Genomic DNA, 57537 nt, shown 5'->3' with positions numbered 1-57537 from the left:
GCATCGAGCGATACGCCGCCATCGGGCGCCAGCGCCACATAGGGGAAGCAGGCGATTTCGGCGATTGTAGGCGTATTGCCCACCAGAAATGCCTCGCCCTTCAGCCGTTGTTCGAAGAGGGCTGCTTCGAGCTCTCTGAGCGCGATCACGCCGCTTGAACGCAAGGCGTCGATATCGCCCGGACGATGCAGCATCTCATGCAGGCGTGCGCCGCCGAGGCTTGCCGTCAGACGACCGGAAAAGGAGAGCCATTGCTGGATGCGGGCAGCTGTTGCGGGCTCGCTGGTACCGAGCCATGCGGGAGCCGCGTTGCCTGCGATGTAGACGAGGATGGCGGAAGATTCGGTCAGAACAAGATCACCGTCTACCAGGATCGGGATCGCGCCTGCCGGGTTCAGCGCCAGCAATTCGGGCCCGCGATGTTCCGCACCTGGATGAAAATCGACGGCGCGCAGCGTCAGCTTGAGGCCGGTGAGTGATGCCATCAGGCGCGCTTTGTAACAGCTCGGCGAGAGAATGTAGTCGTAAAGGATCATTGGGCTACCAGCTGTGCGCCATAGGTGAAGTCATGGCGTTTCAGCCAGCGGCGATAGGCGACGGATGTGAGATCTGCACGGGTGGGAATTTCCATGCCGGGATCAAGCGGCAGGCGGCGCGGGATCTGGTTTTCGAGGATCGAGCGGTCCTGCAGGAAGATCATCTGTTGGAAGTGGATGAGATCGGTCATTGGCGTCTCATCGTCGTAGAGCGCCATCCAAGGCCACACGTCACACAGTTCTTCCGTCAGTGGCTGGACAAAAAGGGTGATCACGTCCCATTCGCCAGGTTTTGGGGGGCAGGTCTTGTAGAGCACGGAGCAGGTTGGTGCTGGCACGCGGTACATATATTCCGTCGTGATACCACCGCTGGCCGACTTGGCTGCCTGAGGCTGATAGAATTTCACCTGCGTTGCCCAGACCTCATCGGCGTCCTCGCGGATTTCGACCTTGTAGTTCTCCACTTCCGTATGCGGTTCGGAGCCAAGAATGTCGGTGTGGACGAAGGGAAAATGAGCGATGTCGAGAAAGTTCTCGACGGCGCGCAACGGGGAGCAGCGAACGCGGACGACACCGACATCGACTAGACGACGGCCAGGCTGCTCGACTTCCGGAATATCGAAGAGAGGTTTTTCAGGTGCTCCGAGTGACGACCAGACATGACCGTATCGCTCTGTTACGGGAAGCGCCCGACCATCAGCGGTTGCGACCTCTGCCTTGCCTTCGCCGTTGCAGGAGACACGGATCGTCTCGCCCATAAGCAATGTCGCTTGCCCCGCAGGCTTCAGCCGGCTGATCAAGCCGACAGGATACCACTGGTCGATCATCGCGTGGCGGCTCATGCGGCTTCTCCCCGGTTGGCAGCGGCCTCGGCCTGGCGGCGCAGTGTTTCCAATGCGGTCGATGCGGCTATTTTCTGTGCTTTGGTTGCGGTGGTGTCGACCAATAGATGAACAAGCAGCGCCCCATCTTCCCCCGAAGGTGCGGTCAGCAGGCGCGCCTTTATACCGTCGACGGCCCAGTTGACCGCGTTCTCTACAAGGTCGGCGCCGATACAGGCAGCAAGCGTTTCGGCTGTCGTTGACAGCGTAACACTGCGCAGCCCGACCAGGCCCTCATTCGACGGCATCTCGGCTGCGTTCTCGTCTGCCGTCACCCAAATTACGCCGTCGCGCTCACCAGCCCGGTAGGTCGCGACGCGGATTGCCTCTGGCGGCGTCAGGCTGGGATGGGCCGGAATGGCAAGACAGTTTCCGGACTTGCCGTAGCGCCAGCCGTGATAGATGCAAGACAAGGCTTCACCACGAACGAAACCGTGCGATAGACGCATGCCCCGATGAGGACAGCGATCGGCGACGGCAGAAACCGCACCGCTTTGCGCACGCCAAATCGCCAGTTCCGCGGTGGCCAAACGCACCGGGATGACCGCCGCCACCGGCAAGTCCGTCGACAGCGCGACCGGCGTCCAGACGGGGGCAATTTCCTGGGGCATTTCAAAGTTCCGAATGAATTGAGGGGCTTTGCCCCAGCAGAAAGACAAGGTCAGCAGGCAACACCGCGCGACACAAGAGGCACGTTTGCATAATTTTTCTGCACTTGCAACTGTGACTGATATTTACGCAAACACTCTTTTTGAGGTGTGCCGGCGCTTTACCATCACCGGGTGTTTAAGCGTCTTGAGCTACAGCTTCCGCGCGCTGAATATCCTCCACCCAGACGTTGATGGGGCCAAGCGAGCAGCCCATTTCCATCGCGTCTATCAGTTCTACAGGCCCTGATAGTATCAGCTCGATACGTGTCTGATCGGCATGGCGAACGCGCTGCTCCAGACCGAGCTTGGCAGCATGACGGCTGATCCACGGCAGAAAGCTTTCCGTGTCGAGACTACCCTCGATGATCATGCGTTCTCTGCGGATTTCCGGCCCGTTATCCCACGGTATTTCCGGGGCAGGGAACTGATGATTGGATATGACCATGAGGTACTCTATTCAGATCGCAAGACGAAGATGCCAGCTGCTTTGTCACAAGATCCATGAGATTGCGCAAGGGCGCAGTCGATACCCGCAAAGAGCCATCAGTGCGACTGGAGCCGCCAGTCGCACCAAACCGAGCTTACACTTCTATTCGGACAGGGACCGCTTTCGATGCGGGAGTTTTCGACAGTTCATCGTGATGGTCAATGGCAATGAGGGTGTTGGCTTCCGGGTAATAGGCGCCGATCGTTCCCTTAGGCAGATTGTGCTCCCTGATCTTCAGACCAGCAAGTTCACGACGTATGCCATCATTGAAGTCGCTGACGAGCTTCACCTCTTGACCTTCGCGAAGGCCTGCCGCCTCGATGTCCTCGCGACACATCAACAGCACGTCGCGTGTTCCTTCGATGCCACGGAAGCGGTCGGAATAGCCGTAGATCGTGGTGTTGAACTGATCGTTTGAACGCATGGTGATCAAACGGAAGCGCCCCTCAGCGTCATCAAACGCCAACGCATTCAACTGCTTTGGTGTGGTGAAGACCGCCTTTTTTTCTTCCGTCTTCCAGACACGCTCATGCGCCGCGTTGCCGCGATAGAAGCCGCTCGGTTCGAACATGCGCGCGTTGTAGTCCCTGAATTGATCGGGATACGTTGCCTCGATCAAGTCTCGGACAAGACTATAGTCGGCGGTCCATTCGTCCCATCTCAACTTTGGATTAGGCGCGACAGCAGCTTTAGCGATGCCTGTGACAATTGCGAGCTCGCTTTTCAAGTGCTTCGACGCAGGCGTGCGTTTGCCGACAGAACCGGAAATATGTGAGAAACTGTCTTCGGTCGTAACCGACTGCGGACCGGATGCCTGATCGTCGCGCTCCAGCCTCGAAAGGCAAGGCAGAATATAGGCTTTCTTTCCGGGGAAGAGATGGCTCCGGTTCAGCTTGGTGGAAACGACGACCGTTAGATCCTGCCCTGCCCATGCCTCTTCCATGGCTTTCTGATCCGGCACGGCGCGCACAAGGTTGCCGCCAAGCGAGATCGTCGCTTTGATCTTGCCCGACATCATGCCTTTTACTGCGTCGACGATGGTTACGCCATCTTCCGTCGGAGGGTCGAAGTCGAAAAGCATCTTCAGCTTATCCATCGGGATCAGCTTGGTTTTTTCAGCGATGCCCACCGTGCGTTGGCCCTGAACATTGGAGTGACCGCGCACGGGACAGCATCCCGCGCCCTCACGACCGATATTGCCACGCAACAGAAGCAGGTTCACCACCATGGCGACGTTGAGAGCGCCCTGCGAATGCTGGGTTAGTCCCATGCCATACACACCGATGACACGTTCCGCCTGGATATAAAGATCGCCTGCGCGCCTGATTACGGCTTCCGTCAACCCGCTTTCGCGCTCGATGACCGACCAAGCCGTGCTTCGAACGAGATCGATAAAACTTTCCAGACCCACCGTGTGCTCTTCGATGAACGCTGTATCGAGAACCCTGGTTGTTCCAGCGCGGACAGCTGCATCGTCCGCTTCGATGACCACCTTGCAGAGGCCGAGAATGGCGGCGATGTCTCCTCCAGCTTTCACCTGAAGATATTCGTCCGAGATCTGCGTCTCGCGTCCCGTCAGCATGTCGACGGGGCTTTGCGGATTGACGAAAGAGACCAGCCCTTGCTCGACAACCGGATTGAAGGTGACGATCTTTGCTCCGCGCTTTTTTGCTTCCTGCAGTGGATGAAGAAAACGGGGACTGTTCGAACCAGGGTTCTGGCCGAAGAAGAAGAAAGCATCGGCCTTCTCAAGGTCTTCCCAAACCACGGTGCCGACAGGAGAGCCGATCACCTTCTGCAGGCCGACTGAGGTCGTCTCGTGGCACATGTTAGAACTTTGGGGCAGGTTGTTGTTGCCATATGTTCTGGCAAGCAGTGCGTAGAGATAGGAAGCCTCCAAGCCCGCATGTCCGGAGGAATAGAAGACGACACTCTCGCGTGGAAGCGATTTCAGCGTTTGGCCGATGTCTGCGAAGGCCTGATCCCACGAAACTTCGACGTAGCGATCGCTGGCCTCGTCATAACGAAGTGGATGCGTCAGTCGACCCGTCTGTTCCAGATCATAGTCCTTCCAATCACGAAGCGACTGGACCGTGTGACCGGACCAAAAATCTGGCGTGCATCGCGCGCTCGTTAGGTCGGAGATCGTTGCCTTGGCGCCGTTCTCGCAGAACTCGAAGGGATGATAGTTGGCCGGTTTCGGCCAGGCACAGGAGACGCACATCACGCCCCCCGGCTTGTTTTGTCTTGCCAATTCCTCGAGCACCATCGGTGAAGGCTTGTCATCACCCAAAATGCGCGCGATCGACTTTACCGATCCCCAACCGCCAGAGGGACCTTCGGATTCAGGGTTCGGGATGGTGTCGGTCATAATGTCATCCATTGAAAAGAAGGAACACGCGCTCCGCGCCAGCGGAGCGCTTTCAGTAATCACTGGAGGCGCTTATTGAGCCACGGGCTCGTGGAACGGACAGCCGTTGAATTTTGCCCGAAACTCGGCCGAGTGGAGATAGGTCTCCTTGCGCGCGCGGTTGATGTTGCCGAGAGGCTGGTGGTCGGCGAGACCAGTCCAGACGCTGAACCGCATCTCTTCATCCACTTTCTGGACCTTTTCATCACTCCAGCTGTCCTGGGGAAGCGCGGTAATGGTGGCGACGGTAACAAAAGGCGCTTCGTCTTCTTTCCATTCGACAGTCGGATCTTCGATCGGCTGTTTTTCAACATCGCGACAGAGCTGGACCTGAAATTCCCAGACGCCATGGCTCTCCTGCATCTCTGCCTGGACCGTTTCTCGAATCGCATCCTCTCGCACACTGACGTCGATCTCACTTCCGGTACGCTTTGTCAGATCGGGCGAAACAGGTTGAAGCCGGAACTTTGCGACATAATCGCCATAGCGGAAAGGTGTCACGCTGAAATAGGTCTCGCCGAGCGGATCGACATCCGGCGCGCCACCGAGCGACTGGATGGTGGGACTGGAGACGCCGACTGCTTCAAGACCCTTGTTGACGGTTTGAAGCACGCTCGACATCACCACTTTTGTGCCTTCCATCTTGTCGGTGGTCTTGGCAAGCAGCTTGAGGCTGGAGAGAAATTTCTCTGCGTTCGGTGCCTGGAAGACCGGGCCGTTGACCATGACGAAGTCCTGCGTCGAGCCTTGCGCACCGGATAACCGCTGTCCTTCAACATCCAACACTTTCAGCGCCATTCCACGCGGAAGCGACACGGCATCGGGAAGAATATCTCCTGCATTTGTGGAGAGCCGCATATAGGCCTTGTGGCGACCCGGTGTAGCGAAGAGGCCCTGTGCCAGCTCTGGCGGCAGATCAGGTTTTACCGCCATCTCGGCTTCGATGAGCCCGTGGGCCTTGGCATGAACTGAACGCACTGCGTGCCCGTAATTCTTGGCAGTCGTTTCGAGAATAGTATCGAACTGTTCGATAAGGCCTGAGACGGTTTCAGCTTCATTGTCTCGAATGGTTTCAAGTGTGGCAGAATAGCGGATTGGTTGGCCTGTCAAAGTTGCGCTCCTCGCAAAAAACAGAAACGCCTCCTGTCAACTAAGGTTCCTCATCAACATCACCTGCATCGGCGAACATGCTTGCTGGCCGCATTAGACAGCGGCACCGGTGCAAGCCTTTGTGTGCCCAGCACTGGACGTTTTCCTCAAATACACATTCGACAATGATCGCCGCGCTTACAGAATTTGTTATCATCTTGTTGCATCATACTGGAAAATAGATGATATTTCGCGGCAGAAGATAACAACATGGAGTATCGCGGTGCTCGTCATCATCGCCGACGATCTTACTGGCGCGTTGGATACCGCGGCCCCCTTTGCAGCCAGAGGGCTGCATACCCAAGTCGCCCTGACGCCGGATGCTACTGAGAAAGCGCTTGCCCTGCGGCCGGACATTTTATCGATAAATCTGGCGTCGCGGGACAAACAAAGCGTCGAAGCTCAACAGGCGATGCTAAAACTGATTGCGCACCTGCCGTCCGGCGTCCGCCTGTTCAAGAAGGTCGATTCCCGGTTGAAGGGGCATATCGCCGCTGAGTTGGATGCGATCCAATACAGCCATGCTTTGGTGGCACCGGCGATACCGGCCTTCGGACGGGTCGTTAAGGAAGGTCACGTCGATGGTTTTGGAGTGACAGAGCCGATCTCCATCGCTGACGCTCTGAGCCACCATGTTGAGCGATCGACAATCCCAGAGGTTACTACCCAGGAGGATTTGCTGTCTGCGCTGGAGATTTGTGACTCGGGCAGCGTTGACCTCCTGGTCGGCGCCAGAGGGCTTGCCGAGGCGCTGGCCACTCGCATCACGCAGAATGCGGAGGGAGAACTTGTTGCTCCTCCAGGCGGACAAGGGCTCTTCGTCATTGGCTCGTATGATACGATCACCGTTGATCAAGTCGAGCAATTGCGACAGCTGAAGGACGTGGCATACCGGCCTGCACCCAACGGTATAATGGGGGATGTGAGTGCGACTTCGTCACCTCTCGTTCTCGTCAGGGCGACAGAGGATTCAGTCAGGGTTGCCTCGGACGAGGTGGCGGCTAATCTTGCACAGAGCGTCCATCCTGAACTGACCGCTCAGGCGAAAACCCTGCTTCTGTGCGGCGGGGCCACTGCCGAGGTGGTTCTTGCCAGAATGGGCGTGACATGCTTCAGGCTGGAAGGCGAATGCCTGCCTGGTCTTGGCCTCGCATATGCCAAGGGTCAATGTATTATCTTGAAATCCGGTGGCTTCGGAGAGCCCGACACTCTCGCGAAACTGGCCACGCAAATTATCGACGGCAGGAGCTGAAGAATGGGACTGCAAAGCGGAACGGCGCGCAAAAGCCTCGCGGACCTTGTCTTTGAGCGTATGCACAGAGCGATCAAGTCCGGCTCCTATCAGCCAGACGAAAGGCTGCCGACGGAGCACGATCTGGCGATCGAATTCGAGGTGTCGCGCCCGATCATACGCGAAGCGCTGCGGCGTCTGCGGGATCAAGGGTTGATTTACTCGCGTCGTGGTGCAGGAAGCTTCGTTCGCTCTGTTGGCATGAAGCAACCGCTCGGCTTCGGGCAGCTTGAAAACGTCGCCGATCTGTTGAGCTGTTACGAGTTTCGCCTGACGCTCGAGCCGGCCGCGGCGGAAGCGGCTGCAACACGTCATACACCGGCGACGCTTGGCGCGATCCGCGAGGCGCTTGAACTGATGCGTGACGCGACCAATCGCCAGGCACACCGAGAGGACGCCGATTTCCAGTTTCATGTTGCTATCGCACGGGCTGCCAACAACACCTATTTCTCGACCGCGATGGAAGCTTTGAAAGACCACATCGCAGTTGGCATGCGCTTTCACGGCGTATCGGTCAAACGCGACAATGCCGGCCTTTCCCGCGTGTTTGCTGAGCATGAAGCGATTGCCAATGCTATTGCGACGGGTCAGGGCGCGAAGGCAAAAGAGCTGATGCACATGCATTTGACGGGTTCAAGGGCCCGTTTGTTTCAAACGAGCGCGTCTCTCGCGGCGCTGGCGGAGGGGTGACCAGAAACGGTCGCGGGCTATCGTGAGGAACAGAAAAGGGGCCTGCAAAGCCCCTTTTTTTAACAAAATATGTTTTTAGTAGGCCGCTTTGTAGATCGAAAGAACGTCTTCAACGCTCATGTCAGCCGGGTTGTTGTCCATCAGGCGGCGATTGGAATGTGCTTCGGTCGCGTAAGCGGCGAGGGCGTCGTCATTGGCGCCGTGGCGTGAAAGCCGCATCTCGATGTTGAGATCGGTGCAGAAGCGGCGGCCATTCTCCAGAAGGGCTTCGGGCGAACTTGCCTCGAAACCGAGGGCCTCTGCCACTTCTGCCGTCTTATCGCGAACGACGGGCTGGTTGAAGGCGAGTACGTGTGGAAAGACGATGGCATTGGCAAGCCCGTGGGGAAGGCCAAGCCGGGTGCCGAGCGGGTAAGCGATGGCGTGTCCTGCGGCAGTATTGACCGGGCCGAGGCAGATGCCGCCATAGTAGGAAGCAAGCATCATGGCTTCGCGTGCTTCAGTGTCGGAGCCATCCTTGACAGCGCGTGCGAGGTATTTTCCAACGAGGCGAAAGCCCATGCGGGCAAAGCCGTCTATCATCGGATGAGCGCGCTTGTTGGTAAAGGCTTCCACACAATGCGCCATGGCGTCCACGCCCGTTGCTGCGGTCACGGCTGGCGGCACGCTGAAGGTGAGTTCAGGATCGAGAACCGCGAAATCGGCAATCATATGCGGACTTTCGACAGCGATTTTCGCGCCTTTGACCGGATCGGTGATCAGTGAACGAATGCCCGCTTCCGATCCTGTGCCCGCCGTGGTGGCAATTTGGACAAGCTGTGTGTTTCGTCCAGCGACGCGGTTTGGACCGGCCACATCTGCAAGCGTCTGCTCGCTGTCCCAGAGCGCGGCAACCAGCTTTGCCACGTCGAGGACCGATCCGCCACCGAGCCCGATGACCACCTGCGGCTTGACCTTGCGCGCAACGGCAAGCGCAGCCTCAAGCGTTGCCACATCGGGTTCGCCCGGGATAGCGTCGAAGATTTCGATTTTCCCCGGCAACTGTATACGATCGATAAAGCCCGCGGTGATGGGCGTGGCGATCACAAGTGCTGCTTGGGCATCGCCGACGAGCCCGCCGACTTGTCCAATCGCACCAGCGCCGACCAGCAGGCGCCGTGGCTGGTGAAGAGTGATGAAAGCGTTCATCGGCGTTATCCTTGATGGGTCCGGCCAGCAACCAGCTTACGGGCATAGGCGATGGCGGAGTTCATGTTGCCGTGATTTGCGATACCCTTGCCGGCAATGTCGAACGCGGTGCCGTGGTCAACCGATGTGCGATCGATTGGCAGTTCGACCGAAACGTTGACCGCCGTATCGAAAGCCACGAGCTTGATCGGGATGTGACCCTGGTCATGATATTGTGCAACCACCAGATCGAAGGCGCCGGAATAGGCGCGATGAAAGACGGTATCTGCCGAAATCGGTCCCTCGACATTGATGCCTTCGGCTTTTGCGGCGGCAACGGCTGGTGCGATCTGGTCGTCGTCTTCGGTACCGAATAGGCCATTCTCCCCGCAATGGGGGTTGATTCCGGCCACCGCGATGCGCGGCTTGTCATAGCCGATGCGCTTTAGGTGCTTGTCGCCGGCTCGAATGGTGGCGAGCACCCGTTCCGTCGTCGAGCGTCGGATTGCCTCCTGCAGCGAAACATGGGTTGATACGTGGATTACTTTCAGGCGCTCGGAAGCAAGCAACATATAGGCTGCAGTCGAGCCGGTAAGGCTGCGCAACATGCCTGTGTGGCCGTCGTAGTGATGACCTGCAGCATTGAGCGCCTCCTTGTTGATCGGAGCCGTGACGATACAGCCAATCGAACCTGCCTCGGCATCACGAACGGCCTTTTCGATGAAGCGGAAAGCAGCGTCGCCCGCCGCTGGGCTCAGTTCTCCCCAAGGAAGTGGCGCGCCCTCGACATCGATATCGACAACATGCGGGGTCAAGTCGATCGACAGTCCGAGTGCCTCGCGTGCGGCTTCGAGTGTGGCGAGGTTGCCGTAAATGCGTGTGGCTGCGCGGTCGTGCGCCGACATCTCGGCCAAGGCTCGAACCGAAATCTCAGGACCCACTCCGCAAGGGTCGCCCATGGTGATGCCAATAATGTCGCTCATGTCAGTCTCCTGTGCTGGTGCGGTCCCAGCCTGCGGGCAGGTGGACATATTTGATCGCGCGTCGATGATAGGTGTAGGCAATGTGCAGGCTTCCATCCGAATCCGACAGGAGCCACGGGTAGGACATTTCGAAATTGCGCCCGTCGATGGAATCGTTCGACAGGCACGTGCCTGGGCCGTCCTCGATCAGGATGCGCTGTGGGAAGGTTTTGCCGCCATCGTTTGACAGGCAGACGCTGACCGGCGCGCGAGGAACGCCCCAGACCGGAACGATGCCACCTGTCGGGTCGGCGTCCGGTCGCCCGTCATCTTCCCCGAGTTCGTCATAAAGTGACGCCCGGCGATCGCTCGACACCTCGTGATTGACGGGATTGCAGATCAAGGCGATCCGTCCATCCGAAAGCGTGGTCGCTGCGATCGAGGAATTGTTGTTGGGCAGGTCGGTGGGCGCAGGCGCACTCCAGCTACGGCCCTCATCGGTGCTTTCAGTGCGGAAAACGAAATCAGCCTGGCGCCGGCGAAAGAAGGCGGCAGATGCGCCTTTGCCGGTCGACACGGGCGACATGTGAACGCAACCGGTCGATTGCGACAGCTCCTCCAGGCGCCACGTCAGGCCGTTGTCCAGGCTGATGCCGACGGCAGCGGTATCATGGCTACCATTCCATTTTTGGCCGGGACGCTGAACGCAACGAAAGATCGGGAGCAGCCACGCGCCATCGCGTCTGATCATCAAAGGCGCGCGCACGAAGCATCCACGCGGCAGGTCGAGATAGTGGCCTTCCGAAGAGAAAAGCCTTGTTGGATCCTCAGGATCACTCACAACCTCGGCCATGCGAATACGGCATTCGTCCTGATTGCCGGAGGGCTGCGAGGTGTGGAAAAGAATAAGCCGTCCGTCGGGGGCCTGAAACAAGACGGGGTTCTGTTCGGAATGATCGGGGTCAAAACTCAGTCGCTGCGCCGAACCCCAGGTGGAGGCGTTCTTTCTCAGGACGGACGCGTAGATCGAGATGTCGGATTTGCCTTCAAGCGAGCCGCCAAACCAGGCGCAGATCAACGAGCCGTCTGCCTGGCGATGCAGGAAGGCGGCATGGTTCTGGATCATCGGCGATGGCAGAAAGGCTTCGCTGCGTCCGTCACTGGCTTGCGTCAGCACGCCAGTCATGCGCCGCGCTATCTCGTCTGGGGTCATAATAGGCTCCTCTCGCTGTTCGAGATCGGCCAAATTTACAAAGTTGTCAAGTTTATTTATGTCGAAAAACATCCGGGTTCCATCGTAATAATTTTCTATCTGTATGATTTAAAACAATAATTATATTTCTTTTTTCCATTAAGATTTTTACATGCTGATTTCATTTGACAAGATAGAGCTTAGCGTGGATGCTCTGCGCCATGCTGGAGGGAGGTGGGCACAGGAGGCTTGCCTCTGTATCCTGGCCGTTCAAACATTCGAGCGACGCTTGCCGCTCGCTCGTTCAGGCTGCGGCCTGTCATGCATGGACTTCATCTGGGAGGAGAACAAAGATGAAAAGGACTGCCATTTCCTGTGCTTTGGCACTTGGCACGATCATGACGAGTGCATTTACGCCAGCTTATGCGGGCTCCGGTCCGATCAAGGTGGTGCTGGCTGAAGAGGCGGACCTGCTTGAGCCGTGCATGGCCACGCGATCGAATATCGGCCGCATCATCATGGAAAATGTCAGCGAAACGCTGACGGAACTCGATGTACGTTCCAACAAGGGCGTCATGCCGCGCCTTGCCGAAAAGTGGGAGCAGAACGCCGATGGCAGCTGGCGCTTTCATCTTCGCCAGGGTGTGAAGTTCTCCGATGGTTCAAGCTTCGATGCCAAGGATGTCAAGCACAGCTTCGACCGTATCATGAGCGACAAGAACGCTTGCGAATCCCGCCGTTATTTCGGTGGAATGAAGGTCACGCCTTCGATCGTCGATGATTACACAATCGACTTCAAGGCCGACCCGGTCCAGCCGATCCTCCCGCTTTTGATGACGCTGGTAACGATTGTTCCAGAAGAGACGCCACTTGAATTCATCCGCGAGCCGGTTGGTACGGGTCCCTACAAGCTCACCAATTGGACGCCAGGCCAGCAGATCGTTCTGACCGGCCGCGACGACTATTGGGGCACCAAGCCCGAAGTGACGCAGGCGACCTATCTCTTCCGCGCAGATCCCGCTGTTCGTGCAGCCATGGTTCAGGCCGGTGAAGCCGACCTTTCACCGTCTATCTCGCAGCTCGACGCGACGAACCCGAAGACAGACTTCTCCTATCTCGACAGTGAAACTGTCTATCTGCGCCTCGATCACAATATCGCGCCGCTCAACGATGTTCGTGTGCGCCGCGCGCTGAACCTCGCAATCGACCGCCAGGCTTTCCTCGGCACGTTGGTGCCTGAAAGCGCCGTGCTGGCAACCGCGATTGTGCCGCCAACGACACTTGGCTGGAACAAGGACGTTAAGGTCTTCCCGTTCGATCCTGCCGGTGCAAAGAAGCTGCTTGAAGAGGCCAAGGCGGATGGCGTGAAAGTCGATACGCCGATCACCATCATCGCCCGGTCGGCAAACTTCCCGAACGTTACCGAAATCATGGAAGCCATTCAGCAACAGTTGCAGGACGTCGGTTTCAAGGTCGATCTGAAGTTCGTGGAAGTTGCAGAACACGAGCGCTATTATTCGAAGCCGTTTGCCAAGGATCGCGGTCCTCAGATCGTCGCTGCCATGCACGACAATTCCAAGGGCGACCCCTCCTTCTCGATGTTCTTCAAATATGCCTCTGAAGGCACGCAGTCCGGCTTCTCCGATCCGAAGGTCGACGATCTGATCAAGCGTGCTTCGGCGGCTGTCGGCGATGAGCGTGCCAAGCTGTGGTCGGAATTGATCGCTTACTTGCATGATGATGTGGTTGCAGATGCGTTGCTGTTCCACATGGTAGGCTTTGCCCGAGTTTCCGAACGTCTCGACTTCAAGCCGACGATTGCGACGAACTCGATGCTGCAGCTCTCCGAAATCAAGATCAAGTAAGATCACATCGGCCAGAGGTGGCGGCGAGAGCCGCCATCTCGTTTGCACAATGCGCGGCGAAATGACGTCGCCGCACAGGTTTCTCCGAGGATGCCATGCTGAGTTTCATTCGAAAACGGGCCGTGGCCAGTCTGATCTCATTGGTCGGGCTGATCGTCATGGTCTTCTTCCTCTCCCGCCTGACGGGCGATCCCGCAGCGCTTTTCCTACCGGTCGAAGCCTCTGCCGAGTTGAAGAACCAGTTTCGCGAATTGCATGGTCTTAACGATCCACTGCTTGTTCAATTCGGTCGCTACGTCGGTGATGTGCTGACCGGGAACCTTGGTGAATCGCTACGCAAAGCCCGTCCTGCGCTGGATGTCGTGCTTGAAGCTTTCGTCTGGACCTTGTGGCTTGCGGTCAGCACCATGACGCTCGTCACGGTCGCGGCGATTGTCGTCGGCTCGTTCGCCGCCTTCCGCGTCGGAGGGTTCTTCGACCGTTTTTCGTCCATCGTCTCGCTGATCGGCGCATCGGTGCCGGATTTCTGGCTGGCGATCGTCGCGATCGTCGTCTTTGCCGTCAATCTCACCTGGCTACCAACGTCGGGTACGGGCTCGATCTGGCACTGGATCTTGCCGATCGGCGTACTTTTTGTTCGCCCCTTCGGTATCATCGTTCAGGTGGTGCGCGGGTCGATGATCACAGCGCTGTCTTCCGCCTATGTAAAGACGGCGCGCGCCAAGGGCGTCAAATCAGGTCCAATCATCTTCATTCATGCGCTGCGCAATGCCATGTTGCCGGTTATCACCGTCTTGGGCGACCAGGCTGCAAGCTTGCTCAACGGCGCGGTCATCATCGAAACGATCTTCGGTTTTCCGGGCGTCGGCAAGCTGATGATCGATTCCATTCTGCAGCGTGACTTCAACGTCGTTCTAGCCGCCATTCTGGTGACGGCGGTCGCGATCTTCATCATGAACCTCCTGATCGATCTCGCTTATGCGTTTCTCGATCCACGCATCCGGCATTAAGGAGGGATGACGATGACCGACATGACAACAGCCTCGGATATCGCCCATGAGCCACCCTTCTATCAGCGCATGTTCCGTATGCTTCTGGCGGACAAGTTCGCCCTCGCTGCCGCGATCTTTCTCGTGTTCATTATCATTCTGGCCTTGATCGGTCCAAGCTGGCTCGGCGATGTCGCGACCAAGCAGAACTTGCGCGGCCGCAACGCCGCACCTTTCGACTTCGAAAAGGCCTGGGTCTGGTGGATGGGCGCCGACGCGCTCGGCCGTCCGCTTCTCGCTCGCATCATCGTTGCCACGCAGAACACGTTGATGGTGGCGGCGGGTGCGGTGTTGATCTCATCGATCATCGGCACTGCCCTCGGCTTGATTGCGGGTTTTTCGTCGGCAAGGGTCAATCAGGTCATCATGCGGCTTGCAGATGTTATCATGTCCTTCCCGTCGCTTTTGATCGCCGTTATCGTTCTCTACATTTTGGGATCGTCGATCCTCAATCTGATGCTGGTTCTGGCGATAACCCGCATCCCCGTCTATCTGCGTACCACCCGCGCTGAGGTTCTGGAAATCCGCGAGCGGATGTTCGTACAGGCGGCGCGGGTAATGGGCGCTTCCAACAATCGCATTCTCTTTCGCCATATTTTACCCGTCGTGCTGCCGACGCTGACAACGCTCGCCACGCTTGATTTTGCCTATGTGATGCTGGCCGAGAGCGCGCTCTCCTTCCTCGGCATCGGCATCCAGCCACCGGAAATTACCTGGGGTCTGATGATCAGCCAGGGGCGGCAGTATCTCACCAACGCATGGTGGCTCTCCTTCTGGCCGGGACTGGCGATCATTCTCACCACCATGTCGCTGAACCTCCTGTCCAACTGGCTGCGCATTGCTCTTGATCCTGTGCAGCGCTGGCGTCTGGAAATGAAGGGCCGCAAGAATGGCTGATCACTTGCTCGAAGTTCGCAATCTCTCGGTCGAGTTCCACACCGTCAGCGGCGTGGTGAAGGCGGTGCGCGACATCTCCTACCATCTTGACCGTGGGGAAACTCTGGCAATCCTTGGCGAGAGCGGTTCCGGCAAGTCGGTTTCCTCGTCGGCGATCATGAACCTTATCGACATGCCGCCTGGCCGCATCACCTCCGGCCAAATCCTGCTGAATGGCGTCGATTTGCTGACCATGCCACCAGGGCAACGGCGCGAGATCAATGGCCGTCGCGTTGCAATGATCTTTCAGGATCCGCTCAGCCACTTGAACCCGGTCTATACGGTTGGCTGGCAAATCCGCGAAGCGCTGACGACCCACGGCACGGATGATGCTAAAGCGAAGGCTGAAGCGCTCCGACTGCTTGGCCGTGTCGGCATTCCGAGCCCGGAAACGTCACTCGACAAATATCCGCATGAATTTTCCGGCGGCCAGCGTCAGCGCGTGATGATTGCCATGGCGTTGGCCTTGCGTCCGGATCTCCTGATCGCCGACGAGCCGACGACGGCGCTCGATGTCACGGTGCAGGCCGAAGTTCTGGCGCTTCTCAAGGAGCTTCAGCAGGAGACCGGCATGGCGGTGCTGATCATCACACACGATCTCGGCGTTGTTGCCGAAATCGCCGATCGCGTGGTGGTGATGGAGAAGGGCGTGCTGGTGGAATCCGGCACGGTGCGCGATGTCTATAAGAACCCGCAGCACGCCTACACGAAGAAGCTGATTGCCGCGGCACCTGGCAAAGGTGAAATGCACGCGCCGCTTTCAGGTGCCGAGCCTGTGCTGAAGGTGCGCAATGTCCGCAAGACCTATGGCGCGTTCGAAGCGCTGAAGGGCGTTTCCTTCGACCTGATGGCTGGCGAAACCATGGCAGTCGTCGGCGAGAGCGGCTCGGGGAAATCCACACTTGCGCGCATCCTGCTCAGGCTGGATGAGCCCGATTCCGGTGAAGCTTTCTGGAAGGGCAGGGACCTCTTCACTCTCTCGCCGGCTGAGCTCTACAAGCTGCGTCGCGATCTGCAGATGGTGTTTCAGGATCCGACGCAATCGCTGAATCCGCGCATGACGGTCTACCAGTTGATCTCCGAAGCCTGGGTCATTCACCCGGACATTCTGCCGAAGGCGAAGTGGCGTGAGCGAGTGGCGGAACTCCTGACCCAAGTGGGCCTTGGACCCGAGCATATGGGCCGATACCCGCATCAGTTTTCCGGCGGTCAGCGCCAGCGCATTGCGATTGCGCGGGCGCTGGCGCTCGAGCCGCAACTGATCATCTGCGATGAGGCAGTTTCAGCGCTCGACGTTTCGGTGCAGGCGCAGGTCATCGCGTTGCTCGACAAGCTGCGCAAGCAGATGGGCATCGCCTTCATCTTCATCGCCCACGATTTGCCGGTGGTTCGGGATTTCGCCGATCACGTCATGGTCATGCAAAAGGGTGAAGTGGTCGAAATCGGCACCGTGCGCCAGATTTTCGAGGCGCCACGTCAGTCCTATACTCAGGCCTTGCTGGCTGCGGGCCTCGATCCAGACCCGGACGTGCAGGCCGCGCACCGCGCTGCTCGCCTCGCTCGTGCGTCCTGATTCATCATTTCAAGGAGTTCCCATCATGTCGAAAAAGGCCTTCGTCGCGCTCGTCACGTGCTTCAACGAGGACGAGACCATCAATTACGAGGCCACGCGCGCACAGGTGCGCCGACAGGTGGCGGCTGGCAACAACATCATGTGTGCTGGCACCAATGGCGATTTCTCCGCGCTGACTTTCGACGAAAAGGTCAAGCTTGCCGAGGCCGTGGTCGACGAAGTCAATGGTCAAGTTGACGTCATCGTCAATGCCGGCATGCCGGCGACATTCGAGACGTTAAAGCTTGCACGCGAATTCGACCGGGTTGGTGTCAATGCGATCGCGGTCATCACCCCTTTCTTCATTGCCTGCACGCAGGACGGCTTGATCCGGCACTTTTCCACAGTTGCCGATGCGGTGAAGACACCGATTTACCTCTACGATATCCCGGCGCGCACGCAGAACCACATCGAGCCTGAGACTGCACGCACGCTTTCGGCACATGGCAATATTGCAGGGATCAAGGATAGTGGCGGAGCAAAGGAGACGCTGGAAGCCTATCTTGCGGTCGCCCGAGATGTACCCAGTTTCGAAGTCTATTCCGGTCCCGATCATCTGGTGCTCTGGTCGCTGCAAAACGGAGCCGCGGGTTGCATCTCTGGCTTGGGCAACGCCATTCCCCAGGTGCTGGCGGGCATTCTGAACGGCTTCAACAATGGTGATATCGCCGAAGCGGAGCGCCAGCAGGCTCTGTTCACTGCCTTTCGCACAGACCTTTATGCGCTTGGATTTGCGCCTGCCATGGTCAAGCGAGCGCTTTACGTCCAGGATGCGTCCGTCGGGGCCAGTCGTCAGCCGGCACTCCTGCCCGATCCGGAGCAGGACGCGAAGATTGTGGACATTCTGCGCAAACACGGGATCATCGGTGCCTGAACGTCGGGTCGGTCCGGCGCCAGAATGGATCGCCCGACCGCTGATGACGCATCCGATTTTTTCCAGAAAGCTCGCGCTTGGCGGCCCTCTATGGCATAGAGTGCCTTTAGCCAACGAGCGATTCCATGCCGCAGTCCCACAGCCCTACCAAAAGTCTTTTTGTCGCTAGCGAAAGCGAAGCTCCGCTTTCACTGTTGAAACGCGTCTACGGATACGCTTCGTTTCGAGGCCGACAGGAAGAGGTGGTCGACCATGTGGTGGCTGGGGGCGACGCCGTTGTGCTGTTTCCAACCGGTGCCGGCAAATCGCTGTGCTTCCAAGTTCCGGCACTTTGCAGAGACGGGCTTGGAATCGTCGTCTCGCCACTCATCGCGCTGATGCGCGATCAGGTCGAAGCGCTGAAGCAACTCGGGGTTCGCGCCGCGGCGCTCAACTCGTCGCTGTCGCGCGAAGAGTTCATGGATGTGCGCAACGCGGTCCATAGCGGTGAGCTCGATCTACTCTATGTGACACCTGAGCGCATCGTCACGCCGGGCTTCAAGGACTTCATAGGACGTGCGAAAATTGCGCTGTTCGCCATAGACGAGGCACACTGTGTATCGCAGTGGGGCCACGATTTCCGGCCTGAATATCGCGAACTTGGCCGTCTGGCAGAAGAGTATCCTGGCGTCCCGCGGATGGCGCTGACGGCGACTGCCGATCCTCATACACGTGAGGACATCATTGAAAGGTTGCAGCTCCAATCCGCCGGTGTCTTCACAACGTCATTCGATCGGCCCAATATCGCCTACGAAATCGTCGAGCGGGATCAACCGAAACAGCAATTGCTGCGCTTCCTGGCTCGTCACAAGGGATCAAGCGGCATCGTTTATTGCCTTTCGCGCGCCAAGGTGGACGAGACGGTGGAGTGGTTGAACACGCAGGGGATCAGAGCGCTCGCTTACCACGCCGGCATGGAGCGCGAGATGCGCGACCGCCATCAGGACGCGTTCCTGAAGGAAGAAGAACTTTGCCTCGTGGCAACGGTCGCCTTCGGTATGGGCATCGATAAGCCGAATGTGCGTTACGTGGCGCATCTGGATTTGCCGGGTTCGGTCGAGGCCTACTATCAGGAGACGGGCCGCGCAGGGCGCGATGGGTTACCCTCCGACGTCTGGATGGCCTATGGGATGGCGGACGTCATCCAACGGGGACGCATGATCGATGAGGGAAATTCAAGTCCGGAGATCAAGCGCGTGGAACGCGCCAAGCTCAATGCACTGCTCGGCATTTGCGAAACGGCTGGCTGCCGCCGACAGGCGATCCTCAAGCACTTCGGCGAATCTCACGGCGGCAATTGCGGTAACTGCGATACGTGTCTGAAGCCGGTAGAAACCTGGGATGGAACCGAAGCCGCGATCAGGGCGATGGCGGCGATCTATCGCACGGGTGAACGCTTCGGTACCGGCCACCTCGTTGATGTTCTGCTCGGCAATGAGAATGACAAGACGATCCGCTTCGGTCACGTCGATATGCCAGTCTTCGGCGCTGGCAAGGATCTTCCGGCAAAGACCTGGCAATCGGTCTACCGCCAGCTGCTGGCGGCGGGGCTAATCAGCGTTGATCATACCGCCTATGGCGCTTTGAAGCTCGAGCCGGACTCTCGCGCCGTCTTCAAAAAGGAACGCCAGGTCCGCTTTCGCAAGGACCGGCCGACGACCGGCAAAGCGGCTCGGTCATCTTCGGCGAGTTCGGCGAATGCAAAGTCTGGATTGGAGGGCGCCGATCTTGAGCTCTTCCAGGCATTGCGGTCCGTGCGCATGGAAATCTCCAAGGACCTTGGGGTTCCACCCTATGTCGTCTTCCCTGATACGACACTGGTTGCACTTGCGGTGGAACGGCCGTCGGACGAGGACGAGATGCTGGATATTTCCGGCGTCGGGCCTTCCAAGCTGGAGCGCTTCGGCGAGGCATTTCTTGAGGTGATCCAAGCTCACTCACGATGACCGTGACACTTTTGGCGCAGCGTTTGTGCTATGTGAGTGTGATGCCATGGATGTGATCTTCCACCGCTTGCCACATGGTGTTCCATCGGCAAGAAGGAGGCGCAATTTCTATGGATCTCCCACATGACACTTCTTCAGCGCGTATCCCGTCGCGGCTTCATCTTTGGAGCGCTTTCCGCAACTGCCGCTCTCGCAGGCTGCCAAACCAACTCTACGCCGGCCGTGGTGCCGCAAGCAGCTCGGCGGCCAATCGTGCCGCCGGACGAGACGGAGTTGCAGCAGCGCTACGCGGCGTTGGAGGATGGCGGACACATGCTTCCGGCGATCCCCTACCAGCAGATCGACCCGAAATATTACCGTCAGCGAGTGCTGGATCCAACCGGAGAGAAGCCCGGCACGGTGGTTGTCGATACGCCAAATCGCTTCCTCTATGTGGTCGAGCCGGGCGGCACGGCGATGCGTTACGGTGTAGGCCTTGGCCGCGACGGCTTCGCCTGGGAAGGTGAGGGTATCGTCCATTGGCGCCAAGCTTGGCCGCGCTGGAAGGTGCCGGCCGAAATGGTTGCCCGCCAGCCGAAACTGGCACGCTTTTCCGTTGAAAATGGCGGCATGGACCCGGGCATCAAAAACCCGCTGGGTGCCCGCGCGCTCTATATCTTTAAGGACGGCAAGGACACGCTCTATCGTCTCCATGGCTCGCCAGAGTGGCAATCGATCGGTAAGGCGACCTCATCCGGCTGTGTTCGCCTCGTCAATCAGGATGTGATCGATCTTTATCAGCGCGTGCCATACCATGCGCGTATCGTCGTTCACCAAGGCCCCCTCACCACCCGCGTCACAGCGTAGGCCCCCTATCTGAGAAGGCCATCGCGGTCGAACTCTTCCCAACCGGAGAGTTCGGCTGACGTGCGCTCCGCTGGACGGGTAGACTTCGCCTTCTTGAGCGAGCGCGTCAGCTTGGCTTGATGAGCGGCACGCCGTCTGTTTTCCGCCTTCGCGGCAAGATCGTGTTCTCGCCATTCGTCGATGAGGCCGCTGTTGAGAAGTTCCTCGACAACCTTCGGCTCGAAGACGTGGAAGGTGATCCGTTTCGCCCGACCGCGCAGTCTTATCGTCCTGATCCCACCACTCGGCAAGCGGCCATCCTCAAGCCAGCGTCGGCGCTCGGTGGTAGAGATGGTCAGAATATCTTCGATCTCTCGCGGCAGGACCGGCAGGCTTTCCATGGTTTCCAGCAATTTGGAGACCTTGGCGCGTGCAGTCTTGAAATCGTCCTCTTCGTCTTCGGGAACGGCAAGCGTCAGAACCATGCCGGCTATATCCAAATCCTTGCGGATGGCAAAAGGCAATTTGGCACGCAGCTCCATCAAGATGCCCTTGGCACGTACCGACGACCCCAGCGTTGCTGCAGGCGGCAGCGTCCAGGACTCTTTTAGAAGCGGTACGGTGCTGGATTTCTTTTTGACCATCGAGACTTAGGTGGTGTTTAGGAGCGAGATGGTCAACATGTGCAGATGCAATTCATTACCTACAGCATCAGCCCGAAAATCGGGATCGATTTTGGAAAAGCATGATGCGTCGATACCAAAAGCTAAAGTGTGCATCGCGCGTTCAATAGGACGCAAGCGCTTTAGGTCACCCCGCTCAGGACGTTGTCGCCGTCGACCCTCTCGGCAGACGAGAGACCGTATGACCGCAAGCACTTAAATAGGCCTTGATAAATGACCAGAAGCGGCGCCCAATAGCTAAAAGGTCGTGTCTTGGGGGTGGATGATGCGAATAGGACGTGGTGTGTTGGCGAGTTTTGCTTTGATGCTGGCGTTGAGCGGTGTCAGCCGGGCCCAGGAGGTTAGTGAGGAAATTGTGGATGCGACGGTTGGCGACTGGCTAATCGTGTCCGAGGACGGCAGCCTCGGTTGCCATATCAAGCTTAAAAAAGAGAAGACGATTGGCGGCCGCGCGGTGGCGGAAGGCAAGACCTGCGGCGCACCCTGGCATGATCAGATCGCCGCCTGGGATTTCGCAGACCCAGGGATTGTCCTGCGCGATGCGACCAGAAAAGAAATCATCGTTTTCGGAGAACGAGAAGTAGGGCCATGGGTGACAGACATAGATCGGTCGCCTCGAAGCTACTTCGTTCCTGAACCTGGAAAGATGGACCGCGCCGCGACGGAGAAGGACGCTGTTGGCAAGTGGGTTCTGACCGATAAGAAGGGAAAAACTCTCTGCCATCTGTCCCTGTTGGATACGACTTCGACCAGGGGAGACGACACCAAGAGCCTGCAGATCAGCGGTGACTGTGCTGCCAATGTCAAAAAGAGGAAGATAGAGGCTTGGCAGATCGACGAGATCAAGCTCGCGATCATCGGTGGAGAAGACGAAGTCTATTTGATGATTCCGGATAGCAAGGGGTTCGTCACCGACGACGACCGATATTATCTGAGGCGGGATAAGTGAGAGGTCTTGGGCAACAGCCTCGCCCTTGAGTCTGCTCGGGCCTGCTCAGCATCCCACTCAGCCGAACTCTAAATTAAGCGGTCTGAAGCTCCGTGCGTGGGGCGAGATTTCTCCCTGAGGCTTTCAGTCAGCTGGATTGCGATCTTGGGCCCGATCGTTCCCGAGCTGATCGCTGTTGTCGGGGGCATGGCAGCGCTTAGCAAGCCACGTACTATGCCGTGAGTACCCGAAGCGCCCGCTTTCAGCAGAAAGGGCGGTGCGCTGCCTTGCGATAAACCTGTTCCTATCCAGAAGTACCTCCGCTCCCACGCTGGTCGAGACGACCGCTCCGTTCGTTGTGTCATTCCCACGCCCCGACAATAACCCGATTGACAGCCCCTCCCTTTCCGTTATTCTCTTATAAAAGCTTATATAACATAATAACGGAACAATGAAGCTGGGAGTATACACATGAAACTGAAGCTCGCATTCCTTCTCGCCACGGCAATGATTGTCAGCCCATCGGCTCTGTTCGCGCAGGATCGCGGCGGAGTGATCAATGTCGCGACGATTGGTGAGCCGCCGACCCTTGATCCCATGGCCTCCACCGCCGATCTCGTGGGCATCGTCACGCAGCATATTTTCGAAACGCTGTACACCTTCGACAAGGAATGGAAGACGACCCCACTTTTGGCCGAGAGTCTGCCTGAGATAAGCGCAGACGGCAAAACCTACACGATCAAGCTGCGCTCCGGTATCAAGTTCCATGACGGTTCGGATATGGCATCGGATGACGTTGTTGCTTCTCTCAATCGCTGGATCAAGGTTGCCTCGCGCGGCAAGCAGGCTCAGTCTTTCATCGACAAGATCGAAGCGACGGATCCTTCGACCGTAACCATTAGCCTGAAGCAGCCTTACGCGCCACTCGTCTCGCTTCTCGCCTTCAACAATTCGGCCGCGATCATTCTTCCTAAGGAAAAGCAGGAAGAGCCGATGAAGGAGTTCATCGGGACTGGACCTTATATGCTGAAGGAGCGAAAGGCGGACCAATATATCCAGCTCGTTCGCTTCGATGGCTACAAGTCACGCGATGGCGAAGGCAACGGTTACGGCGGCGGGCGACATCAGTATCTCGATGAAATCCGCTTTGTTCCGGTGCCGGACGCCAACACCCGCGTCGAAGCAGCGGTCTCCGGGCAGTATGACTATATCGATTCCATCCCAGTGGAATCGTTCGACAAGATCAAATCTTCCACCGCAACCGAACCTCTCGTGCTGAAGCCATTCGGCTATCCTGTTTTCGTCTTCAATACGGCTGAAGGCTTGGCGAAGGATGTTGCCATGCGCAAGGCGATTCGCCAGGCGCTCAGCATGGAAGACATGCTGGCGGCGGCTTTTGGCAGCACGGATTTCTATGCGCTTGACGGTGATATCTACCCGAAGAACTTCATCTGGAACACGGATGCGGGTGTGGAGGGCAACTATAATATTGCCGATCCTGAAGGTGCTGCCACAGCGGCCAAGGCTGCCGGCTATGATGGCGAAAAGCCAATCCGCATCCTCACAAGCCGCCAATACGAGTTCCACTACAAGATGGCGCAGGTCGCTGCCGAGTATCTGAAGCTTGCGGGCTTCAAGGTAGACATGCAGGTTGTGGACTGGGCAACCCTGACCCAGCGCCGCGCAGACAAGGCGTTGTGGGATATCTACATTACCCACAGCCCCTTCCTGCCTGAACCAGCTCTGATTGGCTCTCTTGCTCCAACATCTCCTGGCTGGTGGGACACGCCGCTACGCAAGCAGACGGTCGAAGCCTTCTCGGCGGAATCCGATCCGCAGAAGCGCATCGCTCTTTGGGCCGACGTGCAGAAGGCCATGTATGAGGAAATTCCATACATGAAGATCGGCGATTTCAATGCGGTTGCCGCGAAGTCCAAGAAGATCGAAGGTATTGAACCGGCCCCGTGGCCTTACTTCTGGAATGCCTCCATCAAGAAGTAGTCGTTCGCTGACCGGCATCGCGCCCGTGCCCGCCTCGTGTTCTGTGAAACATAGAGAGGGCCAGCGCGATACCGAAGCGCAACTCATCGCCGCGTGTCCAAGCAGACTCTTTTACCCTGCGACAAGGGAAAACGAAGCCTATGATCCGATATATCCTCCAGCGCCTCATCGGCATGATCGTCGTGATGTTTCTCGTCGTCACGATCGTCTTCATCATCGTGCGCGTCACACCGGGCGATCCCGCAGCCGTCATGCTCGGGCCGGATGCATCTGCGCAAGACATTGCGGACTTGAGAACCCGCTTGGGCCTCGACCAGTCGCTGGCGGTGCAATATTTCTACTACCTTGGTCAGATGCTGAAGGGCGACCTCGGTCAGTCTATCTTCCTCAATATGCCTGTCACCGCGGCGTTGTTTGATCGCGCCGAGCCGACTTTCTTTCTGACGCTGTTCTCGCTGCTGATTGCCAGTGTCATCGCCTTGCCGATCGGCATTTACGCCGCCTATCGCCGCGGCTCTTTTATCGACCAGGCAGCAACCACCGTTGCTATGCTGGCAGCCAGCATTCCGAGCTTCTGGCTCGGCCTTATTCTCATGCAGTTCTTTGCCGTGCGGCTGAACATCTTTCCGGTTTCTGGTTATGGTGGTCCGGGCTCGAGCTTCCTTGACCGCATGTATCATCTGACGCTTCCGGCTTTCGCACTCGGATTGGTGTCTTCGGCCTTGATCCTGCGTTTTACGCGCGCGTCGATGCTCGATGTTCTGGGTGACGATTACATTCGCACCGCCCGGGCAAAAGGCGTGGTCGAACGCCGCGTGGTGATGAAACATGCGCTGAAAAATGCGCTCATCCCAATTCTTACCGTCATCGGCTTGACCGCGGCAGTACTCATCTCAGGCGCCGTCGTGACGGAGACCGTGTTCGGTCTCCCCGGCGTCGGTAGCCTCGTTGTCTCGGCTGTTCTGCGACGCGACTATCCCGTCATTCAAGGGGCGCTTCTTGTCATTGCTGCGCTCTACGTCCTCATCAACTTCGCGATCGACATGCTCTACCTGCTGATCGATCCGCGTGTGCGCTACTAAAGGGAACGGGAAAAGATGACGGACATTGCCACATCCACACCGACGCCCGCAGCCAGCGAAGGCAGAAAGTTTCTGAAGCGGTTTGTGAAACGCAAGACGGTTGCCTTCGGCCTCATCGTCCTTGTCGTCTTCGTTGCGCTCGCCGCGCTCGCACCCTGGATCGCGCCTTACTCTCCGTCCAAGCTGTCGATCGTCAATCGCCTGAAGCCACCGAGTGAAACCTTCTGGTTCGGAACGGACGAATTCGGTCGAGACGTATTCTCGCGCACCATTTATGCAGGCCGCCTCTCGCTGCTCGTCGGTGCCTCCGTCGTTGCTTTATCCGCGATTATCGGCGTGACCCTTGGTCTGCTTGCCGGTTTCTTCAAGCGGCTGGATACGCCGATTGCGCGGTTGATCGACGCGATGATGGCGTTTCCGGATATTCTTCTCGCCATTGCACTCGTTGCAGCGCTCGGGCCTTCGCTCACCACCGTGATCATTGCCCTGTCGATCGTCTACTCACCGCGTCTTGCCCGCATCGTGCGTGCCTCAACGCTGGTGATACGTGAGCTTCCTTACGTCGAGGCAGCCCAGGCGCTTGGCATATCCACCTTCCACATCATGACACGGCATGTGCTGCGCAATCTGTTGTCGCCGATTTTGGTACAGGCTTCATTCCTGTTTGCCAGCGCCATGCTGGCGGAAGCTGGCCTCTCTTTCCTCGGGCTCGGTGTCAGCCCGGAAATTCCGACCTGGGGCACGATGATTGCCGCTGGCCGCCAATATATCGGACAAGCCGACTGGATGACCTATTTCCCCGGCTTTGCCATCATTCTTTCCGTTCTGTCGCTGCAAATGGTCGGCGACGGGTTGCGGGACATGCTCGATCCAAGACTGCGAAGGGATTTGTAATATGACCGGTCAACACGCAAAGCCGCTGCTGATCAAGAACGTCAAGCCCATGGCTTTTGGCGCAGGTGATAAAGATGTCGCCACCGATATTCTGGTGAACGGCGAGGGCAAGATTGCCGCTGTTGGACCGGCGCTTGCTTCCGACGACGCGACCGTGATCGACGGCAAAGGTGCTTGGATTTCGCCAGGTTGGGTCGATCTTCATGTTCACATCTGGCACGGCGGAACCGATATCTCGATACGGCCTTCCGAGTGTGGTGCTGAGCGCGGCGTGACGACGCTGGTCGATGCCGGCTCGGCGGGCGAAGCAAATTTCCATGGCTTCCGTGAGTATATCATCGAGCCGTCGAGGGAGCGTATCAAGGCGTTCCTCAATCTCGGTTCGATCGGGCTTGTGGCGTGCAACCGTGTGGCAGAACTGCGCGATATCAGGGATATCGACCTCGATCGCATTCTCGAATGCTACGCCGAAAACAGCGAGCATATTGTCGGCATCAAGGTTCGCGCCAGCCATGTCATCACCGGCTCATGGGGTGTGACACCGGTCAAGCTCGGCAAGAAGATTGCCAAGATCCTCAAGGTCCCGATGATGGTTCATGTCGGCGAGCCACCGGCACTCTATGATGAGGTGCTGGAAATCTTGGACCCCGGCGATGTCGTCACCCACTGCTTCAATGGCAAATCCGGCTCCTCGATCATGGAGGACGAGGATTTGTTCAATCTGGCGGAGCGCTGCGCATCGGAAGGTGTGAGGCTTGATATCGGCCATGGCGGAGCATCCTTTTCCTTCAAGGTGGCGGAAGCGGCGATTGCGCGCGGGCTTCTGCCCCACTCGATCTCGACCGACCTGCATGGCCACTCGATGAATTTCCCGGTCTGGGATCTGGCCACCACCATGTCCAAGCTGCTTTCGGTCGGCATGCCCTTCGACAAGGTTGTGAATGCCGTGACGCATGCGCCGGCAGAGGTCATAAAGCTTGATATGCAGAACCTGCTATCGGTCGGCGCGCGCGCCGATTTCACCATTTTCGACCTGGTCGATTCCGATCTTGAGGCAACCGATTCCAACGGCGATGTCTCGGTGCTGAAGCAGCTCTTCGAGCCTCGCTATTCGGTCATCGGCGCAGAGGCCATTACCGCCAGCCGCTACATACCCCGCGCGCGCAAGCTCGTGCGGCACAGCCACGGCTACTCGTACCGATAAAGTGGCGGATCGCCGCTGGATTGAATGAAAAGATGACAGGAGTTCGCGTGACACAGTCCCCGATCAAGATCGAAGCCAAGGCACAAACGCCGCGCGACCGGCTTTCCGCACTCGGTATAGACCTGCCGCCGGCGCCACCGCCTATCGCCAACTTCGTCACCCATGTCGTTGAAGGCAACATGCTTTATCTTTCGGGGCAGGGCCCCCGAGAGGCAAATGGCTTCTTGCACACCGGCAAGGTCGGCGTGGATGTATCTGTCGAACAGGCCTATGAGGATGCGAGGCTGACCGGCATCAATCTTCTCGCCGTGATGAACGAGGCGCTCGGGGACCTCTCGCGCGTCAAACGGGTCGTAAAGCTTCTCGGCATGGTCAACGCCTCGCCTGAATTCAAGGATCATCCTCAGGTCATCAACGGCTGCTCGGACCTCTTCAATGCCGTCTTCGGCGAAGCGGGACGCCATGCCCGCTCTGCCGTCGGCTTTGGCTCACTTCCGGGAAACATCACCGTCGAGATCGAAGCGATTATCGCGTTGCGGGATTAAGGGGCAATGAGACGATTAGCGGTTGCGCCATCCCATCAGCTGTTCGATCCTTGCGGCCGACGCCTTGACGCGGTCCGCGTAGCCGGCTTTGTCGGCCATGACCTTCTGCTCGGGAAGGACGATGGAGATCGTCGCAACGCAGTCTCCACGATTATCGACAATCGGCGAGGCGATGCAGGCGACGGAGTAATCGGATTCGCCCGCCTGGATCGACAGACGTTCTTCAAAGGCTTTGCGTGCAGCGTCCGACAGGCTTTTGGCGTCGATGGTAGCGCGACCGGTTGGCGATATGCGGGCTCCGCGCTTGAACAGGTCGATGCGCTGTTCTTCCGGCATGTGGCCTACGAGAAGGCGGCCAGACGCCGTCCAATTCAGCGGCACGCGGGTTCCCACACGCGATGCCACCTGGAAATGGTTCGGGCCGTCCGCCATGGCGAGAACCAGCATATGCTCGTCGTCACGTCCGCATACCTGCACCGTTTCACCCGCCTCACGGCAAAGATCGTGCATCTCATGCATGGCGACGCTCATGAAGTCGAGCGAGCGCGCATAGGCGAGACCGTAATGGTAAAGCCGTGCGCCCAGCCAGATGCTGCCATCGTCGTTCCGGGCAAGCATGTTCTTTTCCACAAGATCGTCGATGATCGCGTAAATCGTGGAAAGCGGCGCTTTCACCGCCTTGGCAATGGCGTAAGCGCCAGCCGGAGCGCCCCTCTCATACAGGTAGTCGATGACCTGGATGGCGCGGTCGATGCCGCTGACGCGCGAGCGCCGCGCCTTGCCGCCGTCCTCGGACGAGGAAAGCTCGGAGGCTTCAGCAGATGAAGGCGTCATATCCAATTCACGCTCCCGCGGATCAAAGAACCTATTGCGTTATTATGGCATAGCCTTCCGCGGGGCAAGAGCAATCACGGCCAGACAGGCTGGCAGACTGGAGAAAGATAATGTCAGACGATATCCGCACGAAGATCGGTCTTCGCCCCGTCATCAATGTTTCAGGCACGATGACGAGCCTTGGTGCTTCCATCGTCGTTCCCGAGGCGATAGAAGCCATGGCGGCGATCCTGCCGCAATTCGTCGAAATCAACGACCTTCAGCGCAAGGCAAGCGCCATCATTTCGCGCCTGACCGGCGGGGAGGCGGGTTTCGTGACGGCGTCATGCTCCGCCGGAATCAGCCTCGCTGTCGCCGGCGCCATTACCGGACCTGATCTTCTGGCAATCGAGAGACTGCCGGAGACCTCCACGCCCAAGAACGAAGTTTTGGTGCAGATGGGGCATGTCGTCAGCTACGGTGCGCCAGTCGATCAATCGATCCGGCTTGCAGGGGGCAAGGTGGTGATGATCGGCCAGGCAACTTCCACCCATCGGTATCACATGGAGAATGCGATTACGGATCGCACGGCAGCAGCTGTCTATGTCGTCTCCCATCACGTGGTGGATTACGGGCTTCTCAATCTCAAGGAGTTCGTCGAGATCGCGCATGCAAAGGGCGTACCGGTCATCGTCGATGCGGCATCCGAATATGACCTGCGGATATTCCTGGAGCAGGGCGCCGACATTGCTCTTTATTCCGGCCACAAGTTCCTCGGCGGCCCAACCTCCGGCATCGTCGCTGGCAAGAAGAACCTCGTGCGCAATGCCTTCCTGCAGAACATGGGGATCGGGCGCGGCATGAAAGTCGGCAAGGAAAGCATCTTCGGCGTGATGGCCGCCCTGGAAGCGTGGGAGAAGCGCGACCATGCCGGTATTCGCGACCGCGAGACCGGCTATTTGAACCTGTGGAAGGAAACGCTCGCCGACCGCCCTGGGATCACCGCCCTGATCGAACCGGATCCCACCAATAATCCGCTCGACCGAATGCGCGTGATCGTCTCGCCGCAGGAAGCCCACATCACCGCTTGGGATTTGGCCGCACGTCTTCGCAGCGGCCCGACGCCGATCATCGTGCGCGACCACGAGGTAGAGCATCACTACTTCTATCTCGACCCTTGTAATCTCCACCCTGGCCAAGAGCGGATCGTCGCAGCACGACTTGCTGAGGAGCTTGATACTGCACGCGCTTCAAACGAGGTGATCGCCACGCCGTTTGAGAATTTGAGCCGCCATCGCTTCGATGGTGCGTTGCGTTGGCCTGATTGAGCAAGCAAGCAGTCGGCCCGAAGGGGCCGCATAGCCTGCTACTTCAACGAATTTGACAAGGAACGACGATGACGATGTCCAACGCCCTGAACAAGACCGTGACTGCACCGGCCGCCGGCCCGGTTCTTGCCGTTGAAAATCTGAGAACATCCTTCCTCGTCGATGGTGCCTGGAGGCCGGTTGTGCGGGACATTTCCTTCACGGTGATGCCCGGCGAAACAGTAGCGATTGTCGGCGAAAGCGGCTCCGGCAAGTCGGTCACATCTCTCTCGATCATGCGACTGTTGCAGCCGGATATGAGCAGGATCGAAGGCAAGGTCATGCTGGGCGGGCGTGATCTTCTTGCGCTGCCGGAGCATGAGATGCGCAAGGTGCGCGGCAATGATGTTGCGATGATCTTCCAGGAGCCGATGACGAGCCTGAACCCTTTGTTGACCATCGGGGATCAGATTTCCGAGGCGTTGCTTTCGCACTTGCCGATGAGCAAGGCAGATGCGCGGGCCGAGACCATCCGTATTCTGGAGAAGGTGCGCATTCCGTCCGCGGTCTCTCGCTTCGATGAATATCCCCACCGCTTTTCCGGTGGCATGCGTCAGCGCGTGATGATTGCCATGGCGCTTGCAACCAAGCCGGCACTTCTGATTGCCGATGAACCGACAACGGCCCTCGACGTGACTATCCAGGGCCAGATCCTCGACCTGATCAAAATGTTGCAGGAAGAGGAAGGAACATCCGTTCTCTTCATCACACACGATATGGGTGTCGTGGCCGAAATTGCTGACCGCACCGTCGTGATGTATCGCGGCGAGCAGGTGGAAACCGGCCCGACGGCAGACATCTTCAACCGCGGCCAGCATCCCTATACCCGCGCTCTTTTGTCCGCAGTCCCCGTACTTGGCTCCATGCAGGCGCATCAGAGACCGCTGCGCTTTCCGGTGGTGGATGTGACGACAGGTCTGTCCGATGAACCTGTTGTGGTGGAAGATACGGTCGTTCATGGCCGGCCGGTTCTGGAAGTTCGCAATCTCACCAAGCGGTTCGACATCCATTCCGGCCTCTTTGGTACGCTTACCGGACGGGTGCATGCCGTGGAAGACGTATCCTTCGATCTCCATGCAGGCGAGACGCTCTCACTCGTCGGTGAGTCGGGATGCGGAAAATCGACGACGGGCCGTGCTATCATGCGGCTCATCGAACCCAACAGTGGCTCGGTCATCGTTGAGGGCCGCGACGTTCTGGCGCTGAGCAAGCAGGATATGCGCGAGATGCGCAAATCCGTGCAGATGATCTTTCAAGATCCGTTCGCCTCTCTCAACCCGCGCATGACTGTGGGTGCGGCCATTGCAGAGCCTTTTCTTGAGCATAAGATGGGAAGCGCCAGAGAGGCGAAAGACGTCGTCGCCGACATGCTGACGAAAGTCGGCCTCACACCCGACATGGCAGGAAGATACCCGCACGAGTTTTCAGGCGGGCAGAGACAGCGCGTTTGTATCGCCCGTGCACTCGCTCTGAAGCCGAAGGTTATTGTCGCAGACGAAAGCGTCTCGGCGCTCGACGTGTCGATCAAGGCGCAGGTGATCAATCTGATGCTCGATCTTCAGCAGAGCCTGGGACTGGCGTTCCTGTTCATCTCTCACGACATGGCTGTGGTAGAGCGTGTCAGCCACCGCGTCGCTGTCATGTATCTGGGCGAGATCGTCGAGATCGGCCCCCGCGCCGCCGTGTTCGGCAATCCGCAACATCCTTACACCAAGCGGCTGATGGCTGCTGTACCGGTGCCAGACCCGGAACGCAGACGACTGAAAAGCGCGGCGCCCGTGGAAGAGCTGAAAAGTCCCGTACGCCCGGTCGAGTACAAGGTCATGCCGGCTCGCTTTCGCCAAGTCGCGGAAGGGCACCTTGTGGCTGAGAGCTGACAACCAACGGCCTGATATCTGGCGGTATCGATCCGACCGGAACGACTTCTTACAACGCGGCGTTCACTCCCGCATTGTAGGAGGAGCAGGCATTGAACGTATTTATTTATGGGACACTGAAGCGAGGCTTTGCTCTACACGAAAAAGGCCTTTCCGGTGCTCGTTACATGGGCGATGTTCAAACGGTGAAACCTTACCCGCTTCATATCGCTGCTGATTTCTTCGGTCCAATGATGTTGGATCGTCCAGGTGTCGGGCTCAGCGTTCGGGGCGAATTGTTTGAGATCGAGGAAGACAGGTTGAGCATCCTCGATGCCCTCGAAGATGTCGGAAAAGAAGGAAGCTTCCGATCCGTGCTCGACATCAGACCGATTGACGGCGGTGTAGTCTCGTCGGCCGTCGGCTTTTTCAAGGGCGAGAACTGGCTGAATCCGATGCACTCAGGTTACCTTGCGGACTATCAGGACCGTCGTTTCATTCCTCCGTGGGAGAGATAAGCCAGCGCTGATCACAGCCCCGCCGGCATTTGTTCGGAACTTGCATCCAACCTCATGGTTGGTGGTCCTTCAACAAACGAGGATCATGGCATGTCGCAGCAAACATCCGACTTCATCGAAGCATTGCACAAATTGGAGCAGTCTGAGGATCCCGGCCCGATCTCCAATCTCTTTTCCGACAATGCGCAGCTCTCGAACCCACTGACGAAGGACGACGCGTCCGACCCATCCTCTTTCTGGAAGAACTATCGCGGCTCCTTTGAGAAGGTACAATCTGAATTTATGGCAGTCGTCGAGGGTGACGGCACGGCCATGTTGGAATGGAGCAGTTCCGGCACCATCGAGGGGCAGCCTTTTTCCTATAGTGGTGTCAGCGTTCTGGAGTTTGAGGGCGGCAAGATCAAGACGTTCAGGGCCTATTTCGACCCCCGCCAACTGGTGGCTTACACCATGGGCGGTGGGCACTCCGATCATGCGGAAGCCGTTCCGGAAGATGCGCAACGTGAAGCAGCAGAGCAGAGAGCTGCAGGAGGTTATAGCTGAGGGCTGCGACATCTCGCAGCTACTGCGGGGAGAGAACCCGTTCCTTTTCGACGACGCGGAACAACAACTCGCCCACTGTGTTAGCCTTTGCAACTTGGGAGAAAAGTGATGAACGACAAATCGAATGAGGACAATAAAGCCGTCCCGCAAACCTGGTCCGCAGATCACGGAGGAGGCGTATCGCCGCCAACGTCGACCGGAACAGTCGACGAAGAGCAGGTTCACGAGCCATCGAATGACTGGCCTGCTGCGGACGGTGTAGAGCACGATCCGGTTGAGCCTGTACCGTCGCCCGTCGAAGAATTCGATCCGCCCAAGCCGGACGATCGCCGCACGTTCCAGAACGGCGATACAGATCGTAATTAACCTGATGTCTCTTTCGTAGAAAGAAGGGATATCGCTCGATAGGGTCGGCTGCGCATCCATAATAGAGTGAAGACCGAGCGTCTCATGCTCGGTCTTTCAGTGCCGGTAATCCGAAATGGACCAACCCTTGACCAATCGGCCTGCCGACAGTTGGAAGGGATGGGTCGTGCCAGCTTCATGCGCAATCGACGAGGTCAAAGCTTGAAAATTGCGAGCTACAACGTCAACGGCGTGAACGGCCGCCTGGAGAACCTGATCCGATGGCTCGATGAAGCATCCCCCGACATTGTTTGCCTTCAGGAGCTCAAGGCTCCGCAGACTAAATTCCCTATCAAAGCCATAGAGGCGAGCGGCTACGGCGCGGTGTGGCTCGGGCAGAAATCCTGGAACGGTGTAGCAATCCTTGCTAAAGGCAACGAGCCGCACCTCACCAGACGGAGGTTGCCGGGCGATAGCAAGGATGATCAGAGTCGCTATATCGAAGCCATCGTCGACGGAACGTTGATTGGCTGCCTCTATGCCCCGAACGGAAACCCTTATCCCGGCCCCAAATTTAATTACAAGCTGAGATGGCTCAAAGCTTTGCGCGACTACGCAGCCGAACTTCTTGAACTCAATGTCTCCTCCATACTTGTTGGGGATTATAATGTCATGCCGACGGAGCTAGACGTCTATAAGCCGGAGCGGTGGAAGAACGACGCGCTGTTTCGCATCGAGGTGAGAAACATCTTCAAGGCGCTCGTTGAGCAGGGCTGGACCGACGCCCTGAGGTATCTCCACCCTGAAGAACGCATTTTCACATTTTGGGATTATTTCAGGAATGCTTTTGGCCGTGACGCCGGGCTTCGCATCGATCACTTTCTTCTTAGTCCTGAAGCTGCGTCTCGCCTTGTCAACGCGAAAGTCGACAAGCACGTGCGAGGGTGGGACCACAGCAGCGACCATGCACCGGTATGGATCGAACTGAAAGATCATCCAAACCCTTAACCCGATCGCTCATCCCAATACATACCTGAACACCTCCGCCATCGCTATGTTTTGCGGCGGAATTCATCTTGCTTTTAGACGTTTACACTTCCGTAGGTTGCGAACGATAATATTAGATAATTCTCATTTTAGGATATTGCCGCTCTATGACTTCGGTAGCTTTTGACGCCAGCGTGAAGAGAGATCAACTCGTCACTTTACGCAAGACGGTGGCTTTATCGATACCGATCAACATCGCCCTGGGGCTTTGTGCCTTCGTGGTGGCAGCTTATTATGGAAATGGCCAAGCCGGTGCGATCTGGTTTTTCTTGTCGACGTTAGCAAATGCGGCGCGGCTTGTTGCTTGTAAGTTTCCATTGCCCGAGATGCCAAGCGGACCGGCAGCCGGTGATCTTGAGGCTTCCAACAGAACCACCCGCAACTATCTCCATCTGCACATCGCGTTGGCTTTCGCATCGGGCTTGGTTTGGGCTTGGGTCCCGGTGCTCTGCGATTGGTACACGTCGCCGCAGACATTGTTCTATGCGCTGATCGTGTGTGGCATCACCGCGGGTGCAGTTACGTACGGCTATTCATTCGCAAAAGTTCCGACCGCCTTCATAACGCCGCCTCTTCTCACCAGCGCCTACTGGCTTGAGCAATCCGGCGATTTGGACAAATTGCTGATCTCATGCACCGTCGGTCTTTACCTCTTTGCTCTCATTCGCGGGGCACGGGTAAACGAGAGGCTGTTCTGCAACGACAGCAGGAAGAGGAATGAGGCGATTGCACTCTCCGGCCAGTTGGAGACAACCACAAATCAAGCGTTGATGCTGGCAAGGAACGCGTCTGAACTGGTCGGGATCGACAAGCTGACAGGGCTGCTCAACCGGCATGGCTTCTCAGATCGGGCGGAGCCTCTCTTTGCGCGTGAGACGGACAATGTCATGTTCATGCTGGATCTCGACGGGTTCAAATCCATCAACGATGCGTTCGGACATCAGGCTGGCGATCGGGTTCTTGTCGAAGCAGCAAAGCGCATCGATGAGGTTATCGGTCCACACGGTTTTGCCGCGCGTCTCGGTGGCGACGAGTTCGCAATCGTTGTCACTGAACCCTGCGGCGATTCCAGCTTTAGGTTTCTGGCGAAGACATTGATCAGCGCTGTCTCCCGCCCTTATGCGGGCATCGAACCCCTGACACTCGGCGTCAGCATCGGTGTTTATCACGGTGCCGGTGCGGCATTGGATGATGCCCTGATGTATTCGGACATTGCCCTGTATGCAGCCAAGAAAAACGGACGCAACCAATTCCGGATATTCGATGCGGACTTGCGCGATGAGATTGAGCGTCGCCGCGACATCGAGATTGGTTTGATCGAAGCGCTTGCTCATCAGAAACTTGAGGTCTGGTACCAACCGATTGTCCGGAGCGATACGCAAGAGATCGAAAGTCTGGAGGCGTTGTTGCGGTGGAACCACCCACGGCTTGGCTGGATTTCTCCGCTCAAAATCGTTGCCGCGGCTTCGTCCATTGCTCGATCGGGCGAGCTTTTAAAATATATATTCAATGATGTAGCGACAACGCTAGCTGCCTTGGACAATCAAGATATCAGGGTCGCGGTGAACATCTCTCCACGCGAGCTTGCCCGCAACGATGTCGAGGCGCTGATGACGGAATGCTTCAGCGCCGTAGAGATCGCACTGAGCCGGCTAGAGCTTGAGATCACCGAGGACGCGACAATCGATCAGGAAAACGTCAAGACACGGCTGAATTCGCTGTCGGAGAAGAATGTCAGACTGGCGATCGACGATTTCGGCACGGGATACTCCTCCTTGGCCACCTTGCAGCAGTTGCAGATCAGCAGGCTGAAAATCGATAAGTCATTCGTGACCGGTACGCGCGCCGGCTCGACGAACAGTTCGCTGATCGAAGCGATGGTGAAGGTTTCAGACGCGCTCGGATTTGAAGTCGTCGCCGAAGGTGTCGAAACGAAAGACGATCTTCGCATGGTCCAAAGCCTCGGGTGTACCTTCTCGCAAGGGTACTATTTCTCCAGAGCGGTTCCGCGGAACGAGGTGCTGGCGCTGATCGAGCAACGGAATCAAGCAGGCTTGAAAGGCCAACGGAACTAACTTCACGCGTCGGAACGACTGTCTGGAGATAAAACGCGCGATCTCCGACGGCTTTACGCGCCCTACTACGGGCAGGCAGCGAAGCTTTATGCGCTGGCCAGTCCGATAGCGACACGATGCGCGCTGAGTATTTTGGCACCCAAGGTGGCTGCTGTTTGCGCGTTTATTTTCAGGAGCCACTACAAAACTGGGCCAGCCGGCTTGACGCATGCGCCAAAATCAAGATGATCCTAACCGGTAAGATGTCAGACCAATTGCGTGGCTGATGATTGCGGGGGCGGATGGATCAGACACTTGAAAAGCACGTGATGACTCCGCTGCCGGTCATGGACCGCGTACGCCAGGTCGAAGGCGCGCTTGTCGAGTTTGTCGAGCGGGCTGATCTGAAGCCTGGAAGCCGTCTGCCTGCCGAGCGCGAGCTGATGTCGGCGTTGGGTGTGGGGCGTTCCACAATCCGCGAAGTGATCCGCAAATTCCAGGCTCTTGGGATTATCGATTCCCGCAAGGGGAGCGGGAATTATCTTTTGAAGCCCATCTCCACCGCGACTGTGCATATGCCCATCTCCATCGAGGCGGAAAGCCTGCGCGACGCGCTTTTGATGACGCTGGAAGTGCGGCGCGGCATCGAGGTTGAGGCGTCGATGGCTGCTGCTCGCCGTCGCACCGAAGATGATATCGAAACGATGCGTCTTCGGCTTGAAGAAATGGAGCGCGTCCATCTGGCCGAGGGCACCTCCGGCAAGGCCGATCTTGCCTTCCACCTTTCCATTTACGACGCCACCCATAACTCGCTGTTCAAGCAATTGCTCGAGCAGATGCGAGAAGGCTTCGAGCGCTTTTGGTCAAAGCCCTTCGACAGGCCTGATTTTGCGTCCCGCTCCTTTCCTTTCCACCGCACTCTGTTCAATGCCATCGTTGCCGCGGACGCCCCTGCAGCGCGGCAGGAAACATTGAAAATCCTCGAAATCGTCGAGGAAGATATCAAGGACATGTCCAAATGAGCCAAGGCTCTGAATTTTTCGATGCTGCGTCGCTCATCGTCGCCCATGACGACACCCATGCTTTCGAAGCCGTGGTCCCACCTCTGGTGCAGACATCGCTCTTTACCTTCTCAAGCTATGACGAGATGGTTGCGACGTATCGCGGTGAAAAGAGCCGTCCTGTCTACACCCGCGGACTGAACCCGACCGTTCGCATGTTCGAAGAGATGCTCGCAAAGCTTGAAGGCGCCGAAGATGCGCTTGGTTTTGCCAGTGGCATGTCGGCTATTTCCTCCACTGTTCTGTCCTTCGTTTCGCCCGGCGATCGGATCGTCGCGGTGCGCCACGTCTATCCAGATGCGTTTCGTCTGTTTGGAACGTTGATGAAGCGCATGCAAGTCGAGGTAACGTATGTCGACGGTCGCGACGAAGCTGCGGTAGAGAAAGCGATGCCAGGTGCCAAGCTCTTTTACATGGAGAGCCCGACAAGCTGGGTTATGGAGGCCCATGATGTCGGCGCCTTAGCGGCGATTGCCAAGCGACACGGCGCGATTTCCGTCATCGACAATTCCTGGGCCAGCCCGATTTTTCAGACGCCCTTGGCGCTTGGCGTCGATCTCGTCGTGCATTCCGCCTCGAAATATCTCGGCGGTCACAGCGACGTCGTTTCCGGTGTCGTGGCCGGATCCAAGGCCATGATCGACCGCATACGGGCTGAGGCCTATCCTTATCTTGGCGGCAAGATGTCGCCCTTCGATGCATGGCTGTTGATCCGCGGGCTGCGCACACTTCCGATCCGCATGAGGGCGCATCAGGAATCGGCACTGGCGATCGCATCGCGTCTACAGGCGCTCGACGTCGTGGAGACAGTTTGCCATCCGGGGTTGGCGAACCGTCTTCCGCCCGGGCTGAACGGCACGTCGGGTCTTTTCTCCTTCATCTTCCGTGAGGGGGTGGATGTGCGCGCTTTTGCCGGCAAGCTTCAGCTTTTCAAATTGGGAGTGTCCTGGGGCGGGCATGAGAGCCTGATCGTCCCCGGTGAGGTGGTGCTCGAGCAGAAGGCGCAGCCGAATTCCGCACATACCTTCGGTATCAGCCCGCGCTCTGTGCGCCTGCATGTGGGGCTGGAGGGCACTGAAGCGCTCTGGAATGATCTCGAACCAGCTATCAGAGCGGCATCCGCCGCAGCCTGACGCATTGTGACGACAACAAAAAGGGAGAACGACATGAAAAAACTGGTAGCAGCAGCATTATTTACCGCGATGATGGCCGGAACGGCGCTTGCCGACACGACCCTGAAACTCGTGGAAGTCATCACCAGCCCCGAGCGTACCGAGACGCTGAAAAGCCTCGTCGGCAAATTCGAGGCAGCCAACCCCGGCACGAAAGTTGAAATCATTTCGCTTCCATGGAACGAAGCCTTTCAGAAGTTCGCGACAATGGTGTCGGCTGGCGATGTGCCGGATGTCATGGAAATGCCAGACACATGGCTGTCGCTCTATGCTAACAACGGCATGCTCGAAAGCCTTGAGCCTTATCTCGCGAAGTGGGAATATACACCCGGTCTGACGCCGCGAGCTCTGGAGCTCGGTCGCGATGTGAAGAACACCGCCTACATGCTGCCCTACGGCTTCTATCTGCGCGCCATGTTCTACAACAAGAAGCTGCTTGAACAGGCCGGGGTGAAGGAGCCACCAAAGACACTGGAAGAGTTCGCGGACGCATCCAAGAAAATTTCGGCCATTCCCGGCAAGTATGGCTATTGCTTGCGCGGTGGTCCGGGCGGTTTAAATGGCTGGGTGATGTTCGGCGCTTCGATGGCGGGCTCCAACGAGTTCTTCACCAAGGACGGGAAGTCCACGTTCGACAGCCCCGGCTGGGTCAAGGGCCTCACCTATGTCGTTGATCTCTACAAGAACGGTTACGCGCCGAAGGACAGCGTCAACTGGGGCTTTAACGAAATCGTCGCCGGTTTCTATTCCGGCACCTGTGCCTTCCTTGATCAGGACCCGGACGCTCTGATCGCGATTGCTCAGCGCATGAAGAGCGAAGATTTTGGTGTCATGACCATGCCGAAGGGCCCGGATGGCAAGACCTTCCCGACCATCGGTTTTGCCGGCTGGTCGATGATGGCGTCCTCGAAGGACAAGGACCTTTCCTGGAAACTGATCGAAACGCTGGAAGGACCTGAAGGCAATATCGAGTGGAACAAGAAGACCGGTGCTCTTCCCGTTCATACCTCCGCCGAGAAGGATCCCTTCTACGCGAGCGAACAGTTCAAGGGATGGTTCGAGGAGCTGGCAGACAAGAATGCCGTGCCGACGACCATGCCGACCTACCTTGAGGAGTTTGCGTTCTTCAAGGACTCGCTGGTGATCAAGACCTCACAGGAAGCTCTTCTGGGTGATATCACCCCGGAAGACCTTGCCAAGCAGTGGGCGGATTACATGACGAAGGCTCAGCAGAAGTTCCTTCAGTCCAAGTGATGGAAGGCGGTGGCGTGTCTTTTTAGGTGCGCCACCCCGACGCCCGAAAGAATTTTGTAGCGCTGTATGAGCCTGCACGGGCTCTAGCGCTTCAACCCATTGTTTTGTCGCATGTCGTGATCGCTAGTCCTTGGAGATGACCGCACGACATGCCGTGATGTTGAGATCAGCGCGCAGGCTTCCGGGCCGGACTTCGTTACGCTGAGGAGCAATTGATGCCATCATTTTCAAGCGCCACACCTGCGATGTCGCACAAGCCCATGTTGCAAAGGCTGGCCACCTCAGCTGAGCCCTGGCTTTACAGCGCGCCGGTCCTCATTCTCATCGTCACGGTGATGATGGTGCCACTGGTGCTGGGGTTGTCCTACGCATTCCGCGATGTTCAATTGCTCAATCCATTTTCCGGCGGCTTCATCGGTCTGGAGCATTTCAAGACACTGTCTCAGGATGCCGCCTTCTATCGAGCATTGAAGAACACATTATGGTGGACTGGCGCTTCGGTGTTCCTGCAATTCTTCTTCGGCCTGGTACTGGCCCTGCTGCTTGACAAGCCGTTTGCCGGGCGCGGTATCGCTCAGGCTCTGGTGTTTCTTCCCTGGGCGGTTCCCACCTTTCTCGCCGGCCTTAATTGGGCGTGGTTGTTCAACCCGGTGATTGGGCCGCTGCCGTATTGGATGACGTCGCTCGGCATGCTTTCGGCGCCAAACAATATTCTGGCGGATCCGCATCTGGCCATGTGGGGTCCGATCATCGCTAATGTGTGGTGGGGCATCCCTTTCTTCGCCATCACTCTACTGGCGGCTTTGCAGGCTATTCCGCGTGATCTGTACGAGGCAGCCTCCATTGACGGTGCGAGCCCGCTTCAACGGTTCACCTCGATCACCCTGCCGTTCCTGGCGCCAACGATCGCCATCACCGTCCTGCTACGTACCGTCTGGATCGCCAATTTTGCCGACCTCATCATCGTCATGACGAATGGCGGTCCGGCTGACCGCACTCAGATCGTCGCAAGTTACATTTTCACTCAAGCCTTCAAGCGGCTGGACTTTGGTTATGCTTCGGCGATCGCGCTGGTACTGCTGGTCCTTCTGCTTGCTTACTCCATGCTGATCGTCATCATGCGCCAGCGCCTCATCGAGAAGGATTGATCCGTGACCGGCCGAGTTTTTTTGACAGTCGCGCACCGTCTGGCGATTCTCGTCTACATAGCGTTTGCGCTCTTTCCTCTGTTCTGGCTGCTCAAGGTTTCGGTGACGCCGAACGACCTGCTCTACAGCGAAGGCGTGCGGCTATGGCCGTCGCGCGCGACCTTCGATCACTACCGCTTCGTAATCGAAAACAGTGCATTCCCGACGTTCTTCAAGAACAGCGTCATCGTGGCGGGATCGACGGCTTTTGCCGTTACTGTGCTATCGTCACTTTCCGGTTATGCGCTTTCACGCTTTCACTTCCGGGGGAAGTACTGGATCATCGCCCTGATGCTGATCACCCAGATGTTTCCGTTGGTCATGCTGGTGGCACCGATCTTCAAGATCCTATCGCCCTTGGGGCTGACCAACAGCCTGACCGGCCTCGTCATCGTCTACACCGCGTTCAACGTACCTTTCGCGACGTTCCTCATGCAGTCGTTCTTCGATGGCATTCCAAAGGATCTGGAAGAAGCCGCCATGATCGACGGCGCAAGCCGCTTTACCGCCTTTCGCCAGATCATCCTGCCACTGACCTTGCCCGGGATCGCCGCAACGCTTGGCTTTGTATTTACCGCGGCCTGGAGCGAGTTGCTCTTCGCATTAATGCTGATTTCCGGAAATCAGAGCGCGACCTTCCCGGTCGGTCTGCTGACATTCGTGTCGAAATTCTCGGTTGATTTCGGACAGATGATGGCAGCCGGCGTCCTGGCGCTCATTCCCGCGTGCCTCTTCTTCCTGCTGATCCAAAGATATCTCGTGCAGGGCCTGACGGCCGGTGCAGTGAAAGGATAAATCTATGGCTTCCATCGAGCTGAACCGCGTCGCCAAGTCCTACGGCGATCATCCTGTCCTGCATGGCGTCGATCTCTCCATTGCCGATGGCGAATTTGTCGTTCTCGTTGGCCCGTCCGGCTGTGGCAAATCCACACTACTGCGCATGATTGCGGGGCTGGAGGAAATTACATCCGGTACGCTTTCCATCGACGGGCACCTTGTCAACAATCTGAAACCTAAGGATCGTGACATCGCCATGGTGTTTCAATCCTATGCGCTCTACCCGCATATGAGCGTGGCCGACAATATGAGCTATAGCCTTCGACTTCGCCGCAGCCCCAAGGAGGCGATTGCAGCGGCGGTTTCGTCGGCATCGAGCAAGCTTGGTCTCGATCCCTATCTTGCAAGGCGTCCGAAGGCTCTATCAGGCGGCCAGCGCCAGCGTGTCGCGATGGGTCGTGCCATCGTACGTCAGCCCAAAGCCTTCCTTTTCGACGAGCCCTTGTCGAACCTCGACGCACGTCTGCGCGAGCAGATGCGCGCGGAAATCAAGCGCATGCATGCAGATTTGCGCGCAACCTCCGTCTACGTCACCCATGACCAGATCGAAGCCATGACGCTCGCCTCGCGCATCGTCGCCATGAACGCCGGATATGTGCAACAGATCGGCGCACCGCTCGATCTTTATGATCGGCCAGCCAATCTCTTCGTTGCCGGATTTATCGGTTCGCCAGGAATGAATTTCCTCGAAGGCCGCTGTGTTCAGAAGCCGTATGGGAGCGCAATGTCGCTGCCCGACGGTAGCCAGCTTCCTCTCGGACGAACGATTCCGCTTAAAGATGGTGAGACCATGACTCTCGGCATCCGTCCCGAGCACGTCGTCGTTGCACCAGAAACTGGCGGTGTTGATGCTAAGGTGGAACTCGTCGAACCAACTGGTCTTGGCATCATTCTGCACCTTACGGTGCATGGGCTGCCCTTCAAACTGTTCTCGTCGGATCGCGCGCTGTTGCAGCCTGATGCCTCGATCAGCGTCGGCTTACCCGACACCAAGCTCCACGTCTTTGACAGCAATGGCGACCGGGTAGATATTGTCCACTAACACATGTCGCGAGGACGTCTTCTGACAGTTCTTCCTTTACAAGGCGGCGTTAGACACGCCGCCTTGTAGGGCCAGTCTTGCACGCAAAGGCGGCTCAGTCCTTGGAAAACGTCGTCGCGGTCTGCGACGTCGAGACCATCATGTTGTAGTCGTTATAAATCCACTCCAGATCGTCGGCTGCTCTGCGAGCGTCGCCCTTGGACTTCTGAAGTTTCTCCTGAAAATCACGCAGCTTGCTGAGAAGCTTTCCGGGGCTGGATTCAAAGACGTGGAACGAGTCAGGATGTTCAGTCGCGTAGTCGTCAAAGACCTTGACGGCCTCGGCGTAATCCTTGAGCGAGGCGTCATAGGCATTGAGATCCACTTTGGTCTCACCACCGCTCGGGAGGGTTTCCATGACGGCTTGCGCCTTGATCATGATGTTACGCACATGCCAGCGGGACTTTTTGCCCTCAGCCTTTTCCAACGCTGCCAGTTCCTGCAGATCGATCTCACGCTTCTCCTTGGCCAGAAGCGTGTCGGCCTCTGTTCGCGCCTTTGAGAATTCATCCGCGAACTTGATAATCTCGGAGTGGTATTCCTTGCCCCCTTGCATCTTGTCGCTCTTGTAGTCCGAACGATCGTAATACTTGCTTGCTTTCCCAAGAACTGGCGCAAGCTGCTTATAGGCGGCAATGAAACGGATCATCGCTGCATCGAGTTCAGGCATTTTCGGCTCAGCGGTTGTTGCCTCTTCCGCTGCCGCGATTTCGGTGCGAACGTCATAAGGCTCGTAGAGGCCATAAATGATACGCTCTTTCCCCGTCGGACCTTTTTTCATGTTCACCCAGCTCTCGTAACGAGAAAGCGAATCCGACGCGCGGATCGCGCGGTTCATGAAGCCGACATAAGCATTCATTTTCGCAACTGCGGCAGCTTGATCCTGGTCTGCGGATTGCGCCCAAGCCGTTGGGACCAAGACCATAGTGAACACCAGACAAACCAAAAATCTCATCATCTTTGTCAAATTTCTCTCCTCTATCAGATGCTTCCCTGCCGATCCTGCGCCTTCGTACTCCTTTGTAGTGCAGCCCGAAGGTCCATTTTTTCACCATCTCTTTCTTATAGATGGCGGACTCGATCGGATTGGGAAAGTTTCTAAATTGAGCACGATTTTGGCTTTCTCTTACCAGCTCGGTCAGCATCAGGCGACGAAATGATCATCTGTTTTTAGGCGATTGTCGCGAATGAAGTGAAGGGCAAGATCTGGTCGTTGTAACGACGAGAGGATCACCCTTTAGTGTTCATGGTATAGAGAAGTGAGAAGCCATGATTCACGACACGCTCAACGCGACATCGATACCGTTCCAGGTTTGCGTCGTCGGGGCCGGTCCGGTTGGCCTTGCTCTTGCGTGTAGGTTGGAGGAGCAGGGTGTCTGCGTTCTCCTGGTTGAAGCGGGTGAGAACGGCGATGCAGGACGCCACGTCAGCATCGCAAATCAACATCATGCTCCATTGATGTCTGCAACGGCGAGTGGACTGGGCGGCACATCATCGCTGTGGGGAGGGCGATGCGTCGCCTTTGACGACATCGACTTTCTTCGGCGCCCACACGTTCCAAACTCCGGATGGCCAATCTCCCATAAGGAGGTAAGCCGCTACTACGAGGACGCGCTGAAGTTTTTGAATGCCGCCGACACCGATTTAGGTGAGGGGCAGATAGACTGCTCTTCCGGTGACGTTCACCGCAACGCGATTGAGTGGTGGAGTTCTAAGCCCAACCTTGGCTTGGAGTACCGCAACCGCATCGAGCAATCCGAACTGATCCATTTTCTCCCAGACACGGCTCTAAGCTCCATCGAACTGAATTCTGACCGTACCGTGACACATCTACACCTTAAGGGCAAAGCGGGGAGCGTGGAAATTCCTGCTCGAAACGTGGTGCTCGCAGCTGGTGGCATCGGGAACGCGCGATTGCTCCACCGATTGCACAAAGCGCACCTCGGCGTTCTTTCCCCGGCACTTGGGCACTATTACCAAGGGCATTTGACGGGTTACATTGCCATCGTAGAACTTGAAACCGACGTTGGCGTAGATGCTCTGTCATTTCAAACGACAAAAGCGGGAGCGATCTTTCGGCGCCGTTTCCAGCTTTCATGTGATGCGCAACAGCGCCTCGGCTTACTCAATTGCGTTTTCTGGCTCGACACGATTTCTATCTCGAATGCTCTCCATCATTCGGCTGGACTGTCCGCGGTGTTTCTCGTCCTTCAACTGACAGGTCTCTACCGTTTCTTTGCCAATGGTAAAGCTGCCGGCTCGCGGCTCCTAAGAGGTAGTCGGTACCGGGATCATCTTCGTAATCTCGTCCCCTCTGTGTCGGTCTTGAAGGATATCCGCCTCACCATCGGCCAATTGCTGCGGCGACGCAGTCGGAGAGTGCCGATCGTTAACCCCGCCCGGCGCTATCTGCTGCGCTACCATGCCGAACAGGCTCCCGATATGTCCAGCACGGTCATGCCGTCGCCATCAAGAGACGAGGAACACGTGGCAACGGTTGCGATCGATTATCGGGTGCGCGATGAGGACCTCCTATCGATAGAGAGATCGCATGCGGTTCTTGATCGATGGCTGAAAGAAAGAGGTATGGGTAAGCTTGATTACCTGCATCCGGCATCCGAGCGCCTGCAAGCACTCCGTGATCAAGCCTATGACGGCTTTCACCAAATTGGTTTGACCCGGATGAGCGCTTCGCCCGACGAGGGGGTGGTCGATCGTGACTGCAAGGTCCACGGCGTCAGCAATCTATTCATTGCGGGGAGTTGTGTCTTCCCCACGGGCGGGCACGCAAACCCGACGATGCCGGCGGTCGCGCTCAGTATGCGACTGGCAGACCATTTGGTTGAGACGCTCACAGCTAAAGACGCCGCTGAGCCGGTCGCTATCAACTAACTGTAGTTTCCGTATCGAACCATTGTGCAAAGCCAAGTAAGCATGGAAATACGCGGCTTTGCACAAGCTTAGGGATCTAAGCCCTCAGCGAGCAGCCCAGTTTGCGCCGCGCCTGAAAATCTCCCGCATTTGCGGGACGGCAAACTCCTTTGCCTGGTGACCAAGCGATGAGTAGAAGACGCGGCCTTTCCCGTAGTTGCGCTTCCAGGCGACTGGCATGACGACACCGTCAATCCACCAGGCGTGGTCGCCGGTAAAGGTCGTCGTCGCGAGGACCTCGTTAGAAGGGTCGACGTGCATATAGTACTGCTCGGACGTGTAGGGGAAATCGGTGATGCCGGCCATGATCGGATCTTCCGGCTTGGTGATGTTGACGGTGTAGTCGATGATGTTTCCGGGGTGGGCAACCCATTGCCCGCCGATCATAAACTGATACTCGACACATTCGCGGAAGCTGTCGCCGGCGCCGCCGTGGTACCCGGCGATACCGACACCGTTCTCAACGGCGGTGGCGAGATTCTTGATCTCTTCCTTTTCGATCTTGGACATGGTGACGATCGGAACGACGAGGCTCAGATCATGAACCGAGGGGTCAGCAAAAGCCTCGGTGCTATGCTCGACATAGACTTTGAAGCCTTCCTCTTCGAGAAGATCCTTGATGATGACCGAGCATTCCTCGGGCTCATGGCCACTCCAGCCACCCCAGACTATCAGTGCTTCACGCATTTTATTCCTCCTCAGAATTATTGACCAATCCGACCGTCGACAAGCGACTCGACCAGCGAGGCCGGGCGGTCGACGACGGTGGTGATGGAAACGGTTGTGCCAGTGTCGGATGCGGTCTGGAACGCCTCCATGACTTCAAGGACATGGAGTGCCAGATCGCCATTGGCCCTGTGCTGTCGGTTGGAGCGGATGGCATGAGCCATGTCGGCAACGCCAATCGATCGGTAGTTCCCGTCCGCATAGGGCGACGACAGATCCTGGGCCTCGAATTCGCCGCCTTTCTTTAGAAGCTGAACCTCACCACCGAAGTGGTTTGGATCGGGCACCAGAAGGGTTCCTTCCGTGCCGTATAGTTCGAGCGGGACATGCTTGTGTCCCGCCACGTCGAAGCTCATGCCGACCTGAACGATGGCGCCGTTTTGGAATGCCAGTGCGCCCGCAACGTGAGTTGCCACGTGAACAGGGATTTTCTCGCCGTTACGGGGCTCGCTGGTAATCAGCCGCTCTGCGCGCGGTGAGAAGGCAAAGCCTGCCACCTTGGCGACCGGGCCGAACAGGTTGACGAGGTCAGTGATATAATAGGGTCCCATGTCCAGCATCGGTCCGCCGCCGACTTCGTAATAGAAGGCAGGGTTAGGGTGCCAGCGTTCATGTCCCGGGCACATGAAGGTCGCCGTTCCGCCGACCGGGGTACCGAGAACGCCTTGATCAATCAGCGTTCGCGCAGTCTGATGACCGCCGCCCAGAAACGTGTCCGGTGCCGCCCCGATGCGCAGATTTTTCGCTTTCGCCGCTTCCGCGAGCTTTTTGCCCTCGGCGAAGTTGATGCCCAAGGGCTTTTCGGAATAGGTGTGTTTGCCGGCATCCAGTGCTCGCAAGCCAACTTCGACGTGTGCCTTGGGGATCGTCAGATTGACGATGATCTCGATCTCCGGATCCGCCAGCAGTTCCTCGACGCTTCGCGCCGCGACGTTGAATTCCTCGGCCTTTGCTTTGGCCATCCCCGCGTCCATATCCGCGACACCCTTGATATCGAGGATTGGGAACGATGCCATCGCCTTCAAGTAGGCGCCCGAGATATTGCCGCATCCGATGATGCCGATGCCGACCTTTTGCATATTATTCTCTCCCATCATGCTTGCGCCCGCTCACTCTTCAGAGAGCTGGGCCTGTGGTGTTCCAAGGCGATTCGTAAAGTTCGTAGAGCGCGACAGCCGCAGCACCCTGTGCCCAGAGCTCATCGCTCGAATTGTCGAAGACCAGTTCCGCCACGCCTTGTAGGGATGGCGGCACGGAAATCTCGTAGGCGCTCCTGATGCTATCAATGAACGGAGCGCCGAGATCGAGGCTGGAGCCGACAAAGATGACGCGCGGTGGAGCAAAAAGGGTCACGATGTTGGCGAGCGTCAGACCTATGGCGGCACCTGCCCGTTGGGCGGCGGCGATCAGATCATTGTCCTGCGCCAGCACCAGCGCTTGGGCATGTTGAATGCCCCGCCCAAGCCGAATTGCTTCGGCGAAACGTCCGTCAGCGGGCCGCGACGCAAGGATCGCATTTTCGCCGGCCTGGCTCGCCAACCGAACGGTGCCCTCCGGGCTTGCGACAAGAACGAGATCGCCGAGATTGTGGCTAAGGCCGCCTGCGCCGCGGAAGAGATCGTTTCGGTGCAGCACGCCAAGCCCAAGCGTCTGCTCCAGCGAGATCAGCACCATATCTTCAAGATCACGCGCCTTGCCAAACCAGTGGTGGCCTAGCGTCACGGCATGCGCATCGCTTTCGATGATCGTCGGCGTTCCGAAGCGCGTTGTCATTTCAGCGGCAAAATCGATGTTGACTTCACGTAGCACCGGACTGAAGCGGATTCTGCCGGTGCGATGCTCGATCACGCCAGGTAAACCGAGGCAGACGCGATCGACATCTTCGAGCGAAAGCCCTGCATCGACAACGCATCGACGAACACCGTCCTCGATCAGGTCAGCAATGACGCCGATCGGCTGGCGATCGATCCGAATTGGCAGCGAAAGCGACGACAGGACGTTGCCGCAGAAATCGGTGACGACGAAGACCATACGATTGGCGGCTATTTTGGCTCCAACCACTCTGGCAGCATCCGGATTGAGTTCCAGCATCACGCGGGGACGCCCGCGAGCGCCTTCTGTTCGTATGTCGCCCAGATGGCGCGACAGAATGAGGCCATCATCCAGTAACGATGCCGTTATTGCCGAGACCGTCGTCGTCGAAAGCTGCGTCCGCTCACTGATCTCCACGCGCGAAATCGGACCGTGACGACGAACCGTATCAAGGACGTTCAAGCGATTGATTGCTCGCATAAGTTCGGGGTCGGCAGTCTTCATGAGTCCAGTCGTCGTGTACTTAAGCGAAGCAAAAAAGCAGCCCGATTAATATCGGAATGCGGATTAAATAGCGCGAAGAAGCGTCGATCTGTCAAGCGTTGCGCGGAAAAATAGTATCCCTGCCTTGACAGTTAGCAGATTCTTATATGAATTAATTCGGATTGGGGAATAAATGTGAGGAAGTCCCCGGGAGGATCATCATCATGACGTATATGCACGCGGGCGCAAGCCTGGGCGGCAAGCTGATCACGCTTGCCTCCACCACAGCCATTACCTTCATGCTCGGCGCAGCAAGCGTTTCTGCCGCGACTGTCGTCAAGTGGATGCATGTCGAACTCGATCCAAAATCCGTGGCTGTCTGGGAGGAGATTGCCAAGGATTACGAGACGCAACATCCAGATGTCGATATCCAGCTGCAATTCCTGGAAAACGAGGCCTTCAAGGCCAAGCTACCCACCCTTCTGCAGTCGAATGACGTTCCCGACTTCTTCTACAGCTGGGGCGGCGGCGTGCTGGAAGAGCAATCGAAGACAGGCGCTCTGAAGGACCTGACAGAGGTCTTCGATGCCGACGGCGGCAAGATCCGAAACGCCTATAACCCGGCGGCGATCGACGGCCTGTCTTTCGATGGGAAAGTCTGGGCCGTGCCGTATCGCGTTAGCCTCGTCAGCTTCTTCTACAACAAGCAGCTGTTTTCCAAGGCTGGCGTCAAAGCGGAAGACATTAAGACATGGGATGATCTGGGTGCTGCGGTAAAGAAGATCAAGGATGCCGGGATTGTGCCGATTGCCGGTGGTGGCGGGGAGAAGTGGCCGATCCATTTCTACTGGAGCTATCTCGTCATGCGCAATGGAGGCCAGGCGGTTTTCGATGCTGCGAGCAAGGGTGAGGGCGAAGGTTTCATGGACCCGTCGATCATCAAGGCCGGCGAGCAGCTTGCCGAATTCGGTAAACTCGAACCGTTCCAGCCAGGCTATCTCGGCGCCACCTGGCCGCAGGCGCTCGGCGTCTTTGGCGATGGCAAGGCAGCGATGATCCTTGGATTTGATAATACGGAAGCCAACCAGCGCAAGAATGCTGGTGACGGCAAGGGCCTTTCCTCCGACAATCTCGGTCGCTTCGCGTTTCCGATGGTCGAGGGCGGTGCGGGCAAAGCCACCGATACGCTCGGTGGACTGAACGGCTGGGCGGTTACCAAGAACGCGTCGAAGGAGGCCATCGATTTCGCTACCTTCCTCACCAATGCCGATAATGAGAAGAAGCTCGCCGCAGCCGGTATGATCTTGCCCGTTGCGGTCGGTGCGAGTGAAGCAGTCAAGGATCCGCTGATGGCCGATTCCGCCAAGCAGTTGGCCGCTTCGACCTGGCATCAGAACTTCTTCGACCAGACGCTCGGTGCAGCCGTCGGCCGCGTCGTTAACGACATCTCCGTCGAAATCGTCTCCGGTCAGATGACGGCCGAAGAGGGCGCACAGCAGATCCAGGATGCTTTCGAGCTTCGCTGAACCCGCCTGAACGATAGGCGTCGCTATGCACGGCGCCTATCGCCACCGCGTGAATACGAAAGCGGATAAGATGACCAATATTTCCATGAACGCTGCGCCGGCGCTGGCAAGCCCGGTGGTCAAGTCGAAACGGAAACAGAGTTCTGTTGCGCATGACCGCGCGTTGACCTTGTTGATATTCCTGCCACCGGCGCTGTTGTTGTTCACCCTCTTCGTTATCCTGCCGATGGGAGAGGCAGCCTGGTACAGCCTGTATCGTTGGAATGGCTACGGCACGCCGAGCGAGTTCATTGGGCTGAAGAATTTTCAGGTTCTCTTCGGCAATGCTGCCTTTTCGCAAGCGCTGATCAACAATGCGCTGATCATCGTGATTTCGATCTGCATACAGATCCCGCTGGCAATCTGGCTCGCGACGATGTTGGCCCATCGCATTCCAGGCGTCGTGGCATTTCGCCTCGTCTTCTTCCTGCCTTATGTTCTGGCAGATGTCGCCGCCGGTCTTATCTGGCGCTTTGTCTATGATGGCGACTACGGGCTTTTTGCCGCCATCTCGAATTTCTTCGGCTTCGCCAACCCCTATGTGCTGGCGGATAAGGACGTCGCGATCTACGCCGTCCTTGCCGTGATCGTCTGGAAGTACTTCGGCTTCCACATGATGCTGTTCATTGCCGGTCTGCAATCGGTGGACAAGAACGTTCTGGAGGCCGCCGAAATCGACGGGGCCACCGGCTGGCAGAAGTTTCGCTACGTGACGCTGCCAATGCTCGGCTCGACGGTACGGTTATCGATCTTCTTTGCGGTGATCGGCTCGTTGCAGCTCTTTGACATGATCATGCCGCTAACGGGCGGTGGTCCTTCCAACTCCACCCAGACCATGGTGACGTTCCTTTACACATACGGTGTCATGCGCATGCAGGTTGGGCTTGGAAGTGCTGTCGGTGTGGTGCTGTTCATCATCTGCGTCACGCTTGCCTTCGGTTACAAAAGGATCTTCATGCGCCATGACTGATACATCCACATCCGTCCGCGTCAGCGTGCAGACGAGGATCTACCTCTATGTGTCGCTAACCCTCATTGCCGCCATCGTCCTGATCCCGCTGCTCACGACCGCGCTTGGCGGCTTCAAGACGCTCGGTGATCTGCGCGTCAATCCCTTCGGTTTGCCAGCTGAGTGGCAGTGGGCGAACTATGGCGATATTCTGCTTGGAAAGCGCTACTGGCTGCAGATTTTCAACTCGCTCTTCATTGCAGTTCTGACGGTGTTCCTGACGCTCGTCGTCTCAGCGATGGCAGCCTTCACCTTCGCGCATGTGAAATTTTTTGGCTCCAACTTTCTGCTCAATTACTTCCTGTTAGGACTGATGTTCCCTGCCGCCACAGCCATTCTGCCGCTCTTCATCCGCATTCGCGATCTCGGGCTGCTGGACACCTATTGGGGCGTCGTGCTGCCGCAGGTGGCATTTGGTCTGGGGATGAGCATCCTGCTTTTCCGCAACTATTTCAGAAATCTGCCCGATGAACTCTTCCAGGCAGCGTTTGTCGATGGCTGCGGCTACCTGAAATTCTTCTGGCATATCTCAATGCCGCTTTCGCGGCCCATTATCGCGACCGTCGGCATCGTCTCCTTTGTCGGCAGCTGGAACAGCTACATCCTGCCGCTCATAATGCTCAACTCGGAATCCAAATACCCCTGGCCGCTCGGCATCATGGTCTATCGCGGCGAGTTCGGCACGGAATGGCAGCTGGTCCTGGCCTTCATCACCATGACGATCCTGCCGACCATCATCGTGTTCTTCTTAGCGCAAAAACACATTATCGCGGGTCTGACGGCCGGCGCCGTCAAGTCCTGAGGAGGAGAAGACAATGGCATCTGTGGAACTGAAAGATATTCGCAAATCATACGGCTCGCTTGGCGTCATTCATGGCATCTCACTAGAGATAGCCGACGGCGAATTCATAGCGCTCGTCGGACCTTCGGGCTGCGGAAAGTCCACGCTGCTGCGCATGATTGCGGGGCTCGAGGAAATCACCGAAGGCGACATCCTGATCGGCGGCAACATCGTCAATGAGATGACGCCGCGCGAACGCAACATCGCCATGGTATTTCAGTCCTATGCGCTTTATCCGCATATGACGGTGGCCGAGAATATGGGCTTCAACCTGAAGATCGCGGGCCAGCCCAAGGCAGTCATCGAAGAGCGCGTTACAGAAGCCGCCCGCATGCTTGACCTTGCCAATCTGCTGGATCGCAAACCGTCGCAGCTTTCCGGTGGCCAGCGCCAGCGCGTGGCAATGGGGCGCGCTGTCGTGCGCAATCCCGCAGTCTTTCTTTTCGACGAGCCGCTTTCCAATCTTGACGCGAAATTGCGCGTGCAGATGCGCAGCGAAATCAAGACGCTGCATCAAAAGGTCGGCACGACATCGATTTATGTCACGCATGATCAGATCGAAGCCATGACCTTGGCGGACCGCGTCGTTGTTCTTAACCAAGGGCGCATCGAGCAGGAGGGGACGCCGCTCGAGCTTTACAAGAAGCCCGCCAATCTGTTTGTCGCTGCCTTCATCGGCTCACCTGCGATGAATCTGATCGAGTGCATAGTCGACGGCGAGGAGGGCGCGCCCGCCGCGCGACTGGATGACGGCACAGCCATTCGCATTGCGACCGATCGCAAGGTCAAGCGCGGGCAATCGGTGACGATTGGACTGCGTCCCGAGCATTTCGCCATGGGCGGCGAAGGCGATGTGACGGTTTCAGGAAACACTTTGTTGGTGGAGCCGACCGGTGCGCAGACCCATGTGGTTTTTGATCTTGCCGGACATCACGTGACGGCGGTGGTTGATGGCGAACAACTGGTGCGAACGAATTCGCTGTTCGCCGCCAACATCAATCACGAGCGGGTCCATGTGTTTGACAGGGCGAGTGGCTTGGCTCTGTAATTCCCGCGTCCCAAGATGGTTTTAAAGTACAGCGTTTCGGGTGGGTGGACGTGAGGCCATCCTCAGCAGGACTATGAAGGCGGGTGCCCCAATGACGGCGGTGATGATGCCCGCCGGAAGTTCTAGTGGAGCAATGACGCTGCGCCCGATGGTGTCGGCAAAAGCCAGTATCAATGCACCGATTGTCATCGCGACTGGGAGGCTTTGCGAGTGGCGCGGTCCTATCAACAGCCGTGCTGCGTGGGGCGCTAGCAGCCCGACGAAGCTGATGGCCCCGGTGGTTGAGACAGCAATTCCCACCGCGACAGCTGCATAGGCCATGGCAAAGGTCCTGGCGCGTCCCGTCATGAGACCGAGTGAGCGAGCCTTTTCATCCCCGAGCGAGAAGGTGTCCAGATGGCGAGCGTAAACGATGCCTGTCGCCAACAGCACCGTTAGCCACGGCAACAGAGCGAACGCGTCGGCATAGCCGCGACCATGCGTGGAGCCGACGAGCCAGGAGAGAGCCTGGGCCGTCTGTAGCCGCGCTTCTACAACGATGATTGTGGACGCTGCACCCAGGTTTGCCGCAATGGCAACGCCGAGCAAAACCAATTTTTCAGGCGATGTCTTGAGCCCGAGAAAACGGAGGAGGAGAACGACGCTAAAGGAGCCTGTCAGCGCCAGAACCTGAAAAGAGGGTGTAGCCGGAGCCAACCCGGACAAGAGGGCGATAAGGCTAAACAGCGCAGCACCCTGCGCCATGCCCAGGGTCTCGGGGCCACAGAGAGGATTGCGGGTGATGGCCTGAAGGACGGTGCCCGCGGCAGCCAACAAAGCGCCGCATCCGAGAGCGACCATAAGGCGAGGCGCCCGATAATCGAGGTTGGCGACAAGTTCGGCCAACGACGAGGAGACCTCATTGCCGAACGCGAGTGCCCCGACTGCCGCGATCACACCGACTGTGACCAGAGCGATGATGACGAGAGGCAGAGGCAAACGCGTAGAACCCATTGGCAAGCCGATACGGCGTTCGCCTCCGGTCTTCGCCCTCAGAATGAGGAGCAGCATAATAGGTGCGCCAAGGCATGCGACGGTAACGCCTGTTGGAATGATTGCACCGCTGCTGGCGAAAAACTGCGTGACAACATCTGCAAGCAGCAGCGTGTTGGCGCCCCACAATATTGCCAGCGGCAGGTGCCGATGATGCCGTGTAAACCCGAGGGCTCGCAAGATGTTCGGTACTGCAAGTCCGATGAAGCCGATCGGCCCTGCAAGCATAACAGCTGAACCGGAAAGCAGCACGCTACAGAAGATGCCCAACAGGGTGACCGTCCGCGTCACGCCGAGGCTGGCAGAGGTTTGCTCACCGAGACCAAGCAAGTCGAAGGAGCGCGACATCGATAGAAGCAGCAGAAAGCAGATCGTCATGATCGGCGTTGCGATCATCACTTTGCTCCATCCCGTCTGATCCAGAAGACCGGAAGACCAGAGCAACAGACCGGATGCTCGCTCGTCGGCGAGGAGCACGATTGCTGAAGAGATAGCTCCAAAGCAGAGGGAAACGGCCACACCTGCGAGCGCCAATCTGCCGGCTTGAGCACGAAATCCACCGGCCAGAACCAGGCAGGCTACGACACCGACGATCGCGCCTACGCTTGTTGCAATGATGGGGGGCACGGTCATTGGAAGTAGCAGTGTCGATATGACGAGAAACAACTGCGCACCACTGGTCACCGATAGAATGTCCGGCGCCGCCAATGGATTTCTGAGCACGGTTTGGAGAACCGATCCCGCAGCGGCGAGTGCTGCGCCCGTCAACACAGCAGCTACCAGACGAGGCGCCCGGGTGGTTTCGAGGATCGCTTGCGCTAGGGTCTGTGGACTGGTGGGAAAGAGGACGATGTCGCGCCAGCCGACCAGCTTACTCCCCATCCTCAATTCTAAAGCTGACAGCAACACGAGGATGAGCAGGCCCGAAGGCCAAAAGAGTGACGAAACAGGGCCGCGTTTAGCAGGGAGCCGACGGACTATCGTCATGCCGAGCCCGGAAGACCAAGATGAGAACCAGTCCAGTCGACCATGCAGTAGTTGCGGCCCGTCCCGTCGGGATGCGGAACCACGTTGACCCGGCACTCGAATGCTTGTTGCAACAGATGGGGCCGAAGAACGTCCTTTGCCGAGCCGGAAGCCAGAACCTCGCCCTTTCGCATCAAGATGACCTCATCGGAAATATCCATAACCTGATTGAGATCATGAAGGACGGCAATGATCGTTAGACCCTCCTTCGAATTCAGTTCACGCAACAGCGTGAGCAACTCGGCTTGATGTCTGATGTCTAGAAAGCTTGTCGGTTCATCAAGAAACAAGGTGCCCGGTTCTTGCGCGAGCGCCATGGCCAGCCAGGCTCGCTGTCTTTCACCACCGGACAGTGTGGAGATCTGACGGGCGCGAAGATTTTGGAGATCGACGCGAGAAATTGCGCTGTCCATGATCTCACGGTCTTGCGCAGAAAGACGGCCAAGCCACGGGCGATGTGGGTACCGGCCCTGCTCGACAAGTTCCTCGACCGTCAAACCTAGCGGAATGTCCGGTGTCTGGCTCATGACGGCCACTTGCCGTGCAATGCTACGCCGCGCAATTGTCTCCAGCGCTTGCCCTGCAAGTCGAACCTCGCCTGTCGTGGGCCTCTCCAACCCTGCGAGGCATTTCAGCAAGGTGCTTTTGCCGGAGCCGTTCGCACCGCATATGCAGGTGATGCGTCCCGCAAACATGGTCGCGGACACATCTTTCAACGCATGCGCCTGGTTATAGACCACGCTCACGCCGAGCGCCTCTGCGGCAACCTGACCTGCTGTCTTTGCGCTCTGGATGATCGTCACACCGCGACCTCGCGCATTGCCTTGCGAAGCGAGGACAAGCTGCGATAACCGACATCAGCCGCCGCTTCTTCCAGCCTTGCTCCTTCGGCCTGACGGCGCATGACATGCGCCATTCGCAGACGGCGTCGCCACTCCGCAAAACTCATGCCTGTCTGCGTTCTGAACTTGCGGGTCATGGTCCGGCGGCTCATGCCGAGATTGTCCGCCCAGCGATCGATGTCGAGATCGATAGAGGGCTTTTCCGTCAAATCGCGGCAAAGCTTTTGCAGCCGCTTGTCGCTGGGCATGGGCAGGGCAAAAGGCCCCTCCGGTGCATATGCGATTTCTTCAAGGATCAGCGCGGCGAGGTGTCCTCCGCGACCGCTCTCATCATAGAGCGTCGGTTGGTCTAGGAACGCTTTGATCGTGGCAGAGAGAAGAGGCGAGGTGGCAATGACCCGCACCGGTTCCCAGGGCATTTCCACGCCCGGCTCAGGTTCGATGTAGATCGACTGCATGGAAACACGACCATGAGAGTGTACGGCATGGGGTATTTCAGGCGTGATCAGCAAACCGTAGCCGCTGGGAATGATGAACGACGTATCGGCGGTACGCGCCGTCATGAAGCCATTGATGATCTGCAATAACTGTCCGCGGCGATGGCTATGCCAGCCGAAATCGACACTCTGCTCATAGGTTCGCGCCATGGCCGCAATCGGCCGTGGGACGTTTTGAAGGTCGGCGGCCCTCGGCGGCTGTTTGAGTGCAGTTTCAGGCAATAGGGTTCTCTAAGCGAACGTGTCGTGTTGTGCGGTGGCAGAGGCATAGCTGCGCCTCGCGTATTTTTCAAAAGGAAAAACTGGCCCGTCCCGCCCAATTCCCGCATTACGTCGAGAATGGGTCAGAAAATGGCCCGCGAAAGATCGATTTTGACCTGACAATGATGATTAAAAAAGTCTACTTAATCCGCCGAGCAAGCGGGATCTGAACGATGCGATGGACAGTCCGGATTATCCCGTTTCGGTGATACTCCTACCACAGGCCCCGTAATGCAAAATTTTGTTTCTCACTTGCGCGCAACAAGCGACACTTTCAATATCGCTCGGCGCCTTGTGATCCTGGCCTCCAGCGCGGCCGTCGCTTCGATGGCTTTCCAAGCACGATCGGCGAGCGCGCAAGAAAACGGGGCGACCGTTCTCCAGACAATCGTCATCAAAGGGTCTGCTGAGAAGGGAGCACGTCTGGAACA

At 57.5% G+C, this 57537-nt stretch carries 52 protein-coding genes (2 of these 52 only partly in view); 34 read left to right on the top strand and 18 right to left on the bottom strand.

Going from position 1 to position 57537, the window contains the following annotated elements:
* The 6 genes from WKI41_RS03815 to WKI41_RS03790 form a co-directional block, all read right to left on the bottom strand.
* On the bottom strand, positions 1-536 hold the 5' portion of the coding sequence (locus tag WKI41_RS03815) for a glutathione S-transferase family protein (protein ID WP_340192165.1). Its footprint begins 139 nt before the window's first position; the window shows 536 of its 675 coding nt (coding positions 1-536); the start codon lies at positions 534-536; the stop codon falls past the left edge of the window.
* Positions 533-1378: an aromatic ring-hydroxylating dioxygenase subunit alpha gene (locus tag WKI41_RS03810; RefSeq protein WP_340192164.1), complete on the bottom strand. Its 846-nt coding sequence runs from the start codon at positions 1376-1378 to the stop codon at positions 533-535. The genes WKI41_RS03815 and WKI41_RS03810 overlap by 4 nt, the downstream gene beginning before the upstream one ends.
* Positions 1375-2028, bottom strand: coding sequence for a Rieske 2Fe-2S domain-containing protein (locus WKI41_RS03805; protein WP_340192163.1), 654 nt, complete (start codon positions 2026-2028; stop codon positions 1375-1377). The genes WKI41_RS03810 and WKI41_RS03805 overlap by 4 nt, the downstream gene beginning before the upstream one ends.
* A 175-nt stretch (positions 2029-2203) precedes the next feature.
* The gene (locus WKI41_RS03800) at positions 2204-2512 is read right to left on the bottom strand and encodes an acylphosphatase (protein ID WP_425340974.1); all 309 of its coding nucleotides are present in this window, start codon (positions 2510-2512) and stop codon (positions 2204-2206) included.
* 136 nt (positions 2513-2648) lie between these two features.
* The gene (locus WKI41_RS03795; RefSeq protein ID WP_340192162.1) at positions 2649-4925 is read right to left on the bottom strand and encodes an FdhF/YdeP family oxidoreductase; all 2277 of its coding nucleotides are present in this window, start codon (positions 4923-4925) and stop codon (positions 2649-2651) included.
* A 72-nt stretch (positions 4926-4997) separates the two neighbouring features.
* Positions 4998-6074: a catalase family protein gene (locus WKI41_RS03790; RefSeq protein WP_340192161.1), complete on the bottom strand. Its 1077-nt coding sequence runs from the start codon at positions 6072-6074 to the stop codon at positions 4998-5000.
* 262 nt (positions 6075-6336) lie between these two features.
* On the opposite strand from WKI41_RS03790, the gene WKI41_RS03785 reads away from it, so the two are divergent.
* Complete coding sequence (locus WKI41_RS03785; RefSeq protein WP_340192160.1) at positions 6337-7365, top strand: four-carbon acid sugar kinase family protein; 1029 nt, start codon at positions 6337-6339, stop codon at positions 7363-7365.
* A gap of 3 nt (positions 7366-7368) precedes the next feature.
* On the top strand, positions 7369-8094 hold the full coding sequence (locus tag WKI41_RS03780; RefSeq protein WP_340192159.1) for a FadR/GntR family transcriptional regulator: 726 nt from the start codon (positions 7369-7371) through the stop codon (positions 8092-8094).
* A 75-nt stretch (positions 8095-8169) separates the two neighbouring features.
* On the opposite strand, the gene WKI41_RS03775 is transcribed toward WKI41_RS03780, so the two are convergent.
* Genes WKI41_RS03775 through WKI41_RS03765 form a run of 3 tightly spaced genes read right to left on the bottom strand, consistent with a single transcriptional unit; the run spans position 8170 to position 11436 of the window.
* Complete coding sequence (locus tag WKI41_RS03775; protein ID WP_340192158.1) at positions 8170-9282, bottom strand: iron-containing alcohol dehydrogenase; 1113 nt, start codon at positions 9280-9282, stop codon at positions 8170-8172.
* Positions 9283-9287: 5 nt separating this feature from the next.
* Positions 9288-10244 (bottom strand): 4-hydroxythreonine-4-phosphate dehydrogenase PdxA, encoded by a 957-nt coding sequence (gene pdxA / locus WKI41_RS03770; protein WP_340192157.1) that lies wholly within the window; start codon positions 10242-10244, stop codon positions 9288-9290.
* Position 10245: 1 nt separating this feature from the next.
* The gene (locus WKI41_RS03765; protein ID WP_340192156.1) at positions 10246-11436 is read right to left on the bottom strand and encodes a sialidase family protein; all 1191 of its coding nucleotides are present in this window, start codon (positions 11434-11436) and stop codon (positions 10246-10248) included.
* Between the two features lie 332 nt (positions 11437-11768).
* Between WKI41_RS03765 and WKI41_RS03760 the strand changes: the two genes are divergently transcribed.
* The 7 genes from WKI41_RS03760 to WKI41_RS03730 all read left to right on the top strand — a co-directional run bounded on the left by WKI41_RS03760 (position 11769) and on the right by WKI41_RS03730 (position 20582).
* Positions 11769-13280, top strand: a complete 1512-nt coding sequence (locus WKI41_RS03760; RefSeq protein WP_340192155.1) for an ABC transporter substrate-binding protein — start codon at positions 11769-11771, stop codon at positions 13278-13280.
* A gap of 95 nt (positions 13281-13375) precedes the next feature.
* Positions 13376-14290 (top strand): ABC transporter permease, encoded by a 915-nt coding sequence (locus WKI41_RS03755; RefSeq protein ID WP_340192154.1) that lies wholly within the window; start codon positions 13376-13378, stop codon positions 14288-14290.
* A 12-nt stretch (positions 14291-14302) separates the two neighbouring features.
* Positions 14303-15226, top strand: a complete 924-nt coding sequence (locus tag WKI41_RS03750; RefSeq protein WP_340192153.1) for an ABC transporter permease — start codon at positions 14303-14305, stop codon at positions 15224-15226.
* On the top strand, positions 15219-16838 hold the full coding sequence (locus WKI41_RS03745) for a dipeptide ABC transporter ATP-binding protein (protein ID WP_340192152.1): 1620 nt from the start codon (positions 15219-15221) through the stop codon (positions 16836-16838). The genes WKI41_RS03750 and WKI41_RS03745 overlap by 8 nt, the downstream gene beginning before the upstream one ends.
* 25 nt (positions 16839-16863) lie before the next feature.
* The gene (locus tag WKI41_RS03740; protein ID WP_340192151.1) at positions 16864-17751 is read left to right on the top strand and encodes a dihydrodipicolinate synthase family protein; all 888 of its coding nucleotides are present in this window, start codon (positions 16864-16866) and stop codon (positions 17749-17751) included.
* A gap of 125 nt (positions 17752-17876) precedes the next feature.
* Positions 17877-19736, top strand: coding sequence for a DNA helicase RecQ (gene recQ / locus WKI41_RS03735; protein WP_340192149.1), 1860 nt, complete (start codon positions 17877-17879; stop codon positions 19734-19736).
* 123 nt (positions 19737-19859) lie between these two features.
* Positions 19860-20582 (top strand): L,D-transpeptidase, encoded by a 723-nt coding sequence (locus WKI41_RS03730; protein WP_340192148.1) that lies wholly within the window; start codon positions 19860-19862, stop codon positions 20580-20582.
* A 5-nt stretch (positions 20583-20587) separates the two neighbouring features.
* Here WKI41_RS03730 and WKI41_RS03725 read toward each other — a convergent pair whose 3' ends face one another.
* Positions 20588-21205: a hypothetical protein gene (locus tag WKI41_RS03725; protein ID WP_340192146.1), complete on the bottom strand. Its 618-nt coding sequence runs from the start codon at positions 21203-21205 to the stop codon at positions 20588-20590.
* Positions 21206-21530: 325 nt separating this feature from the next.
* On the opposite strand from WKI41_RS03725, the gene WKI41_RS03720 reads away from it, so the two are divergent.
* The 6 genes from WKI41_RS03720 to WKI41_RS03695 all read left to right on the top strand — a co-directional run bounded on the left by WKI41_RS03720 (position 21531) and on the right by WKI41_RS03695 (position 27898).
* The gene (locus WKI41_RS03720; protein WP_340192145.1) at positions 21531-22193 is read left to right on the top strand and encodes an AprI/Inh family metalloprotease inhibitor; all 663 of its coding nucleotides are present in this window, start codon (positions 21531-21533) and stop codon (positions 22191-22193) included.
* Between the two features lie 450 nt (positions 22194-22643).
* Positions 22644-24173 carry an ABC transporter substrate-binding protein gene (locus WKI41_RS03715; protein ID WP_340192144.1) on the top strand — a complete coding sequence of 510 codons (1530 nt, stop codon included), beginning with the start codon at positions 22644-22646 and terminating at the stop codon, positions 24171-24173.
* 140 nt (positions 24174-24313) lie between these two features.
* A complete protein-coding gene (locus tag WKI41_RS03710; RefSeq protein WP_340192143.1) occupies positions 24314-25255 on the top strand; it encodes an ABC transporter permease in 942 nt (313 codons plus the stop codon).
* 15 nt (positions 25256-25270) lie between these two features.
* Entirely contained in the window at positions 25271-26149 is an 879-nt protein-coding gene (locus WKI41_RS03705; protein ID WP_340192142.1) for an ABC transporter permease, read from the top strand.
* 1 nt (position 26150) lies between these two features.
* On the top strand, positions 26151-27353 hold the full coding sequence (locus tag WKI41_RS03700) for an amidohydrolase/deacetylase family metallohydrolase (protein ID WP_340192141.1): 1203 nt from the start codon (positions 26151-26153) through the stop codon (positions 27351-27353).
* A gap of 32 nt (positions 27354-27385) precedes the next feature.
* A complete protein-coding gene (locus WKI41_RS03695; protein WP_425340973.1) occupies positions 27386-27898 on the top strand; it encodes a RidA family protein in 513 nt (170 codons plus the stop codon).
* 15 nt (positions 27899-27913) lie between these two features.
* Here the strand turns inward: WKI41_RS03695 and WKI41_RS03690 are convergent, their stop codons facing one another.
* Complete coding sequence (locus tag WKI41_RS03690; protein WP_340192139.1) at positions 27914-28732, bottom strand: IclR family transcriptional regulator; 819 nt, start codon at positions 28730-28732, stop codon at positions 27914-27916.
* 110 nt (positions 28733-28842) lie between these two features.
* On the opposite strand from WKI41_RS03690, the gene WKI41_RS03685 reads away from it, so the two are divergent.
* The 13 genes from WKI41_RS03685 to WKI41_RS03625 all read left to right on the top strand — a co-directional run bounded on the left by WKI41_RS03685 (position 28843) and on the right by WKI41_RS03625 (position 42994).
* Positions 28843-30039: an aminotransferase class V-fold PLP-dependent enzyme gene (locus WKI41_RS03685; RefSeq protein ID WP_340192138.1), complete on the top strand. Its 1197-nt coding sequence runs from the start codon at positions 28843-28845 to the stop codon at positions 30037-30039.
* Positions 30040-30113: 74 nt separating this feature from the next.
* Positions 30114-31955 (top strand): dipeptide ABC transporter ATP-binding protein, encoded by a 1842-nt coding sequence (locus WKI41_RS03680; protein WP_340192314.1) that lies wholly within the window; start codon positions 30114-30116, stop codon positions 31953-31955.
* 92 nt (positions 31956-32047) lie between these two features.
* On the top strand, positions 32048-32452 hold the full coding sequence (locus WKI41_RS03675; protein ID WP_340192137.1) for a gamma-glutamylcyclotransferase family protein: 405 nt from the start codon (positions 32048-32050) through the stop codon (positions 32450-32452).
* A gap of 90 nt (positions 32453-32542) precedes the next feature.
* Positions 32543-32995 (top strand): nuclear transport factor 2 family protein, encoded by a 453-nt coding sequence (locus WKI41_RS03670; RefSeq protein WP_340192135.1) that lies wholly within the window; start codon positions 32543-32545, stop codon positions 32993-32995.
* Between the two features lie 108 nt (positions 32996-33103).
* Positions 33104-33361 (top strand): hypothetical protein, encoded by a 258-nt coding sequence (locus WKI41_RS03665; protein ID WP_340192134.1) that lies wholly within the window; start codon positions 33104-33106, stop codon positions 33359-33361.
* Positions 33362-33562: 201 nt separating this feature from the next.
* Entirely contained in the window at positions 33563-34348 is a 786-nt protein-coding gene (gene xth, locus WKI41_RS03660; protein WP_340192313.1) for an exodeoxyribonuclease III, read from the top strand.
* 146 nt (positions 34349-34494) lie between these two features.
* Positions 34495-36462, top strand: a complete 1968-nt coding sequence (locus WKI41_RS03655) for a putative bifunctional diguanylate cyclase/phosphodiesterase (protein ID WP_340192133.1) — start codon at positions 34495-34497, stop codon at positions 36460-36462.
* Between the two features lie 308 nt (positions 36463-36770).
* Positions 36771-37463 carry a FadR/GntR family transcriptional regulator gene (locus WKI41_RS03650; protein WP_340192312.1) on the top strand — a complete coding sequence of 231 codons (693 nt, stop codon included), beginning with the start codon at positions 36771-36773 and terminating at the stop codon, positions 37461-37463.
* Complete coding sequence (locus WKI41_RS03645; protein WP_340192132.1) at positions 37460-38635, top strand: PLP-dependent transferase; 1176 nt, start codon at positions 37460-37462, stop codon at positions 38633-38635. The genes WKI41_RS03650 and WKI41_RS03645 overlap by 4 nt, the downstream gene beginning before the upstream one ends.
* 33 nt (positions 38636-38668) lie before the next feature.
* Positions 38669-39928, top strand: a complete 1260-nt coding sequence (locus tag WKI41_RS03640; RefSeq protein WP_340192131.1) for an ABC transporter substrate-binding protein — start codon at positions 38669-38671, stop codon at positions 39926-39928.
* Between the two features lie 245 nt (positions 39929-40173).
* Positions 40174-41076 carry a carbohydrate ABC transporter permease gene (locus tag WKI41_RS03635; protein ID WP_425340987.1) on the top strand — a complete coding sequence of 301 codons (903 nt, stop codon included), beginning with the start codon at positions 40174-40176 and terminating at the stop codon, positions 41074-41076.
* Positions 41077-41079: 3 nt separating this feature from the next.
* Entirely contained in the window at positions 41080-41910 is an 831-nt protein-coding gene (locus WKI41_RS03630) for a carbohydrate ABC transporter permease (RefSeq protein WP_340192129.1), read from the top strand.
* 4 nt (positions 41911-41914) lie between these two features.
* Positions 41915-42994 carry a sn-glycerol-3-phosphate ABC transporter ATP-binding protein UgpC gene (locus WKI41_RS03625; RefSeq protein ID WP_340192128.1) on the top strand — a complete coding sequence of 360 codons (1080 nt, stop codon included), beginning with the start codon at positions 41915-41917 and terminating at the stop codon, positions 42992-42994.
* A 94-nt stretch (positions 42995-43088) separates the two neighbouring features.
* Here WKI41_RS03625 and WKI41_RS03620 read toward each other — a convergent pair whose 3' ends face one another.
* Complete coding sequence (locus WKI41_RS03620) at positions 43089-43958, bottom strand: YiiG family protein (protein WP_340192127.1); 870 nt, start codon at positions 43956-43958, stop codon at positions 43089-43091.
* Positions 43959-44302: 344 nt separating this feature from the next.
* Between WKI41_RS03620 and WKI41_RS03615 the strand changes: the two genes are divergently transcribed.
* Positions 44303-45925, top strand: a complete 1623-nt coding sequence (locus tag WKI41_RS03615; RefSeq protein ID WP_340192126.1) for an FAD-dependent oxidoreductase — start codon at positions 44303-44305, stop codon at positions 45923-45925.
* 84 nt (positions 45926-46009) lie between these two features.
* Here WKI41_RS03615 and WKI41_RS03610 read toward each other — a convergent pair whose 3' ends face one another.
* The 3 genes from WKI41_RS03610 to WKI41_RS03600 are packed head-to-tail and all read right to left on the bottom strand — an operon-like array spanning position 46010 to position 49006.
* Complete coding sequence (locus WKI41_RS03610; protein ID WP_062442427.1) at positions 46010-46651, bottom strand: ThuA domain-containing protein; 642 nt, start codon at positions 46649-46651, stop codon at positions 46010-46012.
* Positions 46652-46668: 17 nt separating this feature from the next.
* Entirely contained in the window at positions 46669-47769 is a 1101-nt protein-coding gene (locus tag WKI41_RS03605) for a Gfo/Idh/MocA family protein (RefSeq protein WP_340192125.1), read from the bottom strand.
* 37 nt (positions 47770-47806) lie between these two features.
* On the bottom strand, positions 47807-49006 hold the full coding sequence (locus WKI41_RS03600) for an ROK family protein (RefSeq protein WP_340192124.1): 1200 nt from the start codon (positions 49004-49006) through the stop codon (positions 47807-47809).
* Between the two features lie 203 nt (positions 49007-49209).
* On the opposite strand from WKI41_RS03600, the gene WKI41_RS03595 reads away from it, so the two are divergent.
* The 4 genes from WKI41_RS03595 to WKI41_RS03580 all read left to right on the top strand — a co-directional run bounded on the left by WKI41_RS03595 (position 49210) and on the right by WKI41_RS03580 (position 53448).
* Complete coding sequence (locus WKI41_RS03595) at positions 49210-50511, top strand: ABC transporter substrate-binding protein (protein WP_340192123.1); 1302 nt, start codon at positions 49210-49212, stop codon at positions 50509-50511.
* An 85-nt stretch (positions 50512-50596) separates the two neighbouring features.
* Entirely contained in the window at positions 50597-51520 is a 924-nt protein-coding gene (locus tag WKI41_RS03590) for a carbohydrate ABC transporter permease (RefSeq protein WP_376782195.1), read from the top strand.
* Positions 51513-52361, top strand: coding sequence for a carbohydrate ABC transporter permease (locus WKI41_RS03585; RefSeq protein ID WP_340192122.1), 849 nt, complete (start codon positions 51513-51515; stop codon positions 52359-52361). Before WKI41_RS03590 ends, WKI41_RS03585 begins: the two co-directional genes overlap by 8 nt.
* A gap of 13 nt (positions 52362-52374) precedes the next feature.
* Complete coding sequence (locus WKI41_RS03580) at positions 52375-53448, top strand: sn-glycerol-3-phosphate ABC transporter ATP-binding protein UgpC (protein ID WP_340192120.1); 1074 nt, start codon at positions 52375-52377, stop codon at positions 53446-53448.
* Positions 53449-53469: 21 nt separating this feature from the next.
* Here WKI41_RS03580 and WKI41_RS03575 read toward each other — a convergent pair whose 3' ends face one another.
* Genes WKI41_RS03575 through WKI41_RS03565 form a run of 3 tightly spaced genes read right to left on the bottom strand, consistent with a single transcriptional unit; the run spans position 53470 to position 56995 of the window.
* Entirely contained in the window at positions 53470-55467 is a 1998-nt protein-coding gene (locus tag WKI41_RS03575) for an iron ABC transporter permease (protein ID WP_340192119.1), read from the bottom strand.
* Positions 55464-56309: an ABC transporter ATP-binding protein gene (locus tag WKI41_RS03570; protein ID WP_340192118.1), complete on the bottom strand. Its 846-nt coding sequence runs from the start codon at positions 56307-56309 to the stop codon at positions 55464-55466. Before WKI41_RS03570 ends, WKI41_RS03575 begins: the two co-directional genes overlap by 4 nt.
* On the bottom strand, positions 56306-56995 hold the full coding sequence (locus tag WKI41_RS03565; RefSeq protein WP_340192117.1) for an AraC family transcriptional regulator: 690 nt from the start codon (positions 56993-56995) through the stop codon (positions 56306-56308). Before WKI41_RS03565 ends, WKI41_RS03570 begins: the two co-directional genes overlap by 4 nt.
* Positions 56996-57337: 342 nt before the next feature.
* Here WKI41_RS03565 and WKI41_RS03560 point away from each other — a divergent pair, with 342 nt between their 5' ends.
* Positions 57338-57537: the 5' portion of a TonB-dependent siderophore receptor gene (locus WKI41_RS03560; protein WP_340192116.1), read on the top strand. Its footprint extends 1993 nt past the window's final position; 200 of the gene's 2193 nt are visible here — the first part of the coding sequence; it begins with the start codon at positions 57338-57340; its stop codon lies off the right edge, out of view.

The organism is Agrobacterium larrymoorei (assembly GCF_037722385.1).
Classification (GTDB): domain Bacteria; phylum Pseudomonadota; class Alphaproteobacteria; order Rhizobiales; family Rhizobiaceae; genus Agrobacterium; species Agrobacterium larrymoorei_C.
Note: the sequence above shows the minus strand (reverse complement) of the source record. Positions and strands in the feature narration are given on the sequence as shown.

Excerpts from the sequence above, each read along its gene's own strand:
- recQ (WP_340192149.1), top strand. The coding sequence starts at position 17,877 with ATGCCGCAGTCCCACAGCCCTACCAAAAGTCTTTTTGTCGCTAGCGAA.
- WKI41_RS03715 (WP_340192144.1), top strand. The coding sequence starts at position 22,644 with ATGAAACTGAAGCTCGCATTCCTTCTCGCCACGGCAATGATTGTCAGC.
- WKI41_RS03590 (WP_376782195.1), top strand. The coding sequence starts at position 50,597 with ATGAACGCTGCGCCGGCGCTGGCAAGCCCGGTGGTCAAGTCGAAACGG.
- WKI41_RS03750 (WP_340192153.1), top strand. The coding sequence starts at position 14,303 with ATGACCGACATGACAACAGCCTCGGATATCGCCCATGAGCCACCCTTC.
- WKI41_RS03595 (WP_340192123.1), top strand. The coding sequence starts at position 49,210 with ATGACGTATATGCACGCGGGCGCAAGCCTGGGCGGCAAGCTGATCACG.
- WKI41_RS03605 (WP_340192125.1), bottom strand. The coding sequence starts at position 47,769 with ATGCAAAAGGTCGGCATCGGCATCATCGGATGCGGCAATATCTCGGGC.
- WKI41_RS03740 (WP_340192151.1), top strand. The coding sequence starts at position 16,864 with ATGTCGAAAAAGGCCTTCGTCGCGCTCGTCACGTGCTTCAACGAGGAC.
- WKI41_RS03780 (WP_340192159.1), top strand. The coding sequence starts at position 7,369 with ATGGGACTGCAAAGCGGAACGGCGCGCAAAAGCCTCGCGGACCTTGTC.
- WKI41_RS03640 (WP_340192131.1), top strand. The coding sequence starts at position 38,669 with ATGAAAAAACTGGTAGCAGCAGCATTATTTACCGCGATGATGGCCGGA.
- WKI41_RS03650 (WP_340192312.1), top strand. The coding sequence starts at position 36,771 with ATGACTCCGCTGCCGGTCATGGACCGCGTACGCCAGGTCGAAGGCGCG.
- WKI41_RS03575 (WP_340192119.1), bottom strand. The coding sequence starts at position 55,467 with ATGACGATAGTCCGTCGGCTCCCTGCTAAACGCGGCCCTGTTTCGTCA.
- WKI41_RS03620 (WP_340192127.1), bottom strand. The coding sequence starts at position 43,958 with ATGGTCTTGGTCCCAACGGCTTGGGCGCAATCCGCAGACCAGGATCAA.
- WKI41_RS03645 (WP_340192132.1), top strand. The coding sequence starts at position 37,460 with ATGAGCCAAGGCTCTGAATTTTTCGATGCTGCGTCGCTCATCGTCGCC.
- WKI41_RS03565 (WP_340192117.1), bottom strand. The coding sequence starts at position 56,995 with ATGGCGCGAACCTATGAGCAGAGTGTCGATTTCGGCTGGCATAGCCAT.
- WKI41_RS03730 (WP_340192148.1), top strand. The coding sequence starts at position 19,860 with ATGACACTTCTTCAGCGCGTATCCCGTCGCGGCTTCATCTTTGGAGCG.
- WKI41_RS03615 (WP_340192126.1), top strand. The coding sequence starts at position 44,303 with ATGATTCACGACACGCTCAACGCGACATCGATACCGTTCCAGGTTTGC.
- WKI41_RS03760 (WP_340192155.1), top strand. The coding sequence starts at position 11,769 with ATGAAAAGGACTGCCATTTCCTGTGCTTTGGCACTTGGCACGATCATG.
- WKI41_RS03765 (WP_340192156.1), bottom strand. The coding sequence starts at position 11,436 with ATGACCCCAGACGAGATAGCGCGGCGCATGACTGGCGTGCTGACGCAA.
- WKI41_RS03710 (WP_340192143.1), top strand. The coding sequence starts at position 24,314 with ATGATCCGATATATCCTCCAGCGCCTCATCGGCATGATCGTCGTGATG.
- WKI41_RS03695 (WP_425340973.1), top strand. The coding sequence starts at position 27,386 with ATGACAGGAGTTCGCGTGACACAGTCCCCGATCAAGATCGAAGCCAAG.
- WKI41_RS03810 (WP_340192164.1), bottom strand. The coding sequence starts at position 1,378 with ATGAGCCGCCACGCGATGATCGACCAGTGGTATCCTGTCGGCTTGATC.
- WKI41_RS03690 (WP_340192139.1), bottom strand. The coding sequence starts at position 28,732 with ATGACGCCTTCATCTGCTGAAGCCTCCGAGCTTTCCTCGTCCGAGGAC.
- WKI41_RS03755 (WP_340192154.1), top strand. The coding sequence starts at position 13,376 with ATGCTGAGTTTCATTCGAAAACGGGCCGTGGCCAGTCTGATCTCATTG.
- WKI41_RS03580 (WP_340192120.1), top strand. The coding sequence starts at position 52,375 with ATGGCATCTGTGGAACTGAAAGATATTCGCAAATCATACGGCTCGCTT.
- pdxA (WP_340192157.1), bottom strand. The coding sequence starts at position 10,244 with ATGAGCGACATTATTGGCATCACCATGGGCGACCCTTGCGGAGTGGGT.
- WKI41_RS03795 (WP_340192162.1), bottom strand. The coding sequence starts at position 4,925 with ATGACCGACACCATCCCGAACCCTGAATCCGAAGGTCCCTCTGGCGGT.
- WKI41_RS03805 (WP_340192163.1), bottom strand. The coding sequence starts at position 2,028 with ATGCCCCAGGAAATTGCCCCCGTCTGGACGCCGGTCGCGCTGTCGACG.
- WKI41_RS03655 (WP_340192133.1), top strand. The coding sequence starts at position 34,495 with ATGACTTCGGTAGCTTTTGACGCCAGCGTGAAGAGAGATCAACTCGTC.
- WKI41_RS03705 (WP_340192142.1), top strand. The coding sequence starts at position 25,271 with ATGACGGACATTGCCACATCCACACCGACGCCCGCAGCCAGCGAAGGC.
- WKI41_RS03775 (WP_340192158.1), bottom strand. The coding sequence starts at position 9,282 with ATGAACGCTTTCATCACTCTTCACCAGCCACGGCGCCTGCTGGTCGGC.
- WKI41_RS03600 (WP_340192124.1), bottom strand. The coding sequence starts at position 49,006 with ATGAAGACTGCCGACCCCGAACTTATGCGAGCAATCAATCGCTTGAAC.
- WKI41_RS03585 (WP_340192122.1), top strand. The coding sequence starts at position 51,513 with ATGACTGATACATCCACATCCGTCCGCGTCAGCGTGCAGACGAGGATC.
- WKI41_RS03665 (WP_340192134.1), top strand. The coding sequence starts at position 33,104 with ATGAACGACAAATCGAATGAGGACAATAAAGCCGTCCCGCAAACCTGG.
- WKI41_RS03680 (WP_340192314.1), top strand. The coding sequence starts at position 30,114 with ATGTCCAACGCCCTGAACAAGACCGTGACTGCACCGGCCGCCGGCCCG.
- WKI41_RS03700 (WP_340192141.1), top strand. The coding sequence starts at position 26,151 with ATGACCGGTCAACACGCAAAGCCGCTGCTGATCAAGAACGTCAAGCCC.
- WKI41_RS03745 (WP_340192152.1), top strand. The coding sequence starts at position 15,219 with ATGGCTGATCACTTGCTCGAAGTTCGCAATCTCTCGGTCGAGTTCCAC.
- WKI41_RS03725 (WP_340192146.1), bottom strand. The coding sequence starts at position 21,205 with ATGGTCAAAAAGAAATCCAGCACCGTACCGCTTCTAAAAGAGTCCTGG.
- WKI41_RS03800 (WP_425340974.1), bottom strand. The coding sequence starts at position 2,512 with ATGGTCATATCCAATCATCAGTTCCCTGCCCCGGAAATACCGTGGGAT.
- WKI41_RS03625 (WP_340192128.1), top strand. The coding sequence starts at position 41,915 with ATGGCTTCCATCGAGCTGAACCGCGTCGCCAAGTCCTACGGCGATCAT.
- WKI41_RS03670 (WP_340192135.1), top strand. The coding sequence starts at position 32,543 with ATGTCGCAGCAAACATCCGACTTCATCGAAGCATTGCACAAATTGGAG.
- WKI41_RS03635 (WP_425340987.1), top strand. The coding sequence starts at position 40,174 with ATGTCGCACAAGCCCATGTTGCAAAGGCTGGCCACCTCAGCTGAGCCC.
- WKI41_RS03610 (WP_062442427.1), bottom strand. The coding sequence starts at position 46,651 with ATGCGTGAAGCACTGATAGTCTGGGGTGGCTGGAGTGGCCATGAGCCC.
- WKI41_RS03685 (WP_340192138.1), top strand. The coding sequence starts at position 28,843 with ATGTCAGACGATATCCGCACGAAGATCGGTCTTCGCCCCGTCATCAAT.